General features: G+C 71.8%; 51 protein-coding genes and 1 rRNA gene (1 of these 52 cut by a window edge). 22 read left to right on the top strand and 30 right to left on the bottom strand.

Annotated elements, in window-relative coordinates:
* A 16S ribosomal RNA gene (locus ABZT12_RS00005) occupies positions 1–83 on the bottom strand; the annotation flags it as partial.
* An 846-nt stretch (positions 84–929) separates the two neighbouring features.
* Here ABZT12_RS00005 and trpS point away from each other — a divergent pair.
* The gene (gene trpS / locus ABZT12_RS00010) at positions 930–1,931 is read left to right on the top strand and encodes a tryptophan--tRNA ligase (protein WP_356374641.1); all 1,002 of its coding nucleotides are present in this window, start codon (positions 930–932) and stop codon (positions 1,929–1,931) included.
* A gap of 16 nt (positions 1,932–1,947) precedes the next feature.
* Here the strand turns inward: trpS and proC are convergent, their stop codons facing one another.
* From proC to ABZT12_RS00030, 4 genes are all read right to left on the bottom strand, one after another.
* Positions 1,948–2,757, bottom strand: a complete 810-nt coding sequence (gene proC, locus ABZT12_RS00015) for a pyrroline-5-carboxylate reductase (RefSeq protein WP_356374645.1) — start codon at positions 2,755–2,757, stop codon at positions 1,948–1,950.
* A 190-nt stretch (positions 2,758–2,947) separates the two neighbouring features.
* Positions 2,948–3,775, bottom strand: coding sequence for a class I SAM-dependent methyltransferase (locus tag ABZT12_RS00020; protein ID WP_356374648.1), 828 nt, complete (start codon positions 3,773–3,775; stop codon positions 2,948–2,950).
* An 82-nt stretch (positions 3,776–3,857) separates the two neighbouring features.
* The gene (locus ABZT12_RS00025) at positions 3,858–4,361 is read right to left on the bottom strand and encodes an EamA/RhaT family transporter (protein WP_356374651.1); all 504 of its coding nucleotides are present in this window, start codon (positions 4,359–4,361) and stop codon (positions 3,858–3,860) included.
* Positions 4,362–4,411: 50 nt separating this feature from the next.
* Positions 4,412–4,741, bottom strand: coding sequence for an SH3 domain-containing protein (locus tag ABZT12_RS00030; RefSeq protein WP_356374653.1), 330 nt, complete (start codon positions 4,739–4,741; stop codon positions 4,412–4,414).
* A 183-nt stretch (positions 4,742–4,924) separates the two neighbouring features.
* Here ABZT12_RS00030 and ABZT12_RS00035 point away from each other — a divergent pair, with 183 nt between their 5' ends.
* On the top strand, positions 4,925–7,051 hold the full coding sequence (locus tag ABZT12_RS00035; protein WP_356374655.1) for a serine/threonine-protein kinase: 2,127 nt from the start codon (positions 4,925–4,927) through the stop codon (positions 7,049–7,051).
* A gap of 97 nt (positions 7,052–7,148) precedes the next feature.
* Here ABZT12_RS00035 and ilvD read toward each other — a convergent pair whose 3' ends face one another.
* The 3 genes from ilvD to ABZT12_RS00050 form a co-directional block, all read right to left on the bottom strand.
* Positions 7,149–9,002: a dihydroxy-acid dehydratase gene (gene ilvD, locus ABZT12_RS00040; RefSeq protein WP_356374657.1), complete on the bottom strand. Its 1,854-nt coding sequence runs from the start codon at positions 9,000–9,002 to the stop codon at positions 7,149–7,151.
* A 198-nt stretch (positions 9,003–9,200) separates the two neighbouring features.
* Complete coding sequence (locus ABZT12_RS00045; protein ID WP_356374659.1) at positions 9,201–10,025, bottom strand: sugar phosphate isomerase/epimerase; 825 nt, start codon at positions 10,023–10,025, stop codon at positions 9,201–9,203.
* A gap of 263 nt (positions 10,026–10,288) precedes the next feature.
* Positions 10,289–11,221, bottom strand: coding sequence for a Ppx/GppA phosphatase family protein (locus ABZT12_RS00050; protein WP_356374661.1), 933 nt, complete (start codon positions 11,219–11,221; stop codon positions 10,289–10,291).
* Between the two features lie 122 nt (positions 11,222–11,343).
* Between ABZT12_RS00050 and ABZT12_RS00055 the strand changes: the two genes are divergently transcribed.
* The gene (locus ABZT12_RS00055; protein WP_356376633.1) at positions 11,344–12,150 is read left to right on the top strand and encodes a hypothetical protein; all 807 of its coding nucleotides are present in this window, start codon (positions 11,344–11,346) and stop codon (positions 12,148–12,150) included.
* Between the two features lie 65 nt (positions 12,151–12,215).
* Here the strand turns inward: ABZT12_RS00055 and ABZT12_RS00060 are convergent, their stop codons facing one another.
* Entirely contained in the window at positions 12,216–14,039 is a 1,824-nt protein-coding gene (locus ABZT12_RS00060; RefSeq protein WP_356374663.1) for a hypothetical protein, read from the bottom strand.
* 183 nt (positions 14,040–14,222) lie between these two features.
* Between ABZT12_RS00060 and radA the strand changes: the two genes are divergently transcribed.
* On the top strand, positions 14,223–15,632 hold the full coding sequence (gene radA, locus ABZT12_RS00065; protein WP_356374666.1) for a DNA repair protein RadA: 1,410 nt from the start codon (positions 14,223–14,225) through the stop codon (positions 15,630–15,632).
* 80 nt (positions 15,633–15,712) lie between these two features.
* Positions 15,713–16,837 carry a DNA integrity scanning diadenylate cyclase DisA gene (disA, locus tag ABZT12_RS00070; protein WP_356374669.1) on the top strand — a complete coding sequence of 375 codons (1,125 nt, stop codon included), beginning with the start codon at positions 15,713–15,715 and terminating at the stop codon, positions 16,835–16,837.
* A gap of 76 nt (positions 16,838–16,913) precedes the next feature.
* Here disA and ABZT12_RS00075 read toward each other — a convergent pair whose 3' ends face one another.
* On the bottom strand, positions 16,914–17,768 hold the full coding sequence (locus ABZT12_RS00075) for a hypothetical protein (RefSeq protein ID WP_356374672.1): 855 nt from the start codon (positions 17,766–17,768) through the stop codon (positions 16,914–16,916).
* Between the two features lie 495 nt (positions 17,769–18,263).
* Here ABZT12_RS00075 and ABZT12_RS00080 point away from each other — a divergent pair, with 495 nt between their 5' ends.
* The 5 genes from ABZT12_RS00080 (at position 18,264) to cseC (ending at position 22,965) form a co-directional block, all read left to right on the top strand.
* On the top strand, positions 18,264–19,229 hold the full coding sequence (locus ABZT12_RS00080) for an A/G-specific adenine glycosylase (protein ID WP_356374675.1): 966 nt from the start codon (positions 18,264–18,266) through the stop codon (positions 19,227–19,229).
* Between the two features lie 291 nt (positions 19,230–19,520).
* Complete coding sequence (locus ABZT12_RS00085; protein WP_356374678.1) at positions 19,521–20,060, top strand: SigE family RNA polymerase sigma factor; 540 nt, start codon at positions 19,521–19,523, stop codon at positions 20,058–20,060.
* Positions 20,048–20,710: a hypothetical protein gene (locus tag ABZT12_RS00090; protein WP_356374681.1), complete on the top strand. Its 663-nt coding sequence runs from the start codon at positions 20,048–20,050 to the stop codon at positions 20,708–20,710. The genes ABZT12_RS00085 and ABZT12_RS00090 overlap by 13 nt, the downstream gene beginning before the upstream one ends.
* 198 nt (positions 20,711–20,908) lie before the next feature.
* On the top strand, positions 20,909–21,613 hold the full coding sequence (gene cseB / locus ABZT12_RS00095) for a two-component system response regulator CseB (protein WP_356374684.1): 705 nt from the start codon (positions 20,909–20,911) through the stop codon (positions 21,611–21,613).
* Between the two features lie 8 nt (positions 21,614–21,621).
* Positions 21,622–22,965 (top strand): two-component system sensor histidine kinase CseC, encoded by a 1,344-nt coding sequence (gene cseC / locus ABZT12_RS00100; RefSeq protein WP_356374687.1) that lies wholly within the window; start codon positions 21,622–21,624, stop codon positions 22,963–22,965.
* A 167-nt stretch (positions 22,966–23,132) separates the two neighbouring features.
* On the opposite strand, the gene ABZT12_RS00105 is transcribed toward cseC, so the two are convergent.
* A complete protein-coding gene (locus ABZT12_RS00105; protein ID WP_356374690.1) occupies positions 23,133–24,737 on the bottom strand; it encodes an MDR family MFS transporter in 1,605 nt (534 codons plus the stop codon).
* Positions 24,738–24,863: 126 nt separating this feature from the next.
* Here ABZT12_RS00105 and ABZT12_RS00110 point away from each other — a divergent pair, with 126 nt between their 5' ends.
* The gene (locus ABZT12_RS00110; protein ID WP_356376636.1) at positions 24,864–25,460 is read left to right on the top strand and encodes a TetR/AcrR family transcriptional regulator; all 597 of its coding nucleotides are present in this window, start codon (positions 24,864–24,866) and stop codon (positions 25,458–25,460) included.
* Positions 25,461–25,476: 16 nt separating this feature from the next.
* On the opposite strand, the gene ABZT12_RS00115 is transcribed toward ABZT12_RS00110, so the two are convergent.
* Positions 25,477–26,160, bottom strand: a complete 684-nt coding sequence (locus tag ABZT12_RS00115; protein ID WP_356374694.1) for a M23 family metallopeptidase — start codon at positions 26,158–26,160, stop codon at positions 25,477–25,479.
* A gap of 747 nt (positions 26,161–26,907) precedes the next feature.
* A complete protein-coding gene (locus tag ABZT12_RS00120) occupies positions 26,908–29,433 on the bottom strand; it encodes an ATP-dependent Clp protease ATP-binding subunit (protein WP_356374697.1) in 2,526 nt (841 codons plus the stop codon).
* 442 nt (positions 29,434–29,875) lie between these two features.
* Here ABZT12_RS00120 and ABZT12_RS00125 point away from each other — a divergent pair, with 442 nt between their 5' ends.
* Positions 29,876–30,487: an SCO3374 family protein gene (locus ABZT12_RS00125; RefSeq protein WP_356374700.1), complete on the top strand. Its 612-nt coding sequence runs from the start codon at positions 29,876–29,878 to the stop codon at positions 30,485–30,487.
* Here the strand turns inward: ABZT12_RS00125 and ABZT12_RS00130 are convergent.
* From ABZT12_RS00130 to ABZT12_RS00175, 10 genes are all read right to left on the bottom strand, one after another.
* Positions 30,466–30,801: an Lsr2 family protein gene (locus ABZT12_RS00130; protein ID WP_356374703.1), complete on the bottom strand. Its 336-nt coding sequence runs from the start codon at positions 30,799–30,801 to the stop codon at positions 30,466–30,468. The two genes, ABZT12_RS00125 and ABZT12_RS00130, sit on opposite strands and share 22 nt — an antisense overlap.
* Positions 30,802–31,047: 246 nt before the next feature.
* Positions 31,048–31,587 (bottom strand): amino-acid N-acetyltransferase, encoded by a 540-nt coding sequence (locus ABZT12_RS00135; protein ID WP_356374706.1) that lies wholly within the window; start codon positions 31,585–31,587, stop codon positions 31,048–31,050.
* Between the two features lie 9 nt (positions 31,588–31,596).
* Positions 31,597–32,022: a BlaI/MecI/CopY family transcriptional regulator gene (locus ABZT12_RS00140; protein WP_356374709.1), complete on the bottom strand. Its 426-nt coding sequence runs from the start codon at positions 32,020–32,022 to the stop codon at positions 31,597–31,599.
* Positions 32,023–32,127: 105 nt separating this feature from the next.
* Positions 32,128–32,307 carry a hypothetical protein gene (locus tag ABZT12_RS00145; RefSeq protein ID WP_356374713.1) on the bottom strand — a complete coding sequence of 60 codons (180 nt, stop codon included), beginning with the start codon at positions 32,305–32,307 and terminating at the stop codon, positions 32,128–32,130.
* Positions 32,308–32,354: 47 nt separating this feature from the next.
* Complete coding sequence (locus ABZT12_RS00150; RefSeq protein WP_356376639.1) at positions 32,355–33,011, bottom strand: hypothetical protein; 657 nt, start codon at positions 33,009–33,011, stop codon at positions 32,355–32,357.
* Positions 33,012–33,140: 129 nt separating this feature from the next.
* Positions 33,141–33,938 (bottom strand): type III pantothenate kinase, encoded by a 798-nt coding sequence (locus ABZT12_RS00155; RefSeq protein WP_356374716.1) that lies wholly within the window; start codon positions 33,936–33,938, stop codon positions 33,141–33,143.
* Between the two features lie 2 nt (positions 33,939–33,940).
* Positions 33,941–34,918: a carboxylating nicotinate-nucleotide diphosphorylase gene (gene nadC / locus ABZT12_RS00160; protein ID WP_356374719.1), complete on the bottom strand. Its 978-nt coding sequence runs from the start codon at positions 34,916–34,918 to the stop codon at positions 33,941–33,943.
* 5 nt (positions 34,919–34,923) lie between these two features.
* Complete coding sequence (locus ABZT12_RS00165) at positions 34,924–36,645, bottom strand: L-aspartate oxidase (protein WP_356374722.1); 1,722 nt, start codon at positions 36,643–36,645, stop codon at positions 34,924–34,926.
* Positions 36,642–37,691, bottom strand: coding sequence for a pantoate--beta-alanine ligase (gene panC / locus ABZT12_RS00170; protein WP_356374725.1), 1,050 nt, complete (start codon positions 37,689–37,691; stop codon positions 36,642–36,644). Before panC ends, ABZT12_RS00165 begins: the two co-directional genes overlap by 4 nt.
* Positions 37,688–38,608: a DUF2520 domain-containing protein gene (locus ABZT12_RS00175; RefSeq protein ID WP_356374728.1), complete on the bottom strand. Its 921-nt coding sequence runs from the start codon at positions 38,606–38,608 to the stop codon at positions 37,688–37,690. Before ABZT12_RS00175 ends, panC begins: the two co-directional genes overlap by 4 nt.
* A 186-nt stretch (positions 38,609–38,794) precedes the next feature.
* Here ABZT12_RS00175 and ABZT12_RS00180 point away from each other — a divergent pair, with 186 nt between their 5' ends.
* Positions 38,795–40,033 (top strand): beta-eliminating lyase-related protein, encoded by a 1,239-nt coding sequence (locus ABZT12_RS00180; protein ID WP_356374731.1) that lies wholly within the window; start codon positions 38,795–38,797, stop codon positions 40,031–40,033.
* Positions 40,034–40,172: 139 nt separating this feature from the next.
* Here ABZT12_RS00180 and ABZT12_RS00185 read toward each other — a convergent pair whose 3' ends face one another.
* Both ABZT12_RS00185 and ABZT12_RS00190 read right to left on the bottom strand, forming a co-directional pair.
* Complete coding sequence (locus ABZT12_RS00185) at positions 40,173–40,844, bottom strand: response regulator transcription factor (protein WP_356374734.1); 672 nt, start codon at positions 40,842–40,844, stop codon at positions 40,173–40,175.
* A gap of 82 nt (positions 40,845–40,926) precedes the next feature.
* On the bottom strand, positions 40,927–42,132 hold the full coding sequence (locus ABZT12_RS00190; RefSeq protein ID WP_356374738.1) for a sensor histidine kinase: 1,206 nt from the start codon (positions 42,130–42,132) through the stop codon (positions 40,927–40,929).
* Positions 42,133–42,250: 118 nt separating this feature from the next.
* On the opposite strand from ABZT12_RS00190, the gene ABZT12_RS00195 reads away from it, so the two are divergent.
* Complete coding sequence (locus ABZT12_RS00195) at positions 42,251–43,282, top strand: SAM-dependent methyltransferase (RefSeq protein WP_356374741.1); 1,032 nt, start codon at positions 42,251–42,253, stop codon at positions 43,280–43,282.
* A gap of 21 nt (positions 43,283–43,303) precedes the next feature.
* Here the strand turns inward: ABZT12_RS00195 and ABZT12_RS00200 are convergent, their stop codons facing one another.
* On the bottom strand, positions 43,304–44,455 hold the full coding sequence (locus tag ABZT12_RS00200; protein WP_356374743.1) for an NADH-quinone oxidoreductase subunit D: 1,152 nt from the start codon (positions 44,453–44,455) through the stop codon (positions 43,304–43,306).
* 31 nt (positions 44,456–44,486) lie between these two features.
* Here ABZT12_RS00200 and ABZT12_RS00205 point away from each other — a divergent pair, with 31 nt between their 5' ends.
* Together ABZT12_RS00205 and ABZT12_RS00210 are read left to right on the top strand one after the other, a co-directional pair.
* Positions 44,487–44,987, top strand: a complete 501-nt coding sequence (locus ABZT12_RS00205; RefSeq protein WP_356374746.1) for a PH domain-containing protein — start codon at positions 44,487–44,489, stop codon at positions 44,985–44,987.
* Complete coding sequence (locus tag ABZT12_RS00210; protein ID WP_356374749.1) at positions 44,984–46,354, top strand: PH domain-containing protein; 1,371 nt, start codon at positions 44,984–44,986, stop codon at positions 46,352–46,354. The genes ABZT12_RS00205 and ABZT12_RS00210 overlap by 4 nt, the downstream gene beginning before the upstream one ends.
* A gap of 28 nt (positions 46,355–46,382) precedes the next feature.
* Here the strand turns inward: ABZT12_RS00210 and ABZT12_RS00215 are convergent, their stop codons facing one another.
* The gene (locus ABZT12_RS00215; protein WP_356374752.1) at positions 46,383–47,780 is read right to left on the bottom strand and encodes a hypothetical protein; all 1,398 of its coding nucleotides are present in this window, start codon (positions 47,778–47,780) and stop codon (positions 46,383–46,385) included.
* 81 nt (positions 47,781–47,861) lie between these two features.
* A complete protein-coding gene (locus ABZT12_RS00220; RefSeq protein WP_356374755.1) occupies positions 47,862–48,995 on the bottom strand; it encodes an alpha/beta hydrolase-fold protein in 1,134 nt (377 codons plus the stop codon).
* A gap of 226 nt (positions 48,996–49,221) precedes the next feature.
* Here ABZT12_RS00220 and ABZT12_RS00225 point away from each other — a divergent pair, with 226 nt between their 5' ends.
* The 6 genes from ABZT12_RS00225 to ABZT12_RS00250 all read left to right on the top strand — a co-directional run bounded on the left by ABZT12_RS00225 (position 49,222) and on the right by ABZT12_RS00250 (position 54,260).
* On the top strand, positions 49,222–51,033 hold the full coding sequence (locus ABZT12_RS00225) for a phosphatidylglycerol lysyltransferase domain-containing protein (RefSeq protein ID WP_356374758.1): 1,812 nt from the start codon (positions 49,222–49,224) through the stop codon (positions 51,031–51,033).
* Between the two features lie 97 nt (positions 51,034–51,130).
* Entirely contained in the window at positions 51,131–51,991 is an 861-nt protein-coding gene (folP, locus tag ABZT12_RS00230) for a dihydropteroate synthase (RefSeq protein ID WP_356374761.1), read from the top strand.
* On the top strand, positions 51,988–52,497 hold the full coding sequence (locus tag ABZT12_RS00235) for a nuclear transport factor 2 family protein (RefSeq protein ID WP_356374764.1): 510 nt from the start codon (positions 51,988–51,990) through the stop codon (positions 52,495–52,497). The genes folP and ABZT12_RS00235 overlap by 4 nt, the downstream gene beginning before the upstream one ends.
* 249 nt (positions 52,498–52,746) lie before the next feature.
* Positions 52,747–53,106 (top strand): dihydroneopterin aldolase, encoded by a 360-nt coding sequence (gene folB, locus ABZT12_RS00240; protein ID WP_356374767.1) that lies wholly within the window; start codon positions 52,747–52,749, stop codon positions 53,104–53,106.
* Positions 53,103–53,714, top strand: a complete 612-nt coding sequence (folK, locus tag ABZT12_RS00245) for a 2-amino-4-hydroxy-6-hydroxymethyldihydropteridine diphosphokinase (protein ID WP_356374770.1) — start codon at positions 53,103–53,105, stop codon at positions 53,712–53,714. Before folB ends, folK begins: the two co-directional genes overlap by 4 nt.
* 57 nt (positions 53,715–53,771) lie before the next feature.
* On the top strand, positions 53,772–54,260 hold the full coding sequence (locus ABZT12_RS00250; protein WP_356374772.1) for a DUF3180 domain-containing protein: 489 nt from the start codon (positions 53,772–53,774) through the stop codon (positions 54,258–54,260).
* Positions 54,261–54,264: 4 nt separating this feature from the next.
* On the opposite strand, the gene folE is transcribed toward ABZT12_RS00250, so the two are convergent.
* Together folE and ftsH are read right to left on the bottom strand one after the other, a co-directional pair.
* Positions 54,265–54,870: a GTP cyclohydrolase I FolE gene (folE, locus tag ABZT12_RS00255; RefSeq protein WP_356374775.1), complete on the bottom strand. Its 606-nt coding sequence runs from the start codon at positions 54,868–54,870 to the stop codon at positions 54,265–54,267.
* 132 nt (positions 54,871–55,002) lie between these two features.
* A protein-coding gene (gene ftsH, locus ABZT12_RS00260) for an ATP-dependent zinc metalloprotease FtsH (RefSeq protein ID WP_356374778.1) crosses the window boundary here: on the bottom strand, positions 55,003–56,476 show its 3' portion. The gene runs 560 nt beyond the window's last position; only the last 1,474 of its 2,034 coding nucleotides appear in the window; its start codon lies off the right edge, out of view; its stop codon occupies positions 55,003–55,005.

Raw genomic sequence — 56,476 nt, forward strand, 5'->3', positions numbered from 1 at the left:
CCCGAAAGGCTTCATCGTTCGACTTGCATGTGTTAAGCACGCCGCCAGCGTTCGTCCTGAGCCAGGATCAAACTCTCCGTGAATGTTTTCCCGACTACGTCTAATAAAAGACTGCGGGGTGACACCACGAGAGCGGAACAGTCAGGCGGAATAAGCCCGACCGTTCACAGCGTCCTCGCTGTGTATTTCTTCAAAGGAACCTCGCCCCAGACATCACGAATGATGACCGGAGACGGGGTATCAACAAATTTGGCGTTGATTTTTGGCACGCTGTTGAGTTCTCAAGGAACGGACGCTTCCTTTGTACTCACCCTCTCGGGCTTTCCTCCGGGCTTTTCCCTTCGGTCTTACGTTTCCGACTCTATCAGACCGTTTCCCGATCCGATTTCCTCGGCGCTTTCCAGGTTTCCGCTTCCGCGTTTCCCTTTCCGGCGGTTCCGACTCTATCAGATCCTTTCGGGCCTGACTCCCAGTCAGCGGGAGTTGCCTTCCCGGCTGTCAGCCGTTCCGACCGGTGAGACTTTAGCGGAGTCCTGACTCCCGAGCTAATCGGGGGTCATGCTCTTTCGAACGTGGATTCCTCATTTCGCGAATACGCATGCCAACACGGAGGACGATGGATCGTCGAGTGTTGGTTGATACCGCGGAATGGCTGTCCGGGGACCGACCGGGGTCGGCGCTCACGTCGGACAACTCGGAGAACACTACGTACCGGCCCGTGGGCGTGTCAACTCCGCTCCGGACGCGGTCCCTGAGGCGTACTCTGTCCCTCATGACTACGCGTACGTGTATGTACACCCAGCAGTGGTGGGCCGCCTGACGGCGGCCGTACACACGTATGTACTCAACGGCCGCCCACTCGGCGGCCGTCGGTGTTTCTTCCTGTCTGGGGGCCGGCCGGGTGGCGGCTTTCGACAGGAGGCGGAGAGATGACACGGGTCTTCAGCGGGGTCAAGCCGACCGGGCATCTGACACTGGGCAACTACCTGGGGGCCGTCCGCCGGTGGGCCACCGTGGACCAGCACCGGGCTGACGCGCTGTTCTGCGTGGTCGATCTGCACGCGCTCACCGTGGACCACGATCCGGCGCGGGTGCGCAGACTCAGCAGGCAGGCCGCGACGCTGATGCTCGCGGCCGGGCTCGATCCCGAACTGTGCACGCTGTTCGTGCAGAGCCACGTGGACGAGCACGCGCGACTGTCGTACGTGCTGGAGTGCGTGGCCACCGACGGAGAGATGCGGCGGATGATCCAGTACCGGGAGAAGGCCGCCCGGGAACGGGGGCGGGACGGGAGTGTGCGGCTGTCGTTGCTGACGTATCCCGTGCTGATGGCGGCGGACATCCTGGCGTACGGGACGGACGAGGTGCCGGTCGGCGACGACCAGAGGCAGCATGTGGAACTGGCCAGGGACCTGGCGGTGCGGTTCAACCAGCGGTACGGCCATACCTTCGTGGTGCCGCGGGCCACGCGCCCGGAGGTGGCGGCGCGGGTGATGAACCTCCAGGAGCCGACGTCGAAGATGGGGAAGTCGGACGACTCGGGGCCGGGGATCGTCTATCTGCTGGACGAGCCGGACGTGATCCGGAAGAAGGTCATGCGGGCCGTGACCGACAGCGCGCAGGAGGTCGTCTACGACCCGGAGACGCGGCCGGGGGTGGCCAATCTGCTGGAGATCCTCGCCGCGTGCGGCGGCGGGGTGCCGGATCCGGAGGGCCTGAGCGGTGCGTACGCGTCGTACGGCGCCTTGAAGAAGGACACCGCCGAGGCCGTGGTCGAGGTGCTCAGGCCCGTGCAGGAGAGGCACAAGGAGTTGTGCGCGGATCCGGCCTACGTGGAAGGGGTGTTGCGCGGCGGGGCGGCGCGGGCGCGGGAGATGGCGAAGCCGATGGTGGATGCCGCGTACCGGGGTATCGGCCTGCTGCCCGCGTGACCGCCGGGGCGTCGGGTCAGCTGTTGCCGGAGGCGAGTTCGCGGCTGCGGTCGCGGGCTGCTTCCAGGGCGGCGATGAGGGCGGCCCGTACGCCGTGGTTCTCCAGTTCGCGGATGGCGCTGATCGTCGTGCCCGCGGGTGAGGTGACGTTCTCCCGGAGCTTGACCGGGTGTTCGCCGCTGTCGCGGAGCATGACGGCGGCGCCGATCGCGGACTGGACGATGAGGTCGTGCGCCTTGTCGCGGGGCAGGCCGAGCAGGATGCCGGCGTCCGTCATCGCCTCGACCAGGTAGAAGAAGTACGCCGGGCCCGAGCCGGAGAGGGCGGTGCAGGCGTCCTGCTGGGACTCGGGGACGCGGAGGGTCTTGCCGACGGCGCCGAAGATCTCCTCGGCGTGGGCGAGGTGGGCGGCGGTGGCGTGGCTGCCGGCGGAGATGACGGACATCGCCTCGTCGACGAGGGCGGGGGTGTTCGTCATGACCCGGACGACGGGGGTGCCCGGGGCCAGGCGCTCCTCGAAGAAGGCGGTGGGGATGCCTGCCGCGCCGCTGATGATCAGGCGGTCGGCGGGGAGGTGCGGGGCGAGTTCGTCCAGGAGGGTGCCCATGTCCTGCGGCTTGACCGTGAGGATCAGGGTGTCGGCGGTCTCGGCGGCCTCGGCGTTGGTGACCGGGGTGACTCCGTGCCGGGCGCGGAGTTCCTCGGCGCGTTCGGGGCGCCGGGCGGTGACCATGAGGTCGGCCGGTGCCCAGCCCGCTCGGATCACTCCGCTGAGGAGTGCTTCGCCGATCTTGCCGGTGCCGAGGACTGCGACTTTCTGGGTCATGGCTGGGGTGTCCTCCGGGGGGTGCGTCGTCCGTTGTTCATCCTCGCACCGGGTACGGCCGGACGGCTCGGGTGTCCGGTGGGCGGGATGTGCGCGGCGTGCGCGCCGGGCGTGGAGTGCGGATCAGGTGTGCGGCGGCCCTGGGGGCGGGCCGCCGCGTACGGGGTGGGTGGCTGTGGCGGTCAGGGGGTCATGCGATGAGGGCGACGAGCAGCTCCACGACGTAGGTCTCCTCGACGGTTCCGTCCGGGAAGAGGGTGTGCAGGCGGCTCTTCTCCTCGGTGAGGAAGGCGCTCGCGCTCTCCTCACCGAGGACGAGGAAGGCCGAGTGGCTGCCGATGTTGGCGAGGTGGGTGTCGAGGGGGACGCGCCGGCTCCAACGGACCCTCCGGCGGGCGAAGTCGAGCCTGCCGCTGGGGTCGGCGAGCGCGGAGCGCATGCCCCTGCCGTCCCTCTCCACCGCCGCGTCGATACCGAGGTGGGCCTCGATGCGTCGCGCCTGTTCGGCGATCCACGGGACGTCGACGGCGCTGGTGTTCCACCACAGGGCGAGCGCCCCGCCCGGCCGCAGGACGCGTACCGCTTCCGGGACCGAGCGGGCGGGTTCGGTCCAGTGCCAGGCCTGGGCGTAGGTGACGAAGTCGGCGCAGTGGTCGGCGAGGGGGAGCGCGTTGCCGTTGCCCCGCACGATCGGGACGTCGGGGAGGGCGCGGCGGAACTGGGCCGTCATCCCGTCCCCCGGTTCCACCGCGATCACCTCGGCGCCGCGGGCGTGCAGGAGGCCCGTGGCGATACCGGTTCCCGCGCCGACGTCCGCGACCCGGGCGCCGGCGAGTCTCCGGCCGGCCAGTTCCTCGACGGCGTCGAAGAGGGCGGGCGGGTAGGAGGGCCGGTTCTCGGCGTACTGCGCGGCGACGGCGTCGAAGGAACGGGCGCGCCTGGCGACGGAGGGCAGCGAGGACGACGGGGTGAAAGGAAGGGGCGGGGTGGACGGGGTGGGTGTGCGGCCGGTGGTCATACGGCCATGGTTGCCGGGACGGCTGAGGGGCGCAGCCGGTTTGAGTGCGGCGGCGGGGGCCGTCGCCGACCGTCCGGGGCGCTCAGGGGCGGCGGCGTTTCCTGGACGGGTCGCCGGTGCGGCGGGTGGTGCGGTGCTCGTGTCGGCGGCGGGCCTTCTCGTACTCCTCGCGGTGGAGGGTCTCGCCGGGGGCCTCGGTGAAAGCGCGGAGGAAGTAGGCGAGGAGGGAGCCGACGAAGCCGATGGCCAGGAGGCCGCGGAGGGAGGCCTGGCGGTCGGGGTCGGGGCGCTTGGAGAAGCTCTCCCAGGTGTTGCGGAAGGCGAGCGCGCCGCAGACGGCGAACATCGCGACGACGAGGACGGTGACGAAGTCGCCGACGTCGGCGATCTGAAGGCCCTGGTAGGCGAAGCGGAGGACCAGGCAGGAGACGGCCGCCGCGGCGAGGGAGCCGGTGGCGACGCCGGCCCGGCGCAGCCGGTAGCCGTTGTCGTGGTCCACCCAGGTGGTGCCGAAGAAGCGGAGGGGCTCGGGGCGGGGGCCCGGGGAGCCCGCGGGAGTGTCCTGGGTGCCGTTCTCGTCGCTCACCGGACGATTATGGCGCCAGGGCCCGCGGGCTCTCGCCCTGCCGTGTGGACTCAGCCGCAGCGGGAGGCCACGTAGCCGTCGCTGCCCGTGTGGACGTAGGCGTCGGAGACGTACTCGCCGTTGCTGATGTTGTCCCAGATGGCGCTCGTGCCGTACGGGCCTGATACCGAGGTACCCGGCGTCTGGCAGTAGATCGGGATGCGGGCGTCCTCGGCGAGGACGCGGACGACGGCGTAGCCGGTGCCGGGTCCGCTGCGGACGTTGAGCCGGACACCCGGTGCGACCGGGTAGGTGGTCAGGGCCGCGACGGCCGCTTCCGCCGTTCCGACGGTTCGGGCCGCTGTGGCCTCTTCAACTCGTTCGGCACCTTCGACGGACATGGTGGACTCCCCCCGTTGCACCCCATGACAGCCATGGGGTCCCGTTGATTCCCCCGAATCCAGCCACGAAACACATGTACGTAACTTGATCCCCGAGGGGTGGCAAGCCGCCTCTGTGCCGTAAGGCTCATCGACTAGGCTCCGTGCGTCGCGCGCGCAGACGAACAGCACGGGGGTGTGTCCATGGCGCCACAGCGCAACACCGGCCGGGGCGCGGAAGCGGAACTTCCGGAGTACGCCGGTCACTACCGTCTGGAGTCGTTCCTCGGCTCCGGCGGCATGGGTGTGGTGCACCTGGCCCAGAGCACCTCCGGGATGAAGGTCGCGGTCAAGGTGGTGCACGCCGAGTTCGCGCAGGATCCCGAGTTCAGGGGGCGGTTCCGGCAGGAGGTGGCCGCGGCGCGGCGGGTCAGCGGTGCCTTCACGGCGCCGGTCGTCGACGCCGACCCGGAGGCCGAACGGCCGTGGATGGCCACGCTGTTCATCCCCGGCTCGACCCTGTCCGACCATGTGAAGCGGAACGGGCCGATGGCGCCGGCGCAGGTGCGTCAGCTGATGGCCGGGCTCGCCGAGGCGCTGCGCGACATCCACCGGGTGGGGGTGGTGCACCGCGACCTCAAACCGAGCAACGTGCTGCTCGCCGACGACGGTCCGAAGGTCATCGACTTCGGCATCTCCAGGCCGAAGGACAGCGAACTGCGCACCGAGACGGGCAAGTTGATCGGCACTCCGCCCTTCATGGCGCCCGAGCAGTTCCGCCGGCCGCGGGAGGTCGGGCCCGCCGCCGACATCTTCGCGCTCGGCTCCGTGATGGTGCACGCGGCCACGGGGCGCGGTCCGTTCGACTCCGACAGCCCCTACATCGTCGCCTACCAGGTCGTGCACGACGAGCCCGATCTGGCCGGCGTACCGGAGAACCTCGCGCCGCTCGTCCTGCGCTGTCTCGCCAAGGAGCCCGAGGACCGGCCCACCCCCGACGAGTTGATGCGGGAGCTGCGGGCGGTCGCGGCGTCGTACGACACCCAGGCCTTCATACCGGTGCAGCGGACCAGCGGCGCCCCCGTGCCGCCGACGCCCGAGCCCGGCGGTGCGCACGCCGGAGAGCCGGTCAGGGCGGAGCAACTGTCGTGGCGAAGACGGCTGTTGGGCCGCAGGGCGGCGCTCGTCGCCGGGGCGCTCGTGCTCGTCGCGGGCGGGGTGCTCGGCTCGGTTCAGTGGGCGGGCGCGGAGGGTTCGGCGCCGAAGAAGTCCGGCGCGCGGCCCACCGCGAAGGGTTTCGGCGGTTGGCAGGCGAAGCCGCTGTCCGACGCCGGCGGGGTGCCCCATTGTTCGTGGGGTGGCGGAAAACTGGTCTGCGCGCGGTCCGGTTCGGTCTACGCCCTCGACCCGGCCGACGGCGGCCTGCTGTGGCGGCACTCCGTCGCCAAGACGTTCCGAAGCGGACCGCCGGTCATGTCGGGCGGCCTCGTCCAGCCGCTGACGAACGAGGGCTCGCGGCTGGAGGCCCTCGACCCGGGCTCGGGCCGGCCGCGCTGGCATCGCCGACCGCCCACGTACAGCGGACTCCAGCCGGCCGGCGGGATGCTGCTCCTCACCGGCGCCGACGGCACGGTGACCGGTGTGGACAGTGCGACGGGAGAGACCAAGTGGAGCCGGAGTCTGGGGAGTTCGGGTCTGCCGTTCTTCTCGTCGTTCGCGGGTGACCCGTTGGCGTACGCCACCAGTACCTCGGTCGACGGGTCGGGCACGCGGGTCAGCGCGGTGGATCCGGAGACCGGCACGGTCGAGTGGACGGCGCGGCTGGAGGGAACGCTGAAGCCGGTCGGGGTGCGGAACGGCTCGGTGTTCTTCCTCTCCGTCGACCCGGCCTCCCCGGACACGCGGGCCGTCGTGCGCTACACCCCGGGGAGCAAGGCGGTACGCCGGGTACGGCTGGCCGTCCCGCGCCAGGACACCCAGGCGACCGTGCGCGGCGACGTGGTGTACCTGCTGGCCGCCGGTGGTTCGCTGGAGGCGGTCGACCTCGCGGCGGGCAGGCGGCTGTGGAGTCTGGAGACGTCCGTGAGCCGGGGTTCCGCGCCCGTCTCCGACGGCCGGCAGGTCTATCTCACCGCCGCCGACGGGCGGTTGCTCGCCGTGAACGCCCGGAGCGGGAAGCTCGTGGGACAGACCCGGCCCCGGCTCGGCGCGGACTCGGACCGCGTCGTCGCCGCGGTGCCGCAGCCGGTGGTGGTCGGCGGCCGGGTGTACGCGTCGGCGCCCGACGGCACGGTGTTCGCCGTCGACGCCGCTACGCCCGCGGCCTGGTAGCGCGCGGGAGGGCCGCCGTCGCGTACGCGGAAGGGCCGCCCTCCGCGCCGGAGGACGACCCTTCGTAGAGCCGAAATGCCTTGATGTGTACGGGTGTTCAGCCGAGCTTGCTGACGTCGCGGACGGCGCCGCGGTCGGCGCTGGTGGCCATCGCCGCGTAGGCGCGCAGTGCCGCCGACACCTTCCGCTCGCGGTTCCGCGGCGCGTACCGGCCGCCCAGCGCCTCTTCGCGGCGGGCCAACTCGGCGTCGTCGACGAGGAGTTCGATGGTGCGGTGGGGGATGTCGATACGGATGCGGTCGCCGTCCTCGACGAGGGCGATGGTGCCGCCGGACGCGGCCTCCGGGGAGGCGTGGCCGATCGAGAGGCCCGAAGTGCCGCCGGAGAAGCGGCCGTCGGTGATCAGGGCGCAGGTCTTGCCGAGGCCGCGGCCCTTGAGGAAGGAGGTCGGGTAGAGCATCTCCTGCATACCGGGGCCGCCCTTGGGGCCCTCGTAGCGGATGACGACGACGTCGCCGTGGGTCACCTGCTTGTTGAGGATCTTCTCGACGGCCTCCTCCTGCGACTCGCAGACGACGGCCGGGCCCTCGAAGGTCCAGATGGACTCGTCGACGCCGGCCGTCTTCACGACGCAGCCGTCGACGGCGATGTTGCCCTTGAGGACCGCGAGGCCGCCGTCCTGGGAGTAGGCGTGCTCGGCGGAGCGGATGCAGCCGCCCTCGGCGTCCTTGTCCAGCGCCTCCCAGCGCTCGGACTGGGAGAAGGCTTCGGCGGAGCGGACGCAGCCGGGGGCCGCGTGCCACAGCTCGACCGCCTCGGGGGACGGGGAACCGGCGCGCACGTCCCAGGTCTTCATCCAGTCCGAGAGGGACGGGCTGTGGACGGAGTGGACGTCCTCGTTGAGCAGGCCCGCGCGGTGCAGTTCACCGAGGAGGGCGGGGATACCGCCGGCGCGGTGCACGTCCTCCATGTAGTACGTGCGGTCCTTGGCGACGTTCGGGGCGACCTTGGCGAGGCACGGCACCCGGCGCGAGACCTCGTTGATCTCGTCCAGACCGAAGGGGACGCCCGCCTCCTGGGCGGCGGCCAGCAGGTGCAGGATCGTGTTGGTGGAGCCGCCCATGGCGATGTCGAGGGCCATGGCGTTCTCGAAGGCCGCGTGCGTCGCGATGTTGCGCGGCAGGACCGACTCGTCGTCCTGCTCGTAGTAGCGGCGGGTGATGTCCATGACGGTACGGCCGGCGTTCTCGTACAGCGCCCGGCGGGCGGTGTGCGTGGCGAGGACGGAGCCGTTGCCCGGGAGGGAGAGGCCGATCGCCTCGGTCAGGCAGTTCATCGAGTTGGCGGTGAACATGCCGGAACAGGAGCCGCAGGTCGGGCAGGCGTTCTCCTCGATCCGGAGGATGTCCTCGTCCGAGATCTTCTCGTTCACGGCGTCGGACATCGCGTCGACCAGGTCGAGGGTGCGGACCGTGCCGTCGACCAGGGTGGCGCGGCCGGACTCCATCGGGCCGCCGGAGACGAAGACCGTCGGGATGTTCAGCCGCAGGGCCGCGTTGAGCATGCCCGGGGTGATCTTGTCGCAGTTGGAGATGCAGATCAGGGCGTCGGCGCAGTGCGCCTCGACCATGTACTCCACGCTGTCCGCGATCAGGTCGCGGGAGGGCAGGCTGTAGAGCATGCCGCCGTGGCCCATCGCGATGCCGTCGTCGACGGCGATCGTGTTGAACTCGCGGGGGATGCCGCCGGCGTCGGTGATCGCCTGGCTGACGATCCGGCCGACCGGCTGGAGGTGGGTGTGGCCGGGCACGAACTCGGTGAACGAGTTCGCCACCGCGATGATCGGCTTCCGGCCGATGTCCGCACCGGGTACACCGGAGGCGCGCATCAGGGCACGTGCGCCCGCCATGTTGCGGCCGTGGGTGACTGTGCGGGACCTCAGCTCGGGCATCGTCGCTCGCTCCTTCAGACGGATGGGGCTGCTGCCGAGCGTACGCCGGTCATCCAGCGGTCGGGACGGGGTGTCCGGAATGCGGGACGCGGATCTCGGGGAGCAGACGCCCGGACGGTCCGTGGACCGGGACCGCCCGGACCGGGGCCGTCGGGACCGGGGGGGCGGCGCCGACGTCGTAGGGGGAACGTCAGTCAGTCAGCGGCGGGGCACGCGCGCGGCCGAGGCCAGGTGGAGCCGGGTGAAGGCGAGCGCCTCGGCGAGATCGGCCTCGCGTTCGGCGCTGGACATCGCGCGGCGGGTGTTGACCTCGATGACGACATGGCCGTCGAAGCCGCTCAGGGCGAGGCGTTCCAGCAGTGCGGCGCAGGGCTGGGTGCCGCGGCCGGGGACGAGGTGCTCGTCCTTGGCGGAGCCGTTGCCGTCGGCGAGGTGGACGTGGCCGAGACGGTCGCCCATGCGGTCGATCATGCCGAGCGCGTCGGTGCGGGCCGTCGCCGTGTGGCTGAGGTCGATCGTGAAGTGCCGGTAGTCGTCCTTCGTGACGTCCCAGTCGGGCGCGTAGGCGAGCATCTCGCGGTCGCGGTAGCGCCAGGGGTACATGTTCTCGACGCCGAACCGTACGTCCGTCTCGTTCGCCATGCGCCAGATGCCGGTGACGAAGTCGCGCGAGTACTGGCGCTGCCAGCGGAACGGCGGATGTACCACGACCGTGCTGGCGCCGAGCTTCTCGGCCGCCGCGCGGGCGCGCTGGAGCTTGGTCCACGGATCGGTCGACCACACGCGCTGGGTGATGAGCAGACAGGGCGCGTGGACGGCGAGGATCGGCACCCGGTGGTGGTCGCTGAGTCGGCGCAGCGCCTCGATGTCCTGGCTGACCGGGTCGGTCCAGACCATGACCTCGACCCCGTCGTAGCCGAGGCGCGCGGCGATCTCGAAGGCCGTCGCCGTCGACTCCGGATACACGGACGCCGTGGACAGCGCGACCTTCGCATCCGGGATGCGCACGACTGGTTCTGCCACGGAGGACAGACTACGGGGCGGTGCCTGGCGCCGGGGATCCGGCCGCTGTGCGCGCGCTGTGCGGGGTACGGCAACCGGCCACGCACGCCGTCCGGCCGCCCTGTGGCGATACTTCATGCGGGTCTCATACGTGGTCGGGCGGTCGGGCGTTCACACGGCCCGGGCCCGCCGCCGCGGCGGGGCCCGCACGTCGCGGTCGCAACGCGGCTGCGCGACGGCGCCGACCAGGCCGAACCACACTGAACTGGGGCGAACCGGGGCGACTAGGCAGACGGCATGTGGTCCAGGCGGCGCAGGATCACGCCCTCGCGCAGGGCCCAGGGGCAGATCTCGGCCGTCTCGACTCCGAACAGGTCCATCGCGCCCTCGGCGACGATCGCGCCCGCGAGGAGCTGGCCGGAGCGGCCCTCGGAGACTCCGGGGAGTTCGGCACGCTGGGCGGTGGTCATGCCGGCCAGCCGCGGGACCCACGCCTCCAGGGACTCCCGCTTCAGCTCGCGCTGGACGTAGAGGCCGTCGGTGGAGCGGGCGGCACCGGCCAGCCGGGCGAGCTGCTTGAAGGTCTTGGAGGTGGCGACGACATGGTCGGGGGCGCCGAAACGGCTGAACTCCCCGACCGTACGGGCGATCTGGGCCCGGACATGGCGGCGCAGCGCCCTTATCGCGTCCGTTCCCGGCGGATCCCCGGGCAGCCAGCCGGCGGTGAGGCGGCCCGCGCCGAGCGGCAGGGAGACGGTGGTGTCGGGCTCCTCGTCGATGCCGTACGCGATCTCCAGGGAGCCGCCGCCGATGTCGAGGACGAGGAGCTTCCCGGCGGACCAGCCGAACCAGCGGCGGACCGCGAGGAAGGTGAGCCGGGCCTCCTCGGCGCCGGTGAGCACCTTCAGTTCGACGCCGGTCTCGGCCCGCACGCGCGCGAGGACGTCGTCGGCGTTGGTCGCCTCGCGCACGGCGGAGGTGGCGAACGGGACCAGGTCCTCGACGCCCTTGTCCTCGGCGGCCTGGAGCGCCTCGTGCACGACGGCGACCAGTTTGTCGACCCCTTCGGGGCCGATCGCCCCGTCCGCGTCGAGGAGTTGGGCAAGGCGGAGTTCCGCCTTGTGCGAGTGCGCGGGCAGCGGGCGCGCGCCGGGGTGTGCGTCCACCACCAGCAGATGCACCGTGTTCGATCCCACGTCGAGGACACCGAGTCTCATGGACGGCACGCTACTGCCAGCTGCGCCGTTGTCGGTGCCCGGAGCCGCACCGGGCGAATTACCCTGGACGCGTGCCAAAGACGAAAAAGGCGAAGGCCGACAAATCCACCACTGCCCCCGTACTGGTGAAGCCCGCGAAGGCCGTGAAGCCGGCGAAGAAGCCGAAGAAGGCCCCGGCGGGCGACGAGAAGGGGCTCGATTTCGCGCGGGCGTGGGTGGAGTTCCCCGATCCGGCCGACGACGAGCAGGTCTTCCGCTGTGATCTGACCTGGCTGACCTCCCGGTGGAGCTGCGTCTTCGGCAGCGGCTGCCAGGGCATCCAGGCCGGCCGCGCGGACGACGGGTGCTGCACGCTGGGCGCGCACTTCTCCGACGAGGACGACGAGAAGCGGGTCGCGGGGCATGTGGCGAGGCTCACCCCGGACATCTGGCAGCACCACGACGAGGGCCGGGCGCACGGCTGGGTCTCCGAGGACGAGGACGGCGACCGCCAGACCCGCCCCTTCGAGGGCTCGTGCGTCTTCCAGAACCGGCCCGGCTTCGCCGGTGGCGCGGGCTGCTCGCTGCACATCCTCGCCCTGCGGGAGGGCCGCGAGCCCCTGGAGACCAAGCCGGACGTCTGCTGGCAGCTTCCGGTCCGCCGCACCTACGACTGGATCGACCGGCCGGACGACACGCGTGTGCTCCAGGTGTCGATCGGCGAGTACGACCGCCGTGGCTGGGGTCCGGGCGGCCACGACCTGCACTGGTGGTGCACCTCGGCGACCTCGGCGCACGGCGCGGGCGACCCGGTGTACGTCTCCTACCGCCCCGAACTGGTCGAGCTGATGGGCAAGGCCGGCTACGACCGCCTGGCCGAACTCTGCGAGGAGCGCCTGTCCGCCCAACTCCCGCTGCTGGCACCGCATCCGGCGGATCCGGCCGGATAGTCGGCCATCGGCCGTCAGCCATGGGCAGCACGGTTGTCCGCTTGCTACGGCGTCCCTACGGCTTGCTACGGCGACCACGAACTCGTGCCGGCGCCGGGGGGCGGTGCCGAGGTGGGCGTGGCGGTGGGGGGCGGGGCGGTCGGGGTGGGGGCGGGTGACGTGGGCGGCTCGGTGGGGGCGCTGGGCGTCGGACCCGGGCCGGAGGGGTGCGGGTGGCCGGGTCCGGGGTGGCCGCCTTGGTCCGGAGGGGCGGGGTCCGGGGGGCGGGGCGGGGCGGAGGGGGCCGCTGATCCCGTGGGGTCGGTCGCGGTGCCGTAGCCCTGGATCGAGACGACGGCACCGGCGGGGGCGAGGGCCACGCGCGCGGTCCAGTGGCCCACGGGCTCGCGCAGGGGGTCGACGTACACCTTGATCGTGAACGAGTCGCCGGGGGCGAGGGTTCCCGAGGACCGGCTGAGGTAGAGCCAGGGTGCCGTGGTCGTCGCGGACCAGCTGACCGGCGCGGAGCCGGACGCGGTGAGGCTGACGACGGTGGTGTCGCCGCTGTTGGCGGCCGACAGCGCGAGGTGGCCCGGGCCCTTCCTCCCGGCGCCCGTCACGCTGACGACCTCCACGGAGACGTCGGGCCGGCCGCCCTTGCCGTCGCCGGTCCCGGGCGAGGTGCCGGCGTCGCCCGCGTTCCGGTGGCCGCCCGCCGGCGCGCCGTTCGGGCCGTCGGGGCCGGCGGTGCTGCCGGTGCCGTGCGCCTCGCTCGCGGTGGCGGTCCGGGCGTCGACGCCCTCGCCGGTGGGCGTGCTCCGGTAGGCGGCCCACAGGGCGAGCACGGGCGCGGCCACGACGGTGGCGACGACGGTCGTCGTGACGGCACGCGCGCGTAGCCGGTCCCGGCGGGCGGCGCTGTCCTTGGGGTCCATCGGGAAACCCCGCCGGTCGAAGCGCGGAGCGGCGCCCCGCGCGCGCGGGAGGTGCGCCAGGGTGGCGTGCAGGGTGGCGCGGGGAGCTTCCAGGACGGGCAGTTCGGCGGGCGTGACACTCGCGCCGGGCCACCGCCCGGGCACCGCGCGCTCGGCCGTACGGCGGCAGAGCGGGCAGTCGTCGACGTGCCGGACCAGCTCGCGGCGCAGGGCGGTACCGAGCACGAACTGGTGGTCGCCGACGAGGCGCGCGACGCTCGGGCAGGTGCCGGTCTCCACGACGGCGAGCGCCGCGCGGGTCCGCTCGACCTCGCAGGCGGCGGAGGCCAGCAGGTCACGAGTGGCGGCGAGGTCCATGCCGAGGACGGCGGCGACCTCGGGGGCGGCCAGCCCGTGCCGTACGGCGAGTTCGAGCGCCTCGCGCTGTTCCGGGGCGGTGCCGGCCGCCTCCGGCCAGGCCAGCAGGGCGAGTTCGCGCCGCCGCCGCTCCAACGCCTCCTCGCGGACGGCCGGTTCCGCGGAGCACTCCGCGCCGTCCCGCGCCCCGCTCTCCCGCACCCGGCCCAACCGCGTCGCGGAGGCCGCGCCCGCTCGGCCCGCCCGGCCTTCACGGCCCGCCCGGCCTCCACGGCCCGCCGCGTGGGTGCCCTGACGTTTCTGCTCCGTCTCGGTGAGCCTGCGCAGACATTCCCAACGGGCCAGTGCGTACAGCCACGCCCGGTACTGACCCGATGATTCGGGACCGCGCGCTCCGCGCCGCTCGGCCAGTGCGAGCACCTCGCCCAGGGCGGCCGTCGCCGTGTCGTGGTCGCACAGGACGGAGAGACAGTAGGTGAACAGGCCGTCCAGATACGGCTCGTAGCGCGCGGGCGTGCGCTGCGCGAGCGTGCGTGCCGCCGCGAGGTCGCGGGCCTCCCGGTACGCCCGGTGTGCGCCGGTGGTTCGGGCCGGGGTCTCCGGGCTGCTGCTCATCACTCGTGCGACCGTAGGCGGCGGGTAGGGGCCCCTTCTCGCGCCTTGAGCACTTTTAATCCGTACGGGTGAAACGATCCCTCATAAGGGGACAGAAACCTGACGCCCGATGACTCGTTAGTGAGGGGCCGCGGCCCGGTCCGGTGCCGTGCGGCGATGTCAGTGGCCTCGGCTACGGTCTTCTCCATGGCCACCCGTACGAAGACCGCAAAGGACCGCCCGTCCTACCGCTGCACGGAATGCGGCTGGCAGGCGGCCAAGTGGCTCGGCCGCTGCCCCGAGTGCCAGGCGTGGGGGACCGTCGAGGAGTACGGCACGCCCGCCGTGCGGACGACGGCACCGGGCCGCGTGACCACCTCCGCGCTGCCGATCGGCCAGGTGGACGGGCGGCAGGCCACGGCCCGCTCGACCGGTGTGCCCGAGCTGGACCGGGTGCTGGGCGGCGGCCTGGTCCCCGGAGCCGTCGTCCTGCTCGCGGGCGAGCCGGGTGTGGGCAAGTCCACGCTCCTCCTCGACGTGGCGGCCAAGGCGTCGAGCGACGAGCACCGCACGCTCTACGTCACCGGCGAGGAGTCGGCGAGCCAGGTCCGGCTGCGCGCCGACCGCATCGGCGCCGTCGCCGACGATCTGTACCTCGCCGCCGAGACCGATCTGGCCGCCGTCCTGGGCCACTTGGACGCCGTCAAGCCGTCGCTGCTGATCGTCGACTCGGTGCAGACGGTGGCCTCCCCGGAGATCGACGGCGCACCCGGCGGCATGGCCCAGGTCCGCGAGGTGGCCGGCGCCCTGATCCGCGCCTCCAAGGAGCGCGGCATGTCCACCCTGCTCGTCGGCCATGTCACCAAGGACGGGGCGATCGCCGGCCCCCGCCTCCTGGAACACCTGGTGGACGTCGTCCTCTCCTTCGAGGGCGACCGCCACGCCCGCCTGCGTCTGGTACGGGGCGTCAAGAACCGTTACGGGGCGACCGACGAGGTCGGCTGCTTCGAGCTGCACGACGAGGGCATCACCGGTCTGACCGACCCCAGCGGGCTCTTCCTGACCCGCCGGGCCGAGCCGGTCCCCGGCACCTGTCTGACCGTCACCCTGGAGGGCCGCCGCCCGCTGGTCGCCGAGGTCCAGGCGCTCACGGTGGACTCGCAGATTCCCTCCCCCCGCCGCACCACCTCGGGCCTGGAGACCTCCCGGGTGTCGATGATGCTCGCGGTCCTGGAGCAGCGCGGCCGGATCAGCGCCCTGGGCAAGCGGGACATCTACTCCGCGACGGTCGGCGGGGTGAAGCTCTCCGAGCCGGCCGCCGACCTGGCGATCGCCCTGGCGCTGGCCTCCGCCGCGAGCGACACCCCCCTGCCCAAGAACCTGGTCGCGATCGGCGAAGTGGGCCTCGCGGGCGAGGTCAGACGGGTCACCGGCGTGCAGCGCAGGCTCTCCGAAGCACACCGTCTGGGCTTCACGCACGCGCTCGTGCCGGGCGACCCCGGCAAGGTCCCGGCCGGTATGAAGGTGCTGGAAGTGGCGGACATAGGGGAGGCTCTGCGAGTCCTTCCGCGCTCCCGTCGCCGAGAGGCCCCACGGGAGGAGGAGGACCGCCGGTAGACTTTGCGCAGGTCTCGGCCGTCCGTACGAACCGAGTGTGCGAAACGGATGCGCCCCCAACCTGCGACCGGAGGAGTGCAGTGGCAGCCAACGACCGGGCGTCAGCCCCCGGAAAGTCCGGCGGGAGCTCCGGTGCCGAGGGCGTCATGCGCGCCTCACTCAGCGCCGTGGCACCCGGTACCCCCCTGCGCGACGGACTGGAGCGCATTCTCCGCGGCAACACGGGCGGCCTCATCGTGCTCGGCTCCGACAAGACCGTGGAAGCCATGTGTACGGGCGGGTTCGTCCTGGACGTGGAGTTCACCGCCACCCGGCTGCGCGAACTGTGCAAGCTCGACGGCGGCATCGTGGTCTCGTCCGACCTCTCGAAGATCCTGCGCGCCGGCGTCCAGCTGGTCCCGGACCCGAACATCCCCACCGAGGAGACCGGCACCCGGCACCGCACGGCGGACCGGGTCAGCAAGCAGGTCCACTTCCCGGTCATCTCCGTCTCCCAGTCGATGCGCCTGATCGCGCTCTACGTCGACGGCCAGCGCCGCGTCCTGGAGGACTCGGCGGCGATCCTGTCCCGCGCCAACCAGGCCTTGGCGACACTGGAGCGCTACAAGCTCCGCCTGGACGAGGTCGCGGGCACGTTGTCGGCCCTGGAGATCGAGGACCTGGTCACCGTCCGGGACGTCTGCGCGGTGGCGCAGCGCCTGGAGATGGTGCGCCGCATCGCCACGGAGATCGCCGAATACGTCGTGGAGTTGGGCACGGACGGACGGCTTCTCGCCCTCCAGCTGGACGAGTTGATCGCCGGAGTGGAGCCGGAACGCGAACTGGTCGTCCGCGACTACGTGCCCGAGCCCACCGCGAAGCGCTCCCGCACGGTCGACGTGGCCCTCACCGAACTCAACGCCCTCGCCCACGCCGAACTCCTCGAAATGCCCACGGTGGCAAGGGCGTTGGGCTACACCGGCTCGCCCGAGACGCTCGACTCCGCGGTCTCGCCCCGAGGTTTCCGTCTGCTGGCCAAGGTCCCGCGGCTGCCCGGCGCGATCATCGACCGCCTGGTCGAGCACTTCGGCGGCCTCCAGAAACTCCTGGCCGCGAGCGTCGACGACCTCCAGACGGTCGACGGCGTGGGAGAGGCCAGAGCCCGCAGCGTACGAGAGGGTCTCTCGCGTCTCGCGGAGTCGTCCATCCTGGAGCGCTACGTGTGACAGCGGGCCGGCGACGGCGCCCGACCACTCAGGCGCTCAGCCGTTCCTCCGCGGAGTCGCCCGGGTCGTCACGCGCTCAGTCGCTCTTCAGCACGAAGGACGTCTGCACCCTGGCGAAGCCCGGGGCCTTGGCCTCCACCAGGTAGGTCCCGGCCCCGGCCGATCCGGCCGGCGGCGTGGCGCACTCCGGTGCACTCGGCTTGCGGTTCCACTCGACGGTGTAGGTCACGCCGCTCCCCGCCGACACCCGGTAGAAGACGCTCCCCGCGCTCTTGGGACAGTCCGCGGAGGACCAGTAATTGTCACTGCTCCCCGCCTGAGTGATCGTCAACTCGGCGCTTCCGGGCCCGAGATCGACCTTGCAGTCACTCCCCGAGGAGTTCTTCGCGACCAGTTGGAAGGTGGGGGTCTGATCGGGCGAGTAGCTGTTGTGCACGCTCTTCAACGTCAACCGGACTGCACCGGACGTGCAGTTGGGCAACGCGGAGTCGGCGGGAACGGTGGTCCCCGTACTACCGGTGCTCCCCGTGCTTCCCGTGCCGCCTGTGCCTCCCGCACCCGCTCCGCCGCCACTGCCGCCCGCGGCACCGGCGGTCCCGCCGGCCGACCCCGTGCTCCCCGAAGAGGGGTCCCCGGAACCGGACCCGCCGGAGCTCCCGCTCCCGGTGCCCGTACCGCCGCCGTCCGACCCGCCCCGCCCGCCCGGGTGTTGGCTGATGGCGGGCCCCGACCCGGACGGACCCGGAGTGATCGAGGGCGCGGGATTCTTCCCGTCGGAGCCGTCCGCGCCGTTCTTGCCTCCACCACCGCCCGAGGTGACGATCCAGGTGATCAGCAGCGCCATCAAGGCGACCACGGACACCATGAAGACCCTCCGTCGCCAGTAGATGGAGGAGGGAAGCGGCCCGACCGGATTGCGCAGTGATCCCACGGCGCAAACTGTACGAGAGATCGACGCGCGACCTGGCCCCACCCGCCGCCTCAGCCCCAATTTTTCCGGATCATCATTCCGCAACGCCCGCACACCGGTGGGCCGATGACCCGCCCACCGCACAGAACGGGCAACACACACCAGACACCGGCCACTTGTGCGCACCACGCCGAGGACGCAGACCGCCCCGCCCCCGCCCCGTCAACATCCACACACCGGCCACCGGCCACCGCACGCGGGCCACCGCGGCACCCCGGCACCCCGGCACCCCGGCACCCCGGCACCCCGGCACCCCGGCACCGGACAGTCGCGCACCGCGCGGACGACGTAGACCACCCGACGCCGCCCCGCACCCCACCGCGCCGCGGCACCGGCGGTCCCGCCGGCCGACCCCGTACTCCCCGCGCCCCGCGCCCCCCGCGTCGAATCCGGTGGGCGAACCACCTCGCGGTCGCGCCCGTCGGTGCCGTCCCGCATGGCAGGATCGGGAGCGCCATGACTGCGCCCACGAAGCCCTCACAGACCAGCCCGGCCGACGCGGACCAGGCCGCCGCCGACCGTGGTCCCGCCCTGCACGCCCCCGTCATCGACTGGTTCGACGACAACGCCCGCGACCTTCCCTGGCGCCGCCCGGACGCCGGCCCCTGGGCCGTGATGGTCAGCGAGTTCATGCTCCAGCAGACCCCGGTCAACCGCGTCCTGCCCGTCTACGAGCAGTGGCTCGCCCACTGGCCCCGGCCGGCCGACCTCGCCAAGGACGCCCCCGGCGAGGCCGTCCGCGCCTGGGGCCGTCTCGGCTACCCCCGCCGAGCCCTGCGCCTGCACGGCGCCGCCGTCGCCATAACGGAACGGCACGGCGGTGACGTACCCACCGACCACGCGCAGCTCCTCGCGCTGCCCGGCATCGGCGAGTACACCGCCGCCGCGGTCGCGTCGTTCGCCTACGGCCGCCGCCACCCGGTCCTGGACACCAACGTCCGCCGGGTCTTCGCACGGGCCGTGACCGGCGTCCGGTACCCGCCGAACGCCACCACCGCGGCGGAGCGGAAGCTGGCCCGCGCCCTGCTCCCGGCGGACGAGCCGACCGCCGCGCGCTGGGCCGCCGCGTCCATGGAACTCGGCGCGCTCGTCTGCACGGCGAAGAACGAGAACTGCCACCGCTGTCCCATCGCCGCCCAGTGCGCCTGGCACCTCGCGGGCAAGCCCGAGCACGAGGGGCCGCCCCGCCGGGGCCAGACGTACGCGGGCACGGACCGGCAGGTGCGCGGCAAGCTCCTCGCCGTACTCCGCGAGGCGCACACCCCCGTGCCGCGGTCGGCTCTGGACCGGGTGTGGCACGAGCCGGTCCAGCGAGCCCGCGCGCTGGACGGACTGGTCGCCGACGGTCTGGTGGAACCGCTCGCCGGCAACCTCTACCGCCTGCCGTCGGCCCGGCCCGTACAGCCCGGAGCGGCGTCCTGACGCTCAGTCATTTCACAGCCCGTCACCCGTCCGCACAGCCCGCGCCCAGCCTCCGTCACACTTCCCCACCCGCCAAACCACCCCGTACGCGTACCAATAGCCCCTCCCCCTTACCCCTCACCTACTTCCGTTACACAACCGACGGACAGCCGAGCGCATCCCGAAGGCTCTCTCGGACAACGCCGTGACAACCCCTCCGTAGCTTCATCCGTGTGCCGCTGGACCGAGCGGCGCGCAGTGACGGACAACCGGCAGCAGGCGGGTCGGAAACGGGGATGGAGGCGGTTGATCATGGCGCAGGACGAGGTGCTCGAATTCGAGGAGTACGTCCGCACCCGGCAGGACGCGCTGTTGCGCAGCGCCCGCCGGCTCGTACCGGACCCGGTCGACGCCCAGGACCTGCTCCAGACGGCGCTGGTACGGACGTACGGCCGCTGGGACGGCATCGCCGACAAGCGCCTCGCCGACGCCTACCTGCGCCGCGTCATGATCAACACGCGTACCGAGTGGTGGCGCGCCCGCAAGCTGGAGGAGGTCCCCACCGAGCAGCTGCCGGACGCGAGCGTGGACGACTCCACCGAGCAGCACGCGGACCGCGCCCTTCTTATGGACATCATGAAAGTTCTCGCACCGAAGCAGCGCAGTGTCGTCGTGCTGCGACACTGGGAGCAGATGTCCACGGAGGAGACGGCCGCCGCCCTCGGCATGTCGGCCGGTACGGTCAAGAGCACGCTGCACCGGGCGCTCGCCCGGCTCCGGGAGGAGCTGGAGGCCCGCGACCTGGACGCACGCGCGCTGGAGCGTGAGGAGCGGGAGCGTTGCGCGGCGTAACCGGCGCGGGGCCCTCGGTGGTCCGGGGGACCTTCCAGGCGGCGTTCGCGGTGGTGGCCGTGCTCGCCGCCCTCGGCCTGCTGGCGGCCGGCTGTGCCACCGGCGGCACCGGGGCGCGTGACGAGGGGCCCGCGCGCGCCGACACGGTGGCGGGCGCGGCGGCCGCCCCGTCGCCGGCTTCCTCGGGCGGCTCGGGCGCCATCGGCGCGTTCGAGGCGGTCAAGCTCGTCAAGGACGACCCCAAGGTCTCGGCCGCGGTCAAGCGGGAGCTGAAGCCGTGCGTCGCCGACGAGTACCCGGTCGACGTGTCCTACGGCACTCTCACCGGCGGCCCGGTCGACGACGTCGTCGTGAACGTGATGACGTGCGGGGACGCCGTGGGCATCGGGTCGTACGTGTATCGCGATCGGAGCGGCACGTACCAGAATGTGTTCCGCGCCGAGGAACCCCCGGTCTACGCGGAGATCGACCGCGGTGACCTGGTCGTCACCAAGCAGGTGTACGAGAAGGGCGACCCGGTGTCGAGCCCGTCGGGCGAGAACGTGATCACGTACAGCTGGACGGCGGGCCGCTTCACCGAGGAGTACACGACGCACAACGAGTACAGCAACGCGGTCGGCGGCGACGCGACGGCGCTGCCCGGCCACTGAGGCCGCGACCGGGCAGCCGTACGGACGCCCCCGACCGCTCGCGGACCGGCGGCGCACCCGGCCGGAAACCGTGAACCGATCACCGGCCCGGAACCGATGTACCAGTGAACGCGCGAGCCCGCTTGCGCGTCCACTCGAAGTGGCACGTCCACTCGGCGTGACGCGCGAACGACCCACACAAGGACTGAGAGCACCGGGATGGCAGACCAGACCCACGTCCTGTTCGTCGAGGACGACGACGTCATCCGCGAGGCCACCCAGCTCGCCCTGGAGCGGGACGGCTTCGCGGTCACGGCGATGCCCGACGGGCTGTCGGGCCTCGAGGCGTTCCGCGCGGACCGCCCCGACATCGCGCTGCTCGACGTGATGGTCCCGGGCCTGGACGGCGTCAGCCTGTGCCGCCGGATCCGCGACGACTCGACCGTCCCGGTGATCATGCTGTCGGCGCGCGCCGACTCCATCGACGTCGTCCTCGGCCTGGAGGCGGGCGCCGACGACTACGTCACCAAGCCGTTCGACGGCGCCGTCCTGGTCGCCCGGATCCGCGCCGTGCTGCGGCGCTTCGGGCACGCGAGCGGCGGCGACCGGTCGGAGGAGGCCGCCGCCCCCGTCGACGGCGGCCCGCTCACCTTCGGCGACCTGGAGATCGACACCGAGGGCATGGAGGTGCGCCGGGCCGGAGCGCCGGTGGCGCTGACCCCGACCGAGATGCGGCTGCTGCTGGAGTTCTCCTCGGCGCCGGGCACGGTCCTCTCCCGCGACAAGCTCCTGGAGCGGGTGTGGGACTACGGCTGGGGCGGCGACACCCGGGTCGTGGACGTCCATGTGCAGCGACTGCGTACCAAGATCGGCCAGGACCGTATCGAGACGGTCCGCGGCTTCGGCTACAAGTTGAAGGCCTGAGCGGGGTTATGCGGGGGTACTTTCGGCAGCTGGTCCCGGCCCGGATGGAACAGACGGGCATCCGCACCGGCGTGAGATGGAAGCTCAGCGCGGCCATCGCCCTGGTCGGCGCCCTGGTGGCGATCGCGCTGAGCCTGGTCGTGCACAACGCCGCCCGGGTCTCGATGCTGGACAACTCGCGCGACCTCGCGGTGGAGCGCGTCCAGATCGCCCAGCGCAACTACACCCTGTCCGGACGGCCGAACTTCCCCAACATCAACATCGACGACCCCAGGCTCCCGGCGGCCCTGCGGGAGAAGGTCGAGGCGGGCCGGATGGCGACGTACGTCACCGACCGGCCGCACGGCATACCGGACATCTGGGCCGCCGTACCGCTCAAGGACGGTCATGTGCTCTCCCTGCACACCGGGTTCACCGACCGCAGCACGGACATCCTGAAGGACCTCGACCAGGCGCTGGTGATCGGGTCCATCGCGGCCGTCCTCGGCGGCAGCGCGCTGGGTGTGCTGATCGGCGGCCAGTTGTCGCGCCGGCTGCGCAAGGCGGCCGCAGCGGCGAACCAGGTCGCCAAGGGCGAGACGGACGTACGGGTGCGGGACGCGATCGGCGGGGTGGTACGGGACGAGACCGACGACCTGGCGCGCGCGGTGGACGCGATGACCGACGCGCTCCAGCAGCGTCTTGAGGCGGAACGGCGGGTCACCGCCGACATCGCGCACGAGCTGCGCACCCCGGTGACGGGCCTGCTGACGGCGGCCGAGCTGCTGCCGCCGGGCCGTCCGACGGAGCTGGTCCTGGACCGCGCGAAGGCGATGCGCACCCTCGTCGAGGACGTGCTGGAGGTCGCCCGGCTCGACGGCGCCTCCGAGCGGGCGGAGTTGCAGGACATCATGCTGGGCGACTTCGTGAGCCGCCGGGTGGCGGCGAAGGACCCGGACGCCGTGGTGCACGTGGTGCACGAGTCGGAGGTCACCACCGACCCGCGCCGGCTGGAGCGGGTGCTGTTCAACCTGCTGGCCAACGCGGCCCGGCACGGCAGGCCGCCGATCGAGGTCTCGGTCGAGGGCCGGGTCATCCGGGTGCGGGACCACGGTCCCGGCTTCCCCGAGGAACTTCTCGCGGAGGGCCCGAGCCGTTTCCGTACCGGTAGCAAGGACCGCGCGGGCCACGGCCACGGGCTCGGTCTGACCATCGCGGCCGGCCAGGCCCGGGTGCTGGGCGCCCGTCTGACCTTCCGCAACGTACGGCCGGCCGGCGCCCCGGAGCACATCCCGGCGGAGGGCGCGGTCGCCGTCCTGTGGCTGCCGGAACACGCGCCGACGAGCACGGGCAGCTATCCGATGCTGCCGTAGCTGACGTACCTGCCGTCACTGCCGTAGCCGCCGGGCGTTCAAGCAGTTGCCGCCGGGCGGTCCGGCGGCGGTGCGGGCAGGGTGCGCCGGGCGTGAAGAAGGCCCCCGGGGCGGACACCCGCCGGGGGCCTTCGGCTCACTGTCGCCGCACTGTGCGGCGCGCGAGGTCAGACGGTCTCGGTCACCGGCGTACCCGACACCGGCTCCGTCTCGGCGTCACCCGCGCCCGGGGCGTCCTCCGGCTTCGGCCCCGCTCCCTTCAGCGGCACCTCCTTGACGAAGACCGCCGCGATCAGGGCGGCGATCGCCACCACGGAACCCAGCAGGAAGGCCGAGTGCGTACCGGCCGACACCGCGTGCTGGTAGGCCTCGCGGGCCGCCGCCGGCAGCTTGGCCAGGCTCGCCGCGTCCAGCTGGGCGGACTGCTCGGTCATCTTGGAGCCCAGCGCGCCGGCCCGCTCGGCCATGACGTCCTGGACCCGGTGGTTGAACAGGGCGCCCATGATGGCGACACCGAAGGAGGAGCCGAGCGTCCGGAACAGGGTGGTCGTCGAGGAGGCGACGCCCATGTCCTTCATCTGCACGCTGTTCTGCGCCACCAGCATGGTGATCTGCATCAGGCAGCCCATGCCGAGACCGACGACGGCCATGAAGACACCGGACATGAACCGGGTCGTACCGGTGTCCATGGTCGACAGCAGGTACAGACCGACGATCATCAGCACACTGCCGGCCAGCGGGAACACCTTGTAGCGGCCGGTGTTGGTGGTCACCCGGCCGGCCACCATCGAGGTCACCAGCATCGCGCCGAGCATCGGCAGGAGCAGCAGACCCGAGTTGGTCGCGGACGCGCCCTGCACCGACTGCTGGTAGAGCGGCAGGAAGAGCGTTGCGCCGAACATCACGAAGCCGGTGATGAAGCCGATGATCGACATCAGGGTGAAGTTGCGGTTGCGGAAGATGTGCAGCGGTACGACCGGTTCGGCGGCCCTGGTCTGCCAGAAGACGAACCCGACGAGCGCGGCGACGCCGATCCCGATCAGCTCCATGATCCGCGCCGACGACCAGGCGTACTGCGAGCCGCCCCACGTGGTGACGAGCACGATGGAGGTGATGCCGAGGGTCAGCAGTCCGGCGCCGAGGTAGTCGATCCGCGCCTCGGACCGCTTCTTCGGCAGGTGCAGTACGACACTGATCGCGGCGAGCGCGATCACGCCGAGCGGCAGGTTGATGTAGAAGGACCAGCGCCAGCCCCAGTTGTCCGTGATGGTGCCGCCGACCAGCGGTCCGCCGATCATCGCGAGCGCCATGACGCCGGCCATCATGCCCTGGTACTTGCCCCGCTCACGCGGCGGGATCAGATCGCCGATGATCGCCATGACGCCGACCATCAGACCGCCGGCGCCGAGGCCCTGGATGGCCCGGAAGCCGATCAGCTGTCCCATGTTCTGCGCCATGCCGCTCAGCGCGGAACCGGCCAGGAAGATCACGATCGAGGTCATGAAGGCGCCCTTGCGCCCGTACATGTCGCCGAGCTTGCCCCACAGCGGGGTCGAGCTGGCGGTCGCGAGCGTGTACGCGGTCACGACCCAGGAGAGGTGCTCCAGGCCGCCCAGCTCCCCGACGATCGTCGGCATCGCCGTGCCCACGATCATGTTGTCCAGCATCGCGAGCATCATCGTGATCATCAGCGCGAGCAGGACGACCCGCACGCTCCTGGGCTGCTTGCCGGTGTCCCCCGGCCCGGTGTCGACCGTCTGTGTGTCCGCCATGGTTCCCACTCCCCTAGTACTGCCTCCGGCCGGCTACTTACTTGCCGACCGGCTAGTTGACTACACTAGGGAAAGTAGACCCGTAACTAGCCGGGCGTCAAGTAAGTTTGCTTGAGCGTGAGACGAATGGGCGGCACCATGGACGGCACCAAGCGGCAACGCCGCGGAGACACCCGTCAGCGCATCCAGGACGTGGCGCTCGAACTCTTCGCCGGACAGGGCTACGAGAAGACCTCGCTGCGCGAGATCGCCGAGCATCTGGACGTCACCAAGGCGGCGCTCTACTACCACTTCAAGACCAAGGAAGAGATCCTCGTCAGCGCCTTCGACGACCTGACGCAGCCGATCGAGGACCTGATCGAGTGGGGCAGGGACCAGCCTCACACCCTGGAGACCAAGCAGGAGATCGTCCGCCGCTACAGCGACTGCCTGGCCGGCGCCAGCCCGCTCTTCCGCTTCATGCAGGAGAACCAGGCGACGGTACGGGAACTGCGCATCGGCGAGCGGTTCAAGGACCGTATGCGCGGACTGCGTGAGATCGTCATCGACCCGGAGGCGGACCTGGTCGCCCAGGTCCGCTGCGTCAGCGCGATCTTCACCCTGCACGCCGGGATGTTCGCCGTCCAGGAGCTGGAGGGCGAGACCGAGGAGAAGCGCAAGGCGGTCCTGGAGGTCGCGACCGACCTGATCACCCAGGCCCACGCGTCCAGCAGGGCGTCCTAGACCACGGACGCCAGGGTCAGACCGTCACGCCCTTGGCGTGCAGGAAGGCGACCGGGTCGATGGCCGAGCCGTAGTTCGGGGTCGTACGGATCTCGAAGTGCAGGTGCGGTCCGGTGGAGTTGCCGGTGCTGCCCGACAGGGCGATGTGCTGGCCGGTGCCGACGACCTGGCCGACCTGGACGTCGATGCGCGAGAGGTGGGCGTACTGCGAGTAGGTGCCGTTGGCGTGCTTGATGACTATGGCGTTGCCGTACGCCGGGCCGTCACCGGCGCCGTTCGGGCCGGCCTTGACGACGGTCCCGCCGTGCGCGGCGGCGACCGGGGTCCCGCTGGGTACGGCGAAGTCCTGGCCACTGTGGGTGGACTGCCACCTGCTGCCCGCCTGGTTGAACTTCGCGGACAGGGTGTACTTCTTCACCGGGTCGACCCAGGAAGCGGCCTTCTTGGCGACGGCGGCCTTCTTGGCGGCGGCCTTCACGGCCTGGGCGGTCTTCGCGGTCTTCGCGGTCTTCGCCGCCTTCGCCTGGGCGGCGGCCTGCGCCTGCACGGCGGTGGCCGCGCTGCTCGCCGACGTGGCGTCGGCAGCGGTCGCGACCCCGGCACCCAGCGCGACGGACACTCCCAGTCCGGCGGCCAGGACGGCGGCGCGGGTGCGGAGCGGAGACGTACGGGAGGAGCGGGACGGGACGCGCTGGAACATCTGAACCTCACGAGGACGGGGACAAGGGGAACCACCCGGCGCAACTGCTGACCGCCGGATGGCACACCCCTTGGTAACTCCTGAACCCCTTTTCGCCCAAAACGCCCATCTACTGCCAAACTTAGTATCAAGTCGCAAAACTTCGGCCTTCTTGACAGGGCACGCATACCGCTCAAAGGCCTTGAGTCCAGGCGATTTTCCTGCCGTTATCGCCGCCCATCAACCGGTCTGTCCGGTTTTGACGGGCCCCTAACCGCGCTAGTACCGGCTCCGTCGGCTGTGCGGCTTGTCACCGGGCGCCGGGATCTCGTACCGACGGCTCCGCGGCGGATGGTGACGCAGGTCTCGCCCGCCCCACCGTCCAGTCACCCGCCGGTTCGCCGCCCGGCGGCTCCCGCCCAGCGACGCTGCCCCAGGACATCGGCAGCGCACCCGCGCGAGAGGACTCGCGACAACTGGCCGTCGTGGTCCGGGAGTTCGCAGGTCTTCTCCCTGCCGTACCCGCAGCGCGCCAACGATCACCGCGAACATCGGCCACAGCGCCACCGACCTGTCCGGCGGCCACTCCGAGGAGACCTACGAACTCCCGGACTCCCGGACTCCCGGACTACGACGGCCGGTTGTCGCGTAGGCGGGCGGGGCTCCCCCGTTCTCACGAAGACGCCCGCGCGCTCTCGCGAACGCCGAAGGGGCCGTCACGGAACCGAAGTTCCGTGACGGCCCCTTGGCCAGGCGCGCCCTTGCGGGCTACGCCTCCTTGCTCAGGTTGGGACCGGCGCCGCCGGCCGCCTGCTCGATCGGCGGGACGTCGGGCAGAGCCGACTTCTCCTCGCCGCGGAAGGTGAAGGCCTTGGTCTCGCCCTCGCCCTCCGTGTCGACGACCACGATGTGGCCGGGACGCAGCTCGCCGAAGAGGATCTTCTCGGAGAGCGTGTCCTCGATCTCGCGCTGGATCGTGCGGCGCAGCGGCCGGGCGCCCAGCACGGGGTCGTAGCCCTTCTTGGACAGCAGGTCCTTCGCGGCCTGGGAGAGCTCGATGCCCATGTCCCGGTCCTTGAGGCGCTCGTCCACCTTGCCGACCATCAGGTCGACGATCTTGAGGATGTCCTCCTGCGTGAGCTGCGGGAAGACGACCACGTCGTCGACACGGTTGAGGAACTCGGGGCGGAAGTGCTGCTTGAGCTCGTCCGAGACCTTGTTCTTCATGCGCTCGTAGTTGGACTTGGTGTCACCCGTGGCCGCGAAGCCCAGGTTGAAGCCCTTGGAGATGTCCCGGGTGCCGAGGTTGGTCGTCATGATGATGACCGTGTTCTTGAAGTCCACGACCCGGCCCTGGGAGTCGGTCAGGCGACCGTCCTCCAGGATCTGCAGCAGCGAGTTGAAGATGTCCGGGTGGGCCTTCTCGACCTCGTCGAAGAGGACGACCGAGAACGGCTTGCGGCGCACCTTCTCCGTCAGCTGACCGCCCTCCTCGTAGCCCACGTAGCCGGGGGGCGAACCGAAGAGCCGCGACACCGTGTGCTTCTCGCTGAACTCCGACATGTCGAGGGAGATCAGCGCGTCCTCGTCACCGAAGAGGAACTCGGCGAGGGCCTTGGACAGTTCGGTCTTTCCGACACCGGACGGGCCCGCGAAAATGAACGAGCCACCGGGGCGCTTCGGGTCCTTCAGACCGGCACGCGTACGGCGGATCGCCTTCGAGAGCGCCTTGACGGCGTCCTTCTGGCCGATGACCCGCTTGTGCAGCTCGTCCTCCATGCGCAGCAGACGCGAGGACTCCTCCTCGGTCAGCTTGAAGACCGGGATGCCGGTGGCGGTCGCGAGGACCTCGGCGATCAGCTCGCCGTCGACCTCGGCGACGACGTCCATGTCGCCGGCCTTCCACTCCTTCTCCCGCTTGGCCTTGGCGGCCAGGAGCTGCTTCTCCTTGTCGCGGAGGGAGGCGGCCTTCTCGAAGTCCTGCGAGTCGATCGCGGACTCCTTGTCGCGGCGGACGCCGGCGATCTTCTCGTCGAACTCGCGCAGGTCCGGCGGCGCGGTCATCCGGCGGATACGCATCCGGGAACCGGCCTCGTCGATCAGGTCGATCGCCTTGTCGGGGAGGAAGCGGTCCGAGATGTACCGGTCGGCCAGGGTGGCGGCCTGGACCAGCGCCTCGTCCGTGATGGAGACACGGTGGTGCGCCTCGTACCGGTCGCGCAGACCCTTGAGGATCTCGATGGTGTGCGGCAGGGACGGCTCGGCGACCTGGATGGGCTGGAAGCGGCGCTCGAGGGCGGCGTCCTTCTCCAGGTGCTTGCGGTACTCGTCCAGCGTGGTCGCACCGATGGTCTGCAGCTCACCGCGGGCCAGCATCGGCTTCAGGATCGAAGCGGCGTCGATGGCGCCCTCGGCGGCACCCGCACCGACCAGCGTGTGCAGCTCGTCGATGAACAGGATGATGTCGCCGCGGGTGCGGATCTCCTTGAGGACCTTCTTGAGGCGCTCCTCGAAGTCACCGCGGTAGCGGGAGCCGGCGACCAGCGCGCCGAGGTCGAGGGTGTAGAGGTGCTTGTCCTTGAGGGTCTCGGGCACCTCGCCCTTGACGATGGCCTGGGCGAGGCCCTCGACGACGGCGGTCTTGCCGACGCCGGGCTCACCGATCAGCACGGGGTTGTTCTTCGTACGGCGGGACAGCACCTGCATGACCCGCTCGATCTCCTTCTCGCGCCCGATGACCGGGTCGAGCTTGGATTCACGAGCGGCCTGAGTGAGGTTCCGGCCGAACTGGTCGAGGACCAGGGACGTCGAGGGGGTGCCCTCCGCAGGGCCGCCGGCGGTGGCGGTCTCCTTGCCCTGGTAACCCGAGAGCAGCTGGATCACCTGCTGCCGCACCCGGTTGAGGTCGGCGCCCAGCTTGACCAGGACCTGGGCGGCGACGCCCTCGCCCTCACGGATCAGGCCGAGCAGGATGTGCTCCGTGCCGATGTAGTTGTGGCCCAGCTGAAGGGCCTCGCGGAGCGACAGCTCCAGGACCTTCTTGGCACGGGGGGTGAAGGGGATGTGACCGGACGGCGCCTGCTGGCCCTGTCCGATGATCTCCTCCACCTGCTGGCGGACCGCCTCAAGCGAAATGCCGAGGCTCTCCAGGGCCTTTGCGGCGACACCCTCACCCTCGTGGATCAGGCCCAGGAGGATGTGCTCGGTGCCGATGTAGTTGTGGTTGAGCATCCGGGCTTCTTCCTGAGCCAGGACGACAACCCGCCGCGCGCGGTCGGTGAACCTCTCGAACATCGTTAATCGCTCCTCAGAGCGGTCAGGCAGTAAGGGGACGCTCCCCTCCCTGTCCTTCCGCAGCTTAGTCCCGCAAGCGGGGACCGCTCATTCCAACTGCCGACACCGGACCGAGAACCAACACTGCCTCCTGACCGCGAACGCCGACATCTGCTTCAACCCGATGGTGCGAGACGATGTTCCCGCAGGCCAGGCTGTTACCCCCGTCATCGGTACGCCGATGGCGAACGTGAGACGCCCTTTTCTGCGTGTCGCCCCCTCCCACTAGGGATTGTCTTACCCGCGGGGACTGACACTCCATGCCGTGCGCACCCGTTCCCTCCGCTACGGGCGAACAAGCCGCCGCCGCAATGGGCTCCCGGAGACTCCCGCATTGGTCACCGCGCGCAATCGGGCGAGTACGCAACGTAACTCCGGTGCCTTTCCGGCCGTTTCGCAGGGCATGGCCGGCACCGTTTCCTCAGTCACCTCGGTTCCCCTCCCCCCTCGTCCGTCCGGTTCCGCCGGAGACGCCCGGCGGTGGTATGAGAACGAACTGGGGTGGCCGACCGTGCCCGGAGAACCGTTGCGGCTGGTCACGGGGGTGCGGTTCGACGTCCTGGACGTGCCGGCCGAGGCGGGGCGGGCGGCGCTGACGCGGCTGGGACCCGGCTCGCCCGTGGCGGTGCGGGGCGGGCGGATGCGGCTGCTGGTCGCCGCGGGCAGCGCGGAGGAACTGCCGGGGCTGCTGCGGTGGCTGGAGTGGGGCGCGCTGGCGCTCGACGTGGTGGCACTCGGCGCGGGCGGGCGCATGACCGCGCCACCGCCCCCGCGGCTCCGGTCCGACGAAGGGCGGGAGCTTCCCCCGGGGCGCTCCCGTCCCTTGCAGGGGGCCGCCGGCTGGCTGCGGCCCCCCGAGCCGGGGTGCGAGGTGGAAACCTCGCTGCCGACACTGTCGGCCATGGGGGGCCTTGGGGGCGCCCCCGATCTCGTACGACTCGTGGACACGGTGGCCGCTCATTGCCACCGGATCCGGCTGCGGCGCCTGTGCGCTCAGCCGTTGGCCTGCTCGTAGGCCTCGCGAATGGCCGCGGGAACTCGGCCGCGGTCGTTGACGTCGTGACCGTTCTCCTTGGCCCAGGCGCGGATGAGCGCGGTGTCCTGGCTGCCACCGGAAGCGGCGCGCGCCTTTCCACGGCCGCCCGCGGAACGGCCGCCGGTACGGCGCCCGCCCTTCACGTAAGGGTCGAGAAGGCCACGGAGCTTGTCCGCATTCGCGGTGGTGAGATCGATCTCGTACGTCTTGCCGTCCAGTGCGAACGTCACCGTCTCGTCCGCCTCGCCGCCGTCGAGGTCGTCGACAAGAAGGACCTGAACCTTCTGTGCCACTGGATTTCCTTTCATCGATAACTCAGGGACCCGTGGTCCGCGGCGTCCGCCGTTTCCCGTCCCCTGTTATATGCAGTACTGCAGTACGTCGGAAAGCAAACCGCTTTTGCGGGAAAAACACAAACCCCTGGGAGAGGCGGACCAGGAGACCGGCGGAAGGACCGGCCTCCTCCCCTGTCGGGAAACATGTGCGTTTCGGACATAGGGAACCGGGGCAGGGGTGCGCGACCGAATTGGGGGCGGCGATCACAGATGCAGAAGCATCCGGCTGTTGCCCAAGGTGTTCGGTTTCACCCGTTCGAGGCCGAGGAACTCCGCCACGCCCTCGTCATAGGAACGCAACAGCTCCGCGTAGACATCGGTGTCCACGGGTGTCTCACCGATCTCCACGAAGCCGTGCTTCCCGAAGAAGTCGACTTCGAAGGTGAGACAGAAAACCCGCCCGACTCCCAGCCAGCGCGCCGTGTCCAGCAACTTGGCCAGCAACTGATGTCCCACGCCGGCGCCCTTCAGACCGGGCTTCACGGCGAGAGTGCGGACTTCCGCGAGGTCTTCCCACATCACGTGCAGCGCGCCGCAGCCGACCACTTCGGCACCGGCTCCGGTCTCCCGTTCGGCCACCCAGAACTCCTGGATGTCCTCGTAAAGGGTCACGGTCGCTTTGTCGAGCAGGATACGGCCGCGGACGTACGCGTCGAGGAGTCCGCGCACCGCCGGGACATCGCCGGTCCGGGCCCGGCGTACGGTGATGGCTTTTGCGGTGACTTCGGGGTGCTCTGCTGACATGAGCGGACGCTATCGCCCGGTCTCGTCCGGTCCTGAGCCGGGGTTCTCGGCACCCACGGCGGGTTCCGGCGTTTCCGGTCCCTGGACCATGCGGACGGCGTCCCGCAGGGCATGCCGCTGTTCGTCGCTCATCATGCCGAAGAAGGCGACGAGAGCGGCGGCGGGGTTGTCGCTGTGGGACCAGGCGTCGTTCATCAGGGCGGCCGCGTACGCGGCTCGTGTGGAGACCGCCTCATATCGATAGGCCCGGCCTTCCGCCTCCCGGCGTACCCAGCCCTTCTGATGAAGATTGTCCAGAACGGTCATCACCGTGGTGTACGCGATCGTCCGTTCCCGCTGGAGGTCTTCCAGGACTTCTCGAACGGTCACCGGGCGGTTCCACTTCCACACCCGCGTCATGACCGCGTCTTCGAGTTCTCCCAATGGGCGAGGCACGCTCAGAACAATAGTGGAAACGGAACAAAAAGGGCGTACGACTCGGAAAGCACGCGTGTGCGTGCGCGAGTCGTACGCCCTGGCGGCGGTGCCGGGAGGGAAGGCTCAGGCGTCGTTCCGCGCGGGGGCCTGGCGGGCGCTCTCCGCGCGGGCGAGGGCAGCGTCGACGGCCGCGTCCTCCTTGGCCTTGTTGGCACCGCCCTGGGTCTTCACGATCACCCTGATCAGGAAGATGAAGAACGCGGCCATCACGACCGGGGGCACGAGCGCGGAGACATAGTCCATGCCGTCCAGAGTAGCCACGATCCCCGGGGCGTACGGGACGGGGTGGCTCAGCCGGCGGCGAGTTGCTGCGGGGGGTTCGTCGCGGGTGGGGCCGGTTTGCGCCGGGGGAAGACCTCGCCGGGGGTGGGAATGGGCCGGTCGGGCTTCGGGGCGTCCGGGGCGGGTCCGGGCGCGGGCCGCTCGCCGGGCTTCCCGGCGGGCCGCCGCACAGGCTCCTTGCCGTCCTCTCCGACGGCCGCCGGGCCCGCTGCCGAGAGACCCCCGGGGAGGGCCTGGAGGCGGGTTCTGGAGGCGGGGACGGTCGGGGCGGCCGCCAGGCCCCCGCGGGTGGTACCGCGCGCCAGACGGGCGCGTACGTCGTGTTCCGCGAGGGTCAGGCACCGGTCCAGGAGGGCGGCGGCGGACGGGTTGCCGCGCAGGGCGCGCAGCGCGGCCAGGTCGTCGGGGCCGGGGCGGTGGCCGGCGGCCAGCGTCTCCTCCAGGAGGGTGAGGTAGCCGGCGGCGGTGCCGGGCAGGGCGGCGCGGTACCGGGCGAGGTCGGCCACCAGGAAGGCGCGCAGCCGGGCGCCCTCGCGCACCGTCTCGTCGAGCGATCCGGCGAGCCGGAGGCAGTCCTTGACATCCTCGGCCGTGGCGGTTCGGGGCTGGAGGGCGAGGGCGAGAGCGCGGCGGAGCACACGCAGCTCCTCCGCGCCGAACGCCATGCCGCCGCGGGATCCGTATGGCGTGGGCATGCTGCGACGATACGCGCTAATCAGACAAACCCGACATAACAGTCGGGTGTGGCGCGGGGTTTTCGCCCGCGGCGGCCCTCACCGCCGGTCGGGCGCCCGTCACATCCGGGCCACGTTCCGCTCGTAGACCAGCCGGAGGCCGATCAGCGTCAGCCAGGGCTCGTGCTCGTCGATCACCGAGGACTCGCCCAGCACCATCGGAGCCAGGCCGCCGGTCGCGATCACCGTCACGTCCTCGGGTTCGTCCGCCAGCTCGCGCGTCATCCGGGTCACGACACCGTCGACCTGGCCGGCGAACCCGTAGACGATGCCCGCCTGCATCGCCTCGACGGTGTTCTTGCCGATCACGCTGCGCGGCCGGGCCACCTCGATCTTCCGCAGCTGCGCGCCCTTCACGCCGAGCGCCTCGACCGAGATCTCGATGCCCGGGGCGATGACGCCGCCGATGTACTCCCCGCGCGCGGAGACCGCGTCGAAGGTCGTCGCGGTGCCGAAGTCCACCACGATCGCCGGACCGCCGTAGAGCTCCACCGCGGCGACGGCGTTGATGATGCGGTCCGCGCCGACCTCCTTGGGGTTGTCGGTGAGGATCGGGACGCCCGTCTTGACGCCGGGCTCGACGAGGACGGCGGGCACGTCGCCGTAGTAGCGGCGGGTCACCTCGCGCAGTTCGTGCAGCACGGAGGGGACGGTCGCGCAGATGGCGATGCCGTCGATGCCGTCCCCCAGCTCCTCGCCGAGAAGCGGGTGCATGCCCATCAACCCCTGGAGCAGCACGGCCAGTTCGTCGGCGGTACGGCGGGCGTCGGTGGAGATGCGCCAGTGCTCGACGATCTCCTCGCCGTCGAAGAGACCCAGCACGGTGTGCGTGTTGCCCACGTCGATCGTGAGGAGCATGGCTACTCCGCTTCCCGGAGGTCGAGACCGATGTCCAGGATCGGCGCGGAGTGGGTCAGGGCACCCACGGCGAGGTAGTCCACCCCGGTGTCGGCGTACGCCTTCGCGGTCGCCAGGGTGAGCCGCCCCGACGCCTCCAGGAGCGCGCGGCCCGCCACGAGGGCGACGGCCTCGCCGCACTCGTCGGGCGTGAAGTTGTCCAGCAGGATCAGGTCGGCGCCCGCGTCCAGGACCTCGCGCAGCTGGTGCAGGGTGTCCACCTCGACCTCGATCGGCACGTCCGGGAACGTCTCCCGTACGGCCTCGAAGGCCTGGGCCACACCGCCGGCGGCGACCACGTGGTTGTCCTTGACCAGGGCCGCGTCCGACAGGGACATACGGTGGTTGACCCCGCCGCCGCAACGGACCGCGAACTTCTCCAGGGAGCGCAGTCCGGGCGTCGTCTTACGGGTGTCGCGCACCTTGGTCCTCGTGCCCTCCAGGACGTCCGCCCACGCGCGCGTGGCGGTCGCGACGCCGGAGAGACGGCACAGGAGGTTCAGCGCGCTGCGCTCGGCGGTCAGCAGGTCACGGGTGCGCGTGGTGACCGACAGGAGCTTCTGGCCGGCCTCCACCCGATCGCCGTCCTCCACGTGCCGCTCGACCTCGAACTCGTCGGTGCAGACCACGGAGACGACCGCCTCGGCGACCCTGAGGCCCGCCACGACGCCGGCCTCGCGCGCGGTGAAGTCGGCGGTCGCCACGGCCTCCTCGGGGATGGTCGCGACCGTCGTCACGTCCACGCCGTGGTCCAGGTCCTCCTGGATGGCCAGGTTGGCGATGTCCTCGACCTCGACGGGGTCGAGTCCGGCGTCCGCCAGCAGCTGGGCGAGCGCGGGGTCGAGACCGCACTCCAGGTAGGTCTCGTCGGTGTCCGCGCCGCAGGCGCAGCCGTCGCCGCAGCCACCGCTCGAAACGAGGGGAAGGTCGGGTGTGCTCACTTCTGTCACTGCTCCTGGGGGCGCTGGAGGGTCGGGGGGAAGTCTGCGGTGTCGGTGGTGTGTACGGCCAGCGTCCGGTCGGGATTCAGCCGTACGACGATGTGCCGGCGCCAGGCGCTGTCGTCGCGCTCGGCGTGGTCCTCGCGCCAGTGGCAGCCGCGGGTCTCCTCGCGGCGGAGGGCCGCGGTCACCAGGACGCGGGCCACGCACAGCAGGTTGGTGGCCTCCCAGGTGTCGACGCCGGGCTCCGCGGTCTTGCCGTTCTCCGCCAGGGCGTCCCGCGCGTCGGCGTGCAGCCGGTGGAGGAGTCCGGCGGCCCGGGCGAGGGAGTCCGCGGAGCGCAGGACGCCCGCGCCCTCCGTCATGATCCGCTGGATCGCGAAGCGGGCCTCCGGGGCGAGCAGCGGGTGCGCGGGCTTCCCGGGGTGTACGACGGGCTCCGGCACGCGCGCGTGCGGGGCGTCGCCGGCGGCGTCGTGGCCGGCCACGATGTCTGCGGCGATGCGCTCGGCGTAGACGAGGCCCTCCAGGAGGGAGTTGGAGGCAAGCCGGTTCGCGCCGTGCACGCCGGTGCAGGCGACCTCGCCGCACGCGTACAGGCCGGGGACGGTCGTACGGCCCCTGGAGTCGGTGCGTACGCCCCCGGAGGCGTAGTGGGCGGCCGGGGCGACCGGGACGGGCTCGGTGACCGGGTCGATGCCGTGGGCGCGGCAGGCGGCCAGGATGGTCGGGAAGCGGTGCTCCCACATGTCGGCGCCGAAGTGCCGGGCGTCGAGGAACATGTGCTCGGCGTCCTGCTCCTGCATCCGGCGCGTGATGCCCTTGGCGACGATGTCCCGGGGCGCCAGTTCGGCCAGTTCGTGCTGGCCGGTCATGAAGCGCACCCCGTCGGCGTCGACCAGGTGGGCGCCCTCGCCGCGTACCGCTTCGGAGACCAGGGGCTGCTGGCCCTCCGCGTCCGCGCCCAGGAACAGCACGGTCGGGTGGAACTGCACGAACTCCAGATCGCTGACCTCGGCGCCCGCGCGCAGGGCGAGGGCGACGCCGTCGCCGGTGGAGACGGAGGGGTTGGTGGTCGCCGAGAAGACCTGTCCCATGCCCCCGGTGGCGAGCACCACCGCCGGGGCGTGCACGGCGCCCACCCCGTCGTGCTGGCCCTCGCCCATGACGTGCAGCGTGACGCCCGCCGTACGGCCTTCGGCGTCTGTCAGCAGGTCCAGCACGAGCGCGTTCTCGACGGTGCGCAGTCCACGCGCGCGTACCGCCTCGACGAGCGCCCGGGAGATCTCGGCGCCGGTGGCGTCGCCGCCCGCGTGCGCGATCCGGCGGCGGTGGTGGCCGCCCTCGCGGGTGAGTTCCAGGCTGCCTTCGGAGGACTCGTCGAAGTGGGCGCCGGTCTCGATCAGTCGGCGTACGGCGTCCGGACCCTCGGTGACGAGAAGCCGTACGGCCTCCTCGTCGCACAGGCCCACGCCCGCGACCAGGGTGTCGTCCAGGTGCTGTTCGGGGGTGTCGCCCTCGCCCAGGGCGGCGGCGATACCGCCCTGCGCCCAGCGGGTCGAGCCGTCGTCGAGCCGCGCCTTGGTGACGACGACCGTCCGCAGACCGGCCGCCTGGCACCGCAGGGCCGCCGTCAGACCGGCCACCCCGGAGCCGACGACCACCACGTCGGCGGCGATGGACCACCCGGGGGCGGGCGCGTGCAGTCTTATGCCTGTGCTGGTCACGAGGCGGCTCCGGGGGATCCGAAAGTGAGTGGGATGTTGTCGATCAGCCGGGTCGTGCCGACCCGGGCGGCGACGGCCAGGACGGCCTCGCCGGTGAAGCCGTCCCCGATGTCGGTGAAGTCGGAGGGGTCGACCAGGGCGAGGTAGTCCAGGGCGAGCGGCGGGTCCAGCCGGGCCGCGTCGTCGAGGACCAGGCGGGCGGCGGCACGGACGGCGGCCGGGCCGCATGCGGAGGAGTGGCGCGTACCGCCCTCGGCAGGGCCGTCCGCGGGCCCGGAGTGGGACTTGGCGACGGCGTGGGCGTCGGCCGCCGCGCGGGACTCCCCGAGGGCGCTGAGCGCCTCGGCACGCGCGTGGGTGGCGGGCACTTCGAGCGCTCGCGCGCGCAACGCCTCCTGCGCCGCGTGCCGGTCCCGGCCCGCGAACAGGGCCTGGGAGAGCGCGAGCGCGGTGCGCCGCTCCCGGGGTGACAGATAGCGGTTGCGGCTGGAGAGGGCGAGACCGTCGGCCTCGCGGACGGTCGGGACGCCGGCGATCTCGACGCCGAAGTTCAGGTCGCGCACCATGCGGCGGATCAGGGCGAGTTGCTGGGCGTCCTTCTGGCCGAAGAGGGCCGTGTCGGGACGGGTGAGGTGGAGCAGTTTGCCGACGACGGTGAGCATGCCGTCGAAGTGGCCGGGGCGGGAGGCGCCCTCCAGGCGGGTGCCCATGGGGCCCGCGCTGATCCGGACCTGGGGTTCGCCGCCCGGGTAGACCTCGTCGGCGGAGGGGGCGAACACGACGTCGGCGCCCGCCAGTTGAGCAATCTTGAGGTCGGCGTCGAGGGTGCGCGGATAGCGGTCCAGGTCCTCGCCCGCGCCGAACTGGAGCGGGTTGACGAAGACGGTGACGACGACCTCACCGTCCGGTCCGGCGAGCTCGCGGGCGGTGCGGACCAGCGTGGCGTGGCCCTCGTGCAGGGCACCCATGGTCATCACCACGGCGCGACGGCCGGCACGCGTGCGTGCGTGGAGTTCGTCGGCGGTGCGCAGCAGGGTGGCGGTCATCCGGCGGCTCCTTCGGTGCCGTTGGCGAGTACGCCCAGGAGGTCCTCGGCGAGTTCCGGCTTGAGCAGACCGTGCGCCAGGGCACGGTCCGCGGTCGCCCGCGCCATCGCCACATAGCCGGCGACGGCCTGCGGGGCGTGCTGACGCAGCTCGGCGATGTGCGCGGCCACCGTGCCGGCATCGCCGCGCGCGACCGGGCCGGTGAGGGCCGCGTCGCCGGAGCGCAGGGCGTTGTCCAGGGCGGCGCCCAGCAGGGGGCCGAGCATCCGGTCGGGGGCCTCCACGCCGGCCGTGCGCAGCAGCTCCATGGACTGGGCGACCAGCGTCACCAGGTGGTTGGCGCCCAGCGCGAGGGCCGCGTGGTAGAGCGGGCGGCTCTCCTCGGCGATCCACTCGGGCTCGCCGCCCATCTCGATCACGAGGGCCTCGGCGGCCAGCCGCAGCTCGTCCGGCGCGGTGACCCCGAAGGAACACCCGGCGAGCCGCTGCACGTCGACCGGGGTGCCCGTGAAGGTCATCGCGGGGTGCAGGGCCAGCGGCAGCCCGCCCGCGCGCAGGGCCGGGTCGAGGACCTTCGCGCCGTACCGCCCGGAGGTGTGGGCGAGGAGCTGTCCCGGCCGTACGGCCCCGGTGTCGGCGAGGCCCTCCACCAGGGCGGGCAGGGTGTCGTCGGGGACGGTGAGCAGCACCAGGTCGGCACGCTCCAGGACCTGGGCCGGGGTGACGAGCGGCACGTCGGGCAGGAGCAGCGCGGCCCGTCGCTTCGAGGCGTCGGAGACTCCCGACACGGCGACCGGACGGTGCCCGGCGAGTTGCAGGGACGCGGCCAGCGCGGGTCCCACCCGACCGGCGCCGACGACGCCGACGGTGAGCCGCGCGGGGCGGTCCTTGGGGTCTGGCTGTTGGAGAGTACTCACGCGACTGCGGCCTTCCCGTTCCAGTCCGCTCCGGGTACCGGACGATTTCTCGTCATGTTAACGCGATCGGTTGGAGGGGCGGTGGGTTGTCCACAGGCTGTGGGTTTCCGCGCGACCCCCGGACGACGCGGGGGCGGGCGGAAATCCGGATGCCCGGGCCGGCCGCCACGGTGCATCATCCGGGGCATGAGCGATGCGGTGGAGCACGACGGAGAACGGCCCGGGCCGACTGGCCCGACGGATCGGGCGGCCGGCCCGACCACGGACCGGGCGGCCGACGAGGAGCGCGTCAAGGAGCGCCGTAAGCGGCGCGTCGGCGCGCACCGGAGCGCGAAGCGGGTGCTCTCGCGTCCCGGCTATCTGGACACCCTCCGGGAGCGGCTCGCCGTCCTGGACCGGGCACCGGACCTCTACGACCTGGACGAGTCGTCGGACATGTACGGCAACGGGATCGTCGAGGCCCTGGAGAAGAAGGTCGCCGGACTGCTCGGCAAGGAGGCGGCCGCCTTCTTCCCGACGGGCACCATGGCGCAGCAGATCGCCCTGCGCTGCTGGGCCGGGCGCACCGGCGTCCCGACCGTGGCCCTGCACGCGCTGGCCCACCCCGAGGTGCATGAGCGGAACGCGTTCAGCCAGGTCAGCGGAGTGCGACCGGTGCGGTTGACGAGCGAGCCGCGGCTGCCGACCGCCGACGAGGTGCGCGACTTCGGGGAGCCCTTCGGGGCGCTGATGCTCGAACTGCCCCTCCGGGACGCCGGTTTCGTCCTGCCCTCCTGGGAGGAGCTGACGGAGGTCGTCGAGGCCGCGCGCGAGCGGGACGCGGTGGTCCACTTCGACGGCGCCCGCCTGTGGGAGTGCACGACCCACTTCGGCCGTCCCCTGGACGAGATCGCGGACCTCGCGGACAGCGTCTACGTCTCGTTCTACAAGTCCCTCGACGGCTTCGGCGGCGCGGCCCTGGCCGGCCCGAAGACGCTGATCGACGAGGCACGGGTCTGGCGGCACCGTTACGGCGGCATGGTCTTCCAGCAGTTCCCCACCGTGCTGTCGGCCCTCGCCGGCCTGGAACGCGAGCTGCCCCGACTGCCCGCATACGTGGCCCACGCGCGCGTGGTCGCCGAGGCGCTGCGCCAGGGGTTCGCGGAAGCGGGCGTGCCGTGGATGCGCGTCCACCCCGAGCGGCCGCACACCAACGAGTTCCAGGTCTGGCTGCCGTACGACACCGACGCCGTCTCCGAGGCCGCGATCCGGCAGGCCGAGGAGACGGGAGTCGCCCTGTTCTCGGGCGCCTGGGACCAGCGGGGCCCGGGGCTGGCGGTCGCCGAGGTCGACGTACGCGCCGCCGGTATGGAGTGGACGGCCGACGACGTGCGGACGGCGGTCGCGGAGTTCGTGTCCCGTCTGAAGGAGGAGACGGGGACCTGACCGGACGCCGGCGGGGGCGGGCGGGGCACGGCCCCGGCCGCCCCTCGGTGCGAGCCCCCACCCGGCCGGGGCCGGCCCCCTCCAGGCAGTTCCCTACGGGCCGGTCCCCTCCGGGGCAGTCCCCTCCAGGCAGTTCCGCTCAGCCGTGGCCGCCCGCCCGCACCAGCCCCGTCTCATAGGCCAGGACGACCACCTGGACGCGGTCCCGCAGCCCGAGCTTGGTGAGGATGCGGCCCACATGGGTCTTCACGGTGGCCTCCGACAGGACCAGCCGGGCCGCGATCTCCCCGTTGGACAGTCCCTGGGCGACGAGGATCATGACCTCGCGCTCCCGGCCGGTGAGGCGCTCCAGTTCCTTGTGCCGCGGCTCCTTGCCGGCGGCCGGCAGCAGCGGGGCGAAGCGGTCCAGCAGCCGCCGGGTCGTCGAGGGCGCCACCACCGCGTCCCCGCTGTGCACCGAGCGGATGGCGGTGAGCAGTTCGCCGGGCGGCACGTCCTTGAGCATGAATCCGGACGCGCCCGCCTTGAGCCCGGAGAAGGCGTACTCGTCCAGGTCGAAGGTGGTCAGGATCAGCACCTTGGGCGGGTTCTCGCCCTGGCAGACGCGGCGGGTGGTCTCCACGCCGTCCAGCTTCGGCATCCGGACGTCCATCAGCACCACGTCGACCGCGGTCGCCGCCAGGACCTGAAGGGCCTCGACCCCGTCCCCGGCCTCCGCCACGACCTCCATGTCCGGCTGGGCGGCGAGCACCATCCGGAACCCGGTGCGCAGCAGCACCTGGTCGTCGACGAGCATCACGCGGATCGTCATCGGGTCATCTTCCGTTCGGTCGGCGGTTGGGAGTGCGGGTCCTGACAGGTGTCAGTACGGAGCGTGCGAAAGGCGTCGGCCGTCACAGCGCGGGTTTCAGCGGCAGCAGCGCGCTGATCCGGAACCCGCCGCCGGGCCGCGGGCCCGCGTCCAGGGTGCCGCCGACCATGCCGACCCGCTCGCGCATGCCGATCAGGCCATGCCCCTGGCCGTCCGCGCCGCCCTCCTCGTACAACTCGTGCGGGGCGCCCTTGCCGTCGTCCTCGACCAGCAGTCCGAGGCCGTCGTCGAAGTAGACCAGGCGCACGCTGGCGCCCGTGTTGGGGCCGCCGTGCTTGCGGGTGTTGGTGAGCGCCTCCTGCACGATCCGGTACGCCGTGAGCTCGACGCCGCTCGGCAGCGGGCGCGGGGTGCCCTCGACCTTGAAGTCGACGGGCAGGCCGGAGGTGCGGCACTGCTCGATCAGCTCGTCGATCTGCTCGACGTCCGGCTGCGGCACGTACTCGCCGGCCTCCTTGTGCTCGCCGGTGCGCAGCACGCCCAGCAGCCGGCGCATCTCGGCGAGCGCCTGACGGCCGGTCGAGGAGATGGTCTCCAGGGCCTTCTTCGCCTGGTCCGGGGCGGAGTCGAGGACGTAGGCGGCGCCGTCGGCCTGCACCACCATCACCGACACGTTGTGCGCGACGACGTCGTGCAGTTCGCGCGCGATCCGGGCCCGTTCGGCGGCGACGGCGACCTTGGCCTGCGCCTCGCGCTCCCTCTCCAGGCGGGTGGCCCGCTCCTCCAGCTGCGCGAAGTAGGCACGCCGGGTGCGCACCGAGTCGCCGAGCACCCAGGCGAGCGCGAACGGCACCGTCTGGAAGACCGCTATCGCCACGTGCCCGAGGGCGCTGGAGTGCTCCTGCGGCCAGCGGATCTCCGAGAGGGTGGCCGCCGTCAGGCCCGCGGCCAGGGCGGAGCGGGAGGCCCAGCGGGCGCCGATCGCGGCGACCGTGTAGACGATCACCAGCATGGCGAAATCGGCGACCCCGACCTCGATGTCGAGGATCAGCTGCGCCAGCCCGGTCGCCCCGGCGAGCACGAGCATCGCCTCCGGCCGGCGGCGGCGCAGCGCGATCACCACGGACATCACGGCCGAGACCGCGAGCGCGCCGGCGGCCGTCCCATGACGGTTCGTCGACCAGCCGGCGCTCGCGATCGTCACGCCACTCAGCCCCAGCAGGAAGACGGCCCAGAAGCCGTCGACCCATGTCGGGTGTCTGCGGAGGAAGTCGTAGAGGCGTTGCACGTGCCCCAGCGTAGGGAAGGGTGATGTGTGCATGGGTCAACCGGAGGGTCGATCCGGAACCGATCCGCGTACTCCCCAAGGTGGAGGCCCCCTTCTCCTCCGCGCATAGCCTGGCCCGGTGACGAAGGACACGGCGGACGGGTCGCGGGAGTGGCAGGGGTGGCGGGCCGCGACCGAGACGGCGCTCTACGGGCCCGGTGGTTTCTACCGAGGGGCCGAGGGGCCGGGCGCGCACTTCCGTACGTCGGTGCACGCCTCGCCGCTCTTCGCCGGCGCCGTGGCGCGGCTGCTGCGTCGGGTGGACGAGGCGCTGGAGCGGCCCGAGGCGCTCGACTTCGTCGACATGGGGGCGGGCCGGGGTGAGTTGGTGACCGGGGTGCTCGCCGCGCTGCCCGCCGACGTGGCGGCCCGCACGCGCGCGTGCGCCGTCGAGATCGCCGACCGGCCCGCCGCCCTCGACCGGCGGATCGACTGGCGGAGCGCGCCTCCGCACGGGATCACCGGGCTGCTGTTCGCCAACGAGTGGCTGGACAACGTACCCGTGGAGGTGGCGCAGACCGACGCGGCAGGCGTACCCCGGTACGTGCTCGTACGGGAGGACGGCACCGAGCGGCTCGGGGAACCGGTCGCCGGTGCGGACGCCGAGTGGCTCGCCCGGTGGTGGCCGCTGCCGCCTGAGGAGGGGGCCCGCGCCGAGATCGGGCTCCCCCGGGACGCGGCGTGGGCGTCCGCCGTGGGCACGGTCGACCGGGGGCTCGCGGTGGCCGTCGACTACGCGCACACCATTGATGCGCGCCCCCTGTTCGGGACGCTCACCGGCTTCCGCGCGGGGCGCGAGACGGCGGCCGTACCGGACGGGTCGCGCGACATCACGGCGCATGTCGCCCTGGACGCGTGCGCTGCCGCGCCGACGGGTGCACCACCCGGCGCTCGCCTGCTTCCGCAACGCGAGGCCCTGCACGCCCTGGGGATCACCGGCGCACGCCCTCCGCTCGCGCTGGCGTCCACCCGTCCCGCCGAGTACCTGCGCTCCCTCGCGAGCGCCGGTGCAGCCGCCGAACTCACCGCCCCGGGCGGTCTCGGCGACTTCGGCTGGCTCCTCCAGCCGGTGGGCATCGCGGATCCGCTCCCCGGCCGACCGCCCCGGTGACCGCGGCACCCGGGACCGCCCCTACTTGTCGATGTCCCCGACCACGAAGAACAGCGACCCCAGGATCGCCACCATGTCCGCGACCAGCGTCCCCGGCAGCAGCACGGCGAGCGCCTGGATGTTGTTGTACGACGCCGAGCGCAGCTTCAGCCGGTACGGGGTCTTCTCGCCCTTGCTGACGAGGTAGTAGCCGTTGATCCCGAGCGGGTTCTCCGTCCACGCGTACGTGTGCCCCTCGGGCGCCTTCAGCACCTTCGGCAGCCGCTGGTTGACCGGCCCGGGCGGCAGTTCGGCGAGCCGGTCGAGACACGCGTCGGCGAGGTCGAGGGCGTTGTGGGTCTGCTCCAGCAGCACCTCGAAGCGGGCGAGGCAGTCGCCCTCCTGGCGGGTGACCACCTTGAGGGTGTCCTGGAGGTCGCCGTAGGCCAGGTAGGGCTCGTCCCGGCGCAGGTCGAAGTCGACGCCCGAGGCGCGCGCGACGGGCCCGCTCACGCCGTACGCGTGCACCGCCTCCGCCGAGAGCACCCCCACGCCCCGCGTGCGCCCCTGGAAGATCTCGTTGCCTAGCACCAGGTCGTCGAACCGGTCCATGCGGGAGCGCACGGCGGCGACGGCCTCACGCGCGCGTGCCAACCATCCCGCCGGCAGGTCCTCCTTGAGTCCGCCGACCCGGTTGAACATGTAGTGCATCCGTCCGCCGGAGACCTCCTCCATGACGTTCTGCAGCACCTCGCGCTCGCGGAACGCGTAGAAGACCGGGGTGAGCCCGCCCAGTTCCAGGGGGTAGGACCCCAGGAACATCAGGTGGTTCAGCACCCGGTTCAGCTCGGCGAGCAGCGTGCGCGTCCACACCGCGCGCGGGGGCACCTCCATGCCGAGCATCCGCTCCACGGCGAGGACCACACCCAGCTCGTTCGAGAAGGCCGACAGCCAGTCGTGGCGGTTGGCGAGCATGATGATCTGCCGGTAGTCGCGCGCCTCGAAGAGCTTCTCCGCGCCCCGGTGCATATAGCCGATCACCGGCTCCGCGCGCTGGATCCGCTCGCCGTCGAGAACGAGCCGCAGCCGCAGCACGCCATGGGTGGAGGGGTGTTGGGGGCCGATGTTGAGCACCATGTCGGTGCTCTCCGCCGCGCCGCCGACCCCGACCGTGGTCTCCGTCGTGGGAGTCATGAACACAGTCTCTCGTACGTACGCTTACGTCATGGAAACGGGGACTGCCTCCCAGGACGACGCCGTCGGCGAGCCGGTGTGGACCGGACTGCCACCGGGACTGCTGACGATGCGCCGACTGCTCCTGGTGGTCTGGCTGGGGCTGCTGGCGGTGGCCGCGGGCGTGCTCCTGGGGCTGTTCGCGGGGCCCGGCTGGGCGGCCTTCGCGCTGCTGCCGGCCGTCCTGATCGTCTGGGGCTGGGTGGGGCTGGGCCGCAACTGGCGCTCCTGGCGGTACGCCGAGCGCGCCGACGACCTGCTGATCAGCCGGGGCGTGCTGTGGCGTGCCGAAACGATCGTTCCGTACGGGCGGATGCAGCTCGTGGAGGTGACCTCCGGGCCGGTCGAACGCCACTTCGGCCTGGCCACCGTGCAGTTGCACACGGCGGCCGCCGCCACCGACGCGACCATCCCCGGGCTCGACCCGGCGGAGGCCGAGCGGCTGCGCGACCGCCTCACCGAGCTGGGCGAGGCCCGATCGGCCGGGCTGTGACGACGCCGGGCGCCGAAGGGAGCGTTCCCGCCGGAGCGCACGCCGGGGAGCGGCGGCTCCACCCGGTGACGCCGTTGCGCCGGGCGTGGGCGCCGGTCGCCGTCATCATCGGGTGGGCGATGCACGACCCCGACCAGGCGCAGGAGCAGCTGACCCGGCTGACGACCGTCACCCTGCTGATCGGCCTCTCCGTGCTCGTGCCGGCCGCCGCCCTGTACGGGTTCCTCACCTGGTGGTTCACCCACTTCTCGGTGACCGACAGCGAACTGCGCATCCGCACCGGCCTGTTGTACCGGCGCACCGCGCACATCCGGCTGGAGCGCATCCAGGCGGTCGACGTGACCCAGCCGCTGCTCGCCCGGGTGGCGGGTGTCGCCAAGCTGAAACTCGACGTCGTAGGGACCGACAAGAAGGACGAACTCGCCTTCCTGGGCGAGGACGAGGCGCGGGCGCTGCGGGCCGAACTGCTTGCCCGGGCGGCCGGGTTCGCGCCCGAGACGGCACACGAGGTGGGCGAGGCGCCCGCGCGGCAGCTGCTGCGCGTGCAGCCGGGCGTCCTCGCGGTCTCCCTGGTGCTCACCGGGGCGACCTGGGGCTCCCTGGCCGCCGCCCTCGTCGTCCCGCCGCTGCTCTGGTTGGCCACCCACAGCGTGTGGACGGTCCTCGCCACCGCCCTGCCGCTGCTGGGCGCGGCCGGCGCGAGCAGTGTGGGGCGGTTCGTCGGCGAGTTCGACTGGACGGTGAGCGAGTCCCCGGACGGGCTGCGCATCGACCACGGACTGCTGGACCGGACGCACGAGACGGTGCCGCCCGGGCGGGTGCAGACCGTACGGATCGTGGAACCGCTGCTGTGGCGGCGCTGGGGTGCCCACCGGTCGGGCGGGGCCGGGAGCGGCGGAGGGCGGGTACGGGTCGAGCTGGACGTCGCCGGTTCGGCCAACTCCGTGCTGGTGCCGGTCGCCTCCCGCGAGGTCGCCGCGGCGGTCGTCGCGCGCGTGCTGCCCGGTGTGACCGTGCCCTCGCCGGCCGAGCTGTCCCGGCCGCCCCGCCGGGCCGGCCGCTGCGTACCGCTGTGGTGGCGGGGGTACGGCCTCGCGGTCACCGACACGGTGTTCGCGGCGCGGCACGGGCTGCTGCGCCGGAATCTGTCGCTGGTTCCGCACGCGAAGGTGCAGAGCGTACGGCTGGTGCAGGGGCCGTGGGGGCGGCTCTGGCGGCTCGCGGAGGTGCGGGTGGACACGGGGGCGGGCAAGACCGTCAGAGCGCGGCTGAGGGACGCTCAGGAGGCCGCGGAGCTGCTTCGGGCGCAGGCGGAGCGGTCCCGCACCGGGCGCCGCTCCGCCCGGCCGGACCGCTGGATGGCCTGAGACCCGGCCGCCCCCGGCCGCGCTCCACTCAGGAGGCGGCGCTGCGCAGCCGGTGCAGGTTGATCTGTTCCGTCTCGTCGTGCGCGGTCAGGTCGATGACCTGGCCGACCCCGCGCGACCGTTCGTCGGCCGGCTTGAACTGCGCCTCGGACTCCGCCTTGTGCACCGCGAGCGCCTCCTGGCCCACGACGTCGGCGAGGTCCTCGTTGTGCACGGCGTCCAGGACCGCGGCCCCGGAGCCCTTCTGCGTACCGAAGAAGTCGAATCCGCCCTCGACGAGCGGACGGCGCGCGGGAGCGGCCGGTACGACGGCCACCGCGGTCGGCACGGTGAAGTGCCCCGACGGCTGCGCGGACTTGGCGGGCTTGGCGACCGCGGAGCCGGCGGCCGCGTGCTCACGCGCGTCGACCGCCTCGGGCTTTCCCGGCACCTCGCCCTCCGGGACGACGTCACCCTCGGCATCGGCGTCGGCATCGACATCGACTTCGGCATCGGCATCGGCCGCGGCCACGGTGTCGGCCTCCGCGTCGATCTCGGTCTCGTCCTCGGCGCCGGACTCCGAATCGGCCTCGGCCTCGGCCTCGGCCTCAGCGTCGGTGGCCTTCGCCTCGGTCAACTCCCTTGCCGCTCCTACGCGTTCAGCGGCACGCGCGCCTTCTGGGTCGTCGTCCGGGTCTTCTTGGTCTTCTTGGTCGTCCTTCTCGTCCTGCCCGTCCACATCGACGGAGGGCTTCGGTGCGGGCCCCTTGTCGTCGTCGAAGCGGACCAGCGCCGCCTTCGCCCGCAGGAACAGCTGGGAGCCCGCCGGAGAGAACACCGCGGGAACCGCCGGCTCCTCCTCGTCGGTCTCGGAGTCGACGTCGAGGTCGGCCTCGGCTTCGGCTTCGGCTTCGGAGTCGACGTCGTCCGGGGCGGCCACGGCCTCGGCGTCGTCCATGTCCAGGTCGGCTTCGTCCGTCTCGGGCGCGGGCGCCGCCTCTATCTCCAGCAGCCGGCGGCCTTCCAGGGCGGTCGCGCGCTCGGTCTCCGCCGTGGCGTACCGGCGCAGCAGCGCCGCGTGTTCGTTGCGCAGCCCCGCCAGCTCGGTGCGCTTGGCGCGCAGCTTCTGCTCCATCTTGACGCGCAGCTCGCGCGACTCCTCCAGGTCGGCCTCCAGCTCGGCGACCCGTTCCTCGTGACGCCACTCGTCGCCCGCACGCGCGCGTGCGAGGTCGGCGACCTGCCTGCCCGCCTGCGCGTCCCAGCGGCGCATGACCGCCGCGCCGACCACCGCCGTCGCCGCGGCGACGGCCGCGACGACACGGAGCACGGCGGGTTCTCGGAACAACCAGGGGCCGAAGGCGCAGACGAGCGACACGCCCGCGATCGCCGAGGGAGGCAACAGCCGGTGCAACGGCGGGGAATGACGATGACGTCCACGTGGCATGGCCAGAAACTTACCGCGCGTAGGCGAATGATGGTGCCCCGCGCGCTAAAAACCCAGCCACCCCCCGTGCGTCGTCCCGCCTCACTGGTCGCTGAGCCGTCCGCTCATCCACTGGAGGGCCGCCGGGATCTCCCGGCGCCAGGTGTTGAAGTTGTGGCCGCCGCTGTCCAGGATGATCGACGCGATGCGGGTGGCGTGGGTCGACCGCACCTCGGCGATGAACTTGAGGGTGGCCTTGTAGTTGGCTTCGCCGACCTTGCTGCTGCTGACGAGGAGTGAGGTGTCGGATGCGTGCCGGTGCTTGATGAACCACCGCAGGTCGGCCTCGTCGCGCAGGGCGCGGTCCCCCTGGAAGAGGTTGCCCGTGGTGGGGTCGACGGGTGCCTTGTAGTACGCCGACAGGCCGACGCCCGCCGCGTACGTCCCGGGGTGGTGCAGGGCGAGTTTCAGCGCGCAGTAGCCGCCCGTGGAGTCGCCGATGATGCCCCAGCTGCCGGGTTTTCTGCCCACCCTGTAGTGGGCCATCACGGCGTCGGGCAGGTCCTTGGCGAAGAACGACTCGGTCTGCGGCCCGCCGGGGACGTCCACGCACTCGGTGTCCCGGGGCGGCGCCACGGTCGGTCTCAGCATCACCAGGATCATCGGCTGCATACGGCCGTCCTTGGCGAGACCGAGGGCCGTGCGGGGATAGCGCAGCTTGTCGACGAGCGCCTGGGCGGTGCCCGGGTACCCCGTGAGCACGACGGCTGCCGGGAACGTCCGGGCGCGGTACTGCGGCTGGAAGTACTCCGGTGGCAGGTACACGAAGGCCGGGGTCGCGATGTGCGTCGTAGGGCCGAGTATGTCGACCTTCTGGATCTGACCGGCCGTCCGCGGCTGCCCGCCGTCGCCGCCCTGGACGCGCATCCGCTGGGTGTCGACCACGTGCAGGGGGCCACCGGCCGGGCCGCCCGCCGTGTGGTCGACGACCACGCCCTGCCCGGTCTCCCTGCCGAAGAGGTCCGCCCAGCTGGCGTAGAACCCGAAGGCCTGGTTGGCGGCGAGGCCCACCGAGGCGAAGAGCATCACCTGGGTGGTGAGAAGGAGTCCGACCCGGCCGCTGACGGCCCGCCAGTTGCGGTGCGCCAGCCGCGGCCACAGCCACACCGTGCCGACGAACAGCAGTACGGCGAGGACGACCGCCAGCAGCAGCGCCTTGTTGCTCGTGAGACCCATGGGCTGTTTCCCGCCTGCGCTTTCCGCCCCGTGCGCCACGCAACCTTCGCGAAGCCTTGCCCGGCGCTTTCCATTGCCTTTGAACCGGCTTTCCGGAGAGGAAGGAACCTCCTTCCCCTGGACACCGTCCTAGAGGGCGCAATGTCGCCGGATGCCCGTATGGGGCCCGGATCCAAGGTCTCTCGCAGAACTACGGGATGCGATGTCTGTCAGGATAGATGGGGAAATGTCGGGCGAGGTTCCGGGCACTTCGGGCCGGGTGCGGCGCATAGTCCGCGCTCCGCGACCCGAGGCCGTTCCCGCGCTCGTCGCCAGGGCCTGCGCGATCGTCGGCCTGCTGGACATCGCGGCCGGCGTGTTCCCGCGCTTCCGGCACAGCCGTATGCACTCCCTCGCCGAGGTACTGCCGGGCGCGCTCGGGCCGTTCGCGGCGGCGCTCTCGCTCAGCGTCGGCGTGCTGTTGCTGCTGCTCGCGCACGGGCTCAGGCGGCGCAAGCGCCGGGCGTGGCGCGCCGCGGTGGCGCTCCTGCCGGCGGGCGCGGCGGCCCAGTTCGCGTACCGGCACTCGCTCATAGGGGTCGTCATCTCGGCCGCGCTGCTCGCGCCGCTGCTGCGGCACCGCGACGAGTTCGCGGCGCTGCCCGACCCGCGCAGCCGCTGGCGCGCGCTCGCCAACTTCGTCCTCATGGGCGCCGGTTCCCTCGTCCTGGGGCTGGTCATCGTCAGCGTCCACTCCCGGCGCATGGTCGGCGACCCGAGCCTGGCCGACCGGATCTCGCACGTCCTGTACGGCCTGTTCGGCTTCGAGGGGCCGGTCGACTACGAGGGCAGCACCTCCTGGACGGTCGCCTTCTCGCTGGGCGCCCTGGGCCTGCTGACCGCCGTGACGACGATCTACCTCGCCTTCCGGCCCGAACATCCCGCCGCCCGCCTCACCCCGCAGGACGAGACGCACCTGCGCGGCCTCCTGGAGAAGCACGGCGGCCGTGACTCGCTCGGCCACTTCGCGCTGCGCCGGGACAAGGCGGTCGTCTTCTCGCCCAGCGGCAAGGCGGCGGTGACGTACCGCGTCGTGTCGGGCGTGATGCTGGCCAGCGGCGACCCCATCGGTGACGTGGAGGCCTGGCCCGGCGCCATCGAGCGGTTCATGGACGAGGCCAAGGCCCACTCCTGGACCCCCGCCGTCATGGGCTGCTCCGAGACGGGCGGCGAGGTGTGGACCCGCGAGACCGGACTCGACGCCCTGGAACTCGGCGACGAGGCGGTGGTGGACGTCGCGGATTTCTCACTCGCCGGGCGCGCGATGCGCAACGTACGCCAGATGGTGAAGCGCATCGAGCGGGCCGGCTACGAAACCCGGGTACGGCGTGTCCGTGACCTGGGCGAGAGCGAACTGGAGCGGATCCGGCGCGCCGCCGAGGACTGGCGCGGCACCGACACCGAGCGCGGCTTCTCCATGGCGCTCGGCCGCATCGGCGACGCCGCCGACGGCGACTGCCTGATCGCCACCGCCCACAAGGCGGACGAACACCCGGGCCAGTACGGCGACTTGAAGGCGATCCTGCACTTCGTGCCGTGGGGCTCGGACGGCGTGTCGCTGGACCTGATGCGCCGGGACCGGTCGGCCGACCCGGGCATGAACGAGCTGCTGATCGTGGCGGCCCTGGAGGCGGCGCCCCGGCTGGGCATCACCAAGGTCTCGCTGAACTTCGCCATGTTCCGCTCGGCGCTGGCCCGCGGCGAGAAGATCGGCGCGGGCCCGGTGCTGCGCGCCTGGCGCGGACTGCTGGTCTTCCTGTCCCGCTGGTTCCAGATCGAGTCCCTGTACAAGTTCAACGCGAAGTTCCAGCCCCGCTGGGAGCCCCGCTTCGTCGTCTACCGCGCCTCCAGCGACCTGCCCCGCATCGGCTTCGCCGCGATGCAGGCGGAGGGCTTCGTCGACCTCGCCCTCCCGCTGCCGCGCTTCCTGCGCCGCCGCTCCTCCGTCGCCGCGCCGTGCGCCCACGGGATCGCGGAACGGGATGTGCGCGCGGCCTGAACCGTCCCGGCCCGGCCGGCCGCCCTCCCCACCGGTCCGGGGGCTTCCGGCCGGGCCGCGCGGTCTTGTGGCCTCCCCCGGGGCCTACGCTGAACGCATGAGCAAGCAGATCGGACGCGGCCAGGTGGCGGGCCTTCCGGGGTGGGACCGGTGCGCGGTCATGGGAGTCGTGAACGTCACCCCCGACTCCTTCTCCGACGGGGGCCGCTGGTTCGACACGACCGCCGCCGTCAAGCACGGCCTGGCCCTGGCCGAGGAGGGCGCCGACCTGGTCGACGTCGGCGGCGAGTCCACCCGCCCGGGTGCCGCCCGCGTGGACGAGGCCGAGGAACTCAAACGCGTCGTCCCCGTGGTCCGCGGCCTCACCGCCGAGGGCGTCACCGTCTCCGTCGACACCATGCGCGCCTCGGTCGCCGAGCAGGCCCTGACGGCAGGCGCCACCCTCGTCAACGACGTCAGCGGCGGTCTCGCCGACCCCGCGATGATCCCGGTCGTCGCCGACTCGGGCGCCCCCTTCGTCGTCATGCACTGGCGCGGCTTCCTGTCGGGGGGCAACGTCAAGGGCGTCTACGCCGATGTCGTCACCGAGGTCGTCGACGAACTGCACGCGCGCGTGGAGGCGGTTCTGGCCGGCGGTGTCGCCGCCGACCGCATCATCGTCGACCCGGGCCTCGGCTTCTCCAAGGAGGCCGAGCACGACCTGGTCCTCCTCGCCCACCTGGACCGGCTGCACACCCTGGGCCACCCCGTACTGGTCGCCGCCTCCCGCAAACGCTTCCTCGGCCGTGTCCTGGCCGGCCCCGAGGGCGCGCCCCCGCCCGCCCGCGAACGCGACGCCGCCACGGCCGCCGTCTCGGCGCTCGCGGCGCACGCCGGAGCGTGGGCGGTGCGCGTGCACGAGGTGCGCGCGACCGCGGACGCGGTACGGGTCGCGCGCGCCGTGGAGGGAGCCCGGTGAACGCCCCCCACATCGACGTCGAACAGGTCGAACGCGCCAACACCACGTTCTACGAGACCCTGGAGCAGGGCGACTTCGACGCGCTCTCCGCGCTCTGGCTCACCCCCGCCGACCTGGGCGTCGACGAGGAGTACCACGATCCCGCCGACAGCGGCGTCATCTCCTGCGTGCACCCGGGGTGGCCGGTGCTGACCGGACGCGGCGAGGTTCTCAGGTCGTACGCGCTGATCATGGCGAACACCGAGTACATCCAGTTCTTCCTCACCGACGTCCATGTCTCCGTGACCGGGGACACCGCCCTGGTGACCTGTACGGAGAACATCCTCAGCGGCGGTCCCGCCCCCGAGGACAGCGACGAGCTGGGTCCGCTCGTCGGCCAGCTGGTCGTCGCCACCAACGTCTTCCGCCGTACCCCCGAGGGCTGGAAGCTCTGGTCCCACCACGCCTCCCCGGTACTGGCCGAGACCGAGGAGGAGGACGAGGACGACACGCCCTCGTCCTCGTGACAAGGCGGACGTACCCCTACGGGACCAACAAGTGGTTGGGATCACGAAGCGGGGGTAGGGGCGGCTACCGACCCCCGCGCCACCGGGTCCTCCGGACAGACGGGTGACGCGTCCTCCGGACCCCCGGGCCGCGTCCGGGCCCCCGCGACCCGGCACTGTCAGTGGCCGCGGGTAGATTCGTTCGAGGCCGGTGTACCGCCCCGCACGCGGTTCGACCGGCCGCCACCGACGACTTCAGGAGTGATTCGCGTGGATCGTGTCGCGCTGCGCGGCCTCAAGGCCCGCGGGCACCACGGGGTGTTCCCCAAGGAGCGCGCGGAGGGCCAGACCTTCATCGTGGACCTCGTCCTGGGCCTGGACATCCGGCCGGCCGCCGCCGACGACGACCTGACGAAGACCGTGCACTACGGCATCGTGGCGGAGGAGGTCGTGGCCGTCGTCCAGGGCGAGCCGGTGAACCTCATCGAGACGCTCGCCGAGCGCATCGCCCAGACCTGCCTGAAGCACGAGGGGGTCCAGGAGATCGAGGTGTGCGTCCACAAACCGGACGCCCCGATCACCGTCCCGTTCGACGACGTGACCGTCACCATCACCCGGAGCCGAGTATGACCTTCTCGTTCACCGAGGGGCACAGCGACCCGACCGTCCAGCCGGTCCCCGCCTCCGTCGTGCGCCAGGTGGACGCCGCCGACACGACGCTCAGCAACCCCAGGCGGGCCGTGATCTCCCTCGGCTCCAACCTCGGCAACCGCCTGGAGACCCTCCAGGGGGCCATCGACGCCCTGGAGGACACCCCCGGCGTCCGCGTCAAGGCCGTCTCACCCGTGTACGAGACGGAGCCCTGGGGCGTCGACCCCGGCAGCCAGCCCTCGTACTTCAACGCGGTCGTCGTCCTGAAGACCACGCTCCCCCCGTCCTCCCTCCTGGAGCGGGCGCACGCCGTCGAGGAGGCCTTCCACCGCGTACGGGACGAGCGGTGGGGAGCGCGCACGCTCGACGTCGACATCGTCGCCTACGCCGACCTCGTGACCGACGACCCGGCGCTCACCCTGCCCCACCCGCGCGCCCACGAGCGGGCCTTCGTCCTCGCCCCCTGGTACGACGTGGAGCCCGAGGCGCAGCTGCCCGGCCGCGGTCCGGTCGCCGACCTGCTGCACGACGTGACCCGCGACGGGGTGACGGCCCGCAAGGATCTGGAACTCCGGCTGCCCGAGTAGTCGTTAAGGTCGAGACGACCACACGCGGCCACCGGGCCGGGGAGCTGAAGGGACACCGTGAAAGAGCTGCGGATCAGGGTGCTGGCCGGCGTGTTCGTCATCGCGGGGGTGCTGTCCTGGGCGGGCGCGCGCCTGTGGAGCGCGGTGGGAACCCTGCCCAGCGTCCCGCTGGCCGCCCCCATCGTCCTCGCCGTGATCGCCGCGGTCCTGCTGGCCACGGCGCTCTCCCTGCGGGCCCGGCTCAGGGCCCAGCGCGAGCGCCGCCCCGGCGCCAAGGGCGTCGACCCGCTGATGGCCGCCCGCGCGGTCGTCTTCGGCCAGGCCAGCGCCCTGGTCGCCGCCCTCGTCAGCGGCATGTACGGCGGCACCGGCGTCTGCCTGCTGGAGTCCCTCGACATCCCGGCCCGCCGCGACCAGGCCATCTACGCCGGGTTCTCGGTCCTCGCGGGCATCGCGGTGATAGCGGCCGCCCTCTTCCTGGAGCGCGTCTGCAAGCTCCCGGAGGACGACGACCACGACACCACGGGGGCCGCGCCGGTCGCGTAGCGGCTCAGCGCGCCATGATCAGGGTCATCGCCTCGTTGCGGGTGGCAGGGTCGCGCAGCTGCCCGCGCACGGCCGACGTGATGGTCTTGGCGCCGGGCTTGCGCACGCCCCGCATCGACATGCACATGTGCTCGCACTCGACGACGACGATCACCCCGCGCGGTTCCAGGATGCTCATCAGGGAGTCCGCGATCTGCGTGGTGAGCCGTTCCTGCACCTGCGGCCGACGGGCGTAGACGTCCACCAGCCGGGCCAGCTTCGACAGCCCCGTGATCTTGCCGTCGCTCGACGGGATGTAGCCGACATGAGCCGCGCCCACGAAGGGGACCAGATGATGCTCGCAGCTGCTCAGCACCTCGATGTCCTTGACCAGGACCATCTCGTCGTGGCCCAGGTCGAACGTCGTCGTCAGCACGTCCTCGGGCTTCTGCCACAACCCCGCGAATATCTCCCGGTACGCCCGTGCCACCCGCGCCGGCGTCTCCCTGAGCCCCTCCCGGTCCGGGTCCTCGCCGACCGCGATCAGCAGTTCTCGTACGGCGTTCTCGGCGCGCTTCTCGTCGAAGACGCCGATCGAGCCCTCGCCGTCCAGCGTCACGGGGTCGGTCATCTGGTGCCTCGTTCCTGTACGGGTCGCGCGGACGGGCCACGCGTCTGAGCTGCGGGCATACGGAAGAGCCGCGCCCCCCAGGCTAAAACCTGGGGGGCGCGGCATCCATTCCGGGCCGGTGTGAGACTCGCGTCAGCTCTCGGGGCGGTCCTCCGGGGACTTCTCCAGCGAGGGAGAGGTCTCGGTGGTCGCACCGGCGGTGATCGCGGCCCCCGCTCCGTTCGCCCCGTTCGCCCGTGACAGCTCCTTGGGGGAGAGCACCGGCGGGCGGGTGGACGGTGTGCGGCGGGAGGAGCCGGTCCACGAGGGGCGGGCCGGGCGCTTCACGATGGGAGCGAAGACCTCGGCGATCTGCTCCTTGTTCAGCGTCTCCTTCTCCAGCAGCTGGAGCACGAGCGCGTCGAGGACGTCGCGGTTCTCGACCAGGATCTCCCAGGCCTCGTTGTGCGCGTTCTCGATGAGCTTCTTGACCTCTTCGTCGACGAGCGCGGCGACCTCTTCCGAGTAGTCGCGCGGGTGCGACATCTCCCGGCCCAGGAAGGGCTCGGTGTTGTCGCCGCCGAACTTGATCGCGCCGAGGCGCTCGGTCATGCCGTACTGCGTGACCATCGCGCGGGCCGTCGCGGTGGCCTTCTCGATGTCGTTCGCGGCGCCCGTGGTCGGGTCGTGGAAGACCAGTTCCTCGGCCGCGCGACCGCCCAGCATGTAGGCCAGCTGGTCGAGCATCTCGTTGCGCGTGGTCGAGTACCTGTCCTCGTCCGGCAGGACCATGGTGTAGCCCAGAGCACGGCCTCGCGAGAGAATCGTGATCTTGTGGACCGGGTCGGAGTTCGGTGAGGCCGCCGCGACCAGGGCGTGTCCGCCCTCGTGGTACGCGGTGATCTTCTTCTCCTTGTCCGACATGATCCGGGTCCGCTTCTGCGGGCCCGCGACCACCCGGTCGATCGCCTCGTCCAGCATGGAGTTGTCGATCAGCTTGCGGTCGCTGCGCGCGGTGAGCAGGGCGGCCTCGTTGAGGACGTTGCTCAGGTCCGCGCCGGTGAAGCCCGGCGTACGGCGGGCTACGGCCGACAGGTCGACGTCCGGGGCGATCGGCTTGCCCTTCTGGTGAACCTTGAGGATCTCCAGACGGCCCTGCATGTCCGGGCGGTCGACCGCGATCTGGCGGTCGAAGCGTCCGGGGCGCAGGAGGGCCGGGTCGAGGATGTCGGGCCGGTTGGTGGCGGCGATCAGGATGACGCCGCCCTTCACGTCGAAGCCGTCCATCTCGACGAGCAGCTGATTCAGGGTCTGCTCACGCTCGTCGTGACCGCCGCCGAGGCCGGCGCCGCGGTGCCGGCCGACGGCGTCGATCTCGTCGACGAAGACGATCGCCGGGGCGTTCGCCTTGGCCTGCTCGAAGAGGTCACGCACTCGGGAGGCACCGACACCGACGAACATCTCGACGAAGTCGGAACCGGAGATCGAGTAGAAGGGGACCCCGGCCTCGCCCGCGACGGCGCGCGCCAGCAGCGTCTTGCCGGTGCCGGGAGGGCCGTACAGCAGTACGCCCTTGGGGATCTTGGCGCCGACGGCCTGGAACTTCGCCGGCTCCTGGAGGAACTCC

The sequence above is a fragment of the Streptomyces sp. NPDC005423 genome, from assembly GCF_040606415.1.
Classification (GTDB): Bacteria; Actinomycetota; Actinomycetes; order Streptomycetales; family Streptomycetaceae; genus Streptomyces.

Excerpts from the sequence above, each read along its gene's own strand:
- trpS (WP_356374641.1), top strand. The coding sequence starts at position 930 with ATGACACGGGTCTTCAGCGGGGTCAAGCCGACCGGGCATCTGACACTG.
- proC (WP_356374645.1), bottom strand. The coding sequence starts at position 2,757 with ATGACCCAGAAAGTCGCAGTCCTCGGCACCGGCAAGATCGGCGAAGCA.
- ABZT12_RS00020 (WP_356374648.1), bottom strand. The coding sequence starts at position 3,775 with ATGACCACCGGCCGCACACCCACCCCGTCCACCCCGCCCCTTCCTTTC.
- ABZT12_RS00030 (WP_356374653.1), bottom strand. The coding sequence starts at position 4,741 with ATGTCCGTCGAAGGTGCCGAACGAGTTGAAGAGGCCACAGCGGCCCGA.
- ABZT12_RS00035 (WP_356374655.1), top strand. The coding sequence starts at position 4,925 with ATGGCGCCACAGCGCAACACCGGCCGGGGCGCGGAAGCGGAACTTCCG.
- ilvD (WP_356374657.1), bottom strand. The coding sequence starts at position 9,002 with ATGCCCGAGCTGAGGTCCCGCACAGTCACCCACGGCCGCAACATGGCG.
- ABZT12_RS00050 (WP_356374661.1), bottom strand. The coding sequence starts at position 11,221 with ATGAGACTCGGTGTCCTCGACGTGGGATCGAACACGGTGCATCTGCTG.
- radA (WP_356374666.1), top strand. The coding sequence starts at position 14,223 with ATGGCCACCCGTACGAAGACCGCAAAGGACCGCCCGTCCTACCGCTGC.
- ABZT12_RS00080 (WP_356374675.1), top strand. The coding sequence starts at position 18,264 with ATGACTGCGCCCACGAAGCCCTCACAGACCAGCCCGGCCGACGCGGAC.
- ABZT12_RS00085 (WP_356374678.1), top strand. The coding sequence starts at position 19,521 with ATGGCGCAGGACGAGGTGCTCGAATTCGAGGAGTACGTCCGCACCCGG.
- cseB (WP_356374684.1), top strand. The coding sequence starts at position 20,909 with ATGGCAGACCAGACCCACGTCCTGTTCGTCGAGGACGACGACGTCATC.
- cseC (WP_356374687.1), top strand. The coding sequence starts at position 21,622 with ATGCGGGGGTACTTTCGGCAGCTGGTCCCGGCCCGGATGGAACAGACG.
- ABZT12_RS00105 (WP_356374690.1), bottom strand. The coding sequence starts at position 24,737 with ATGGCGGACACACAGACGGTCGACACCGGGCCGGGGGACACCGGCAAG.
- ABZT12_RS00110 (WP_356376636.1), top strand. The coding sequence starts at position 24,864 with ATGGGCGGCACCATGGACGGCACCAAGCGGCAACGCCGCGGAGACACC.
- ABZT12_RS00115 (WP_356374694.1), bottom strand. The coding sequence starts at position 26,160 with ATGTTCCAGCGCGTCCCGTCCCGCTCCTCCCGTACGTCTCCGCTCCGC.
- ABZT12_RS00120 (WP_356374697.1), bottom strand. The coding sequence starts at position 29,433 with ATGTTCGAGAGGTTCACCGACCGCGCGCGGCGGGTTGTCGTCCTGGCT.
- ABZT12_RS00125 (WP_356374700.1), top strand. The coding sequence starts at position 29,876 with ATGGCCGGCACCGTTTCCTCAGTCACCTCGGTTCCCCTCCCCCCTCGT.
- ABZT12_RS00135 (WP_356374706.1), bottom strand. The coding sequence starts at position 31,587 with ATGTCAGCAGAGCACCCCGAAGTCACCGCAAAAGCCATCACCGTACGC.
- ABZT12_RS00145 (WP_356374713.1), bottom strand. The coding sequence starts at position 32,307 with ATGGACTATGTCTCCGCGCTCGTGCCCCCGGTCGTGATGGCCGCGTTC.
- ABZT12_RS00150 (WP_356376639.1), bottom strand. The coding sequence starts at position 33,011 with ATGGCGTTCGGCGCGGAGGAGCTGCGTGTGCTCCGCCGCGCTCTCGCC.
- ABZT12_RS00155 (WP_356374716.1), bottom strand. The coding sequence starts at position 33,938 with ATGCTCCTCACGATCGACGTGGGCAACACGCACACCGTGCTGGGTCTC.
- panC (WP_356374725.1), bottom strand. The coding sequence starts at position 37,691 with ATGACCGCCACCCTGCTGCGCACCGCCGACGAACTCCACGCACGCACG.
- ABZT12_RS00180 (WP_356374731.1), top strand. The coding sequence starts at position 38,795 with ATGAGCGATGCGGTGGAGCACGACGGAGAACGGCCCGGGCCGACTGGC.
- ABZT12_RS00185 (WP_356374734.1), bottom strand. The coding sequence starts at position 40,844 with ATGACGATCCGCGTGATGCTCGTCGACGACCAGGTGCTGCTGCGCACC.
- ABZT12_RS00200 (WP_356374743.1), bottom strand. The coding sequence starts at position 44,455 with ATGACTCCCACGACGGAGACCACGGTCGGGGTCGGCGGCGCGGCGGAG.
- ABZT12_RS00205 (WP_356374746.1), top strand. The coding sequence starts at position 44,487 with ATGGAAACGGGGACTGCCTCCCAGGACGACGCCGTCGGCGAGCCGGTG.
- ABZT12_RS00215 (WP_356374752.1), bottom strand. The coding sequence starts at position 47,780 with ATGCCACGTGGACGTCATCGTCATTCCCCGCCGTTGCACCGGCTGTTG.
- ABZT12_RS00220 (WP_356374755.1), bottom strand. The coding sequence starts at position 48,995 with ATGGGTCTCACGAGCAACAAGGCGCTGCTGCTGGCGGTCGTCCTCGCC.
- ABZT12_RS00225 (WP_356374758.1), top strand. The coding sequence starts at position 49,222 with ATGTCGGGCGAGGTTCCGGGCACTTCGGGCCGGGTGCGGCGCATAGTC.
- folP (WP_356374761.1), top strand. The coding sequence starts at position 51,131 with ATGAGCAAGCAGATCGGACGCGGCCAGGTGGCGGGCCTTCCGGGGTGG.
- folK (WP_356374770.1), top strand. The coding sequence starts at position 53,103 with ATGACCTTCTCGTTCACCGAGGGGCACAGCGACCCGACCGTCCAGCCG.
- folE (WP_356374775.1), bottom strand. The coding sequence starts at position 54,870 with ATGACCGACCCCGTGACGCTGGACGGCGAGGGCTCGATCGGCGTCTTC.